This window comes from Dyadobacter sp. 3J3 (genome assembly GCF_009801115.1).
GTDB lineage: Bacteria > Bacteroidota > Bacteroidia > Cytophagales > Spirosomataceae > Dyadobacter.
In genome coordinates this window covers 1-57,671 of the sequence record NZ_VTOL01000004.1, presented here as the reverse complement: position 1 = coordinate 57,671, position 57,671 = coordinate 1, and the positions used below count along the sequence as shown (strand labels likewise).

Annotated in this window: 57 protein-coding genes and 1 rRNA gene (1 of these 58 running past the window's edge); 33 read left to right on the top strand and 25 right to left on the bottom strand. The window is 39.8% G+C overall.

Features of this window, described 5'->3' with window-relative positions:
• Both FZF08_RS09765 and FZF08_RS09760 read left to right on the top strand, forming a co-directional pair.
• Positions 1-229 carry the 3' portion of an alpha/beta hydrolase gene (locus FZF08_RS09765; protein ID WP_159468463.1) on the top strand. Its footprint begins 632 nt before the window's first position, so 229 of the gene's 861 nt are visible here — the last part of the coding sequence; the start codon falls outside the window, past its left edge; it ends in the stop codon at positions 227-229.
• Positions 230-239: 10 nt separating this feature from the next.
• Positions 240-1,208 carry a zinc-binding alcohol dehydrogenase family protein gene (locus FZF08_RS09760; protein WP_159468462.1) on the top strand — a complete coding sequence of 323 codons (969 nt, stop codon included), beginning with the start codon at positions 240-242 and terminating at the stop codon, positions 1,206-1,208.
• Positions 1,209-1,251: 43 nt separating this feature from the next.
• On the opposite strand, the gene FZF08_RS09755 is transcribed toward FZF08_RS09760, so the two are convergent.
• Together FZF08_RS09755 and FZF08_RS09750 are read right to left on the bottom strand one after the other, a co-directional pair.
• Positions 1,252-1,977 carry a ThiF family adenylyltransferase gene (locus tag FZF08_RS09755; RefSeq protein ID WP_159468461.1) on the bottom strand — a complete coding sequence of 242 codons (726 nt, stop codon included), beginning with the start codon at positions 1,975-1,977 and terminating at the stop codon, positions 1,252-1,254.
• The gene (locus tag FZF08_RS09750) at positions 1,977-2,621 is read right to left on the bottom strand and encodes a TatD family hydrolase (RefSeq protein ID WP_159468460.1); all 645 of its coding nucleotides are present in this window, start codon (positions 2,619-2,621) and stop codon (positions 1,977-1,979) included. The genes FZF08_RS09755 and FZF08_RS09750 overlap by 1 nt, the downstream gene beginning before the upstream one ends.
• A 187-nt stretch (positions 2,622-2,808) precedes the next feature.
• On the opposite strand from FZF08_RS09750, the gene FZF08_RS09745 reads away from it, so the two are divergent.
• The 6 genes from FZF08_RS09745 to FZF08_RS09720 all read left to right on the top strand — a co-directional run bounded on the left by FZF08_RS09745 (position 2,809) and on the right by FZF08_RS09720 (position 8,164).
• Positions 2,809-4,224 (top strand): hypothetical protein, encoded by a 1,416-nt coding sequence (locus FZF08_RS09745; RefSeq protein WP_159468459.1) that lies wholly within the window; start codon positions 2,809-2,811, stop codon positions 4,222-4,224.
• Between the two features lie 182 nt (positions 4,225-4,406).
• On the top strand, positions 4,407-4,565 hold the full coding sequence (gene rpmH, locus FZF08_RS09740; protein ID WP_137337982.1) for a 50S ribosomal protein L34: 159 nt from the start codon (positions 4,407-4,409) through the stop codon (positions 4,563-4,565).
• A gap of 127 nt (positions 4,566-4,692) precedes the next feature.
• Positions 4,693-5,103 (top strand): ribonuclease P protein component, encoded by a 411-nt coding sequence (locus tag FZF08_RS09735; protein WP_159468458.1) that lies wholly within the window; start codon positions 4,693-4,695, stop codon positions 5,101-5,103.
• A 13-nt stretch (positions 5,104-5,116) separates the two neighbouring features.
• Positions 5,117-6,775 (top strand): S41 family peptidase, encoded by a 1,659-nt coding sequence (locus FZF08_RS09730; protein ID WP_159468457.1) that lies wholly within the window; start codon positions 5,117-5,119, stop codon positions 6,773-6,775.
• Positions 6,776-6,874: 99 nt separating this feature from the next.
• Complete coding sequence (gene tsaB / locus FZF08_RS09725) at positions 6,875-7,570, top strand: tRNA (adenosine(37)-N6)-threonylcarbamoyltransferase complex dimerization subunit type 1 TsaB (RefSeq protein WP_159468456.1); 696 nt, start codon at positions 6,875-6,877, stop codon at positions 7,568-7,570.
• Positions 7,571-7,648: 78 nt separating this feature from the next.
• Positions 7,649-8,164: a DUF2480 family protein gene (locus FZF08_RS09720; RefSeq protein WP_159468455.1), complete on the top strand. Its 516-nt coding sequence runs from the start codon at positions 7,649-7,651 to the stop codon at positions 8,162-8,164.
• On the opposite strand, the gene FZF08_RS09715 is transcribed toward FZF08_RS09720, so the two are convergent.
• From FZF08_RS09715 to FZF08_RS09700, 4 genes are all read right to left on the bottom strand, one after another.
• The gene (locus FZF08_RS09715) at positions 8,161-8,775 is read right to left on the bottom strand and encodes a ribonuclease HII (RefSeq protein WP_159468454.1); all 615 of its coding nucleotides are present in this window, start codon (positions 8,773-8,775) and stop codon (positions 8,161-8,163) included. The genes FZF08_RS09720 and FZF08_RS09715 overlap by 4 nt on opposite strands.
• Positions 8,775-9,797 (bottom strand): VWA domain-containing protein, encoded by a 1,023-nt coding sequence (locus tag FZF08_RS09710; RefSeq protein WP_159468453.1) that lies wholly within the window; start codon positions 9,795-9,797, stop codon positions 8,775-8,777. The genes FZF08_RS09715 and FZF08_RS09710 overlap by 1 nt, the downstream gene beginning before the upstream one ends.
• 2 nt (positions 9,798-9,799) lie before the next feature.
• Positions 9,800-10,714 (bottom strand): hypothetical protein, encoded by a 915-nt coding sequence (locus tag FZF08_RS09705; protein WP_229216479.1) that lies wholly within the window; start codon positions 10,712-10,714, stop codon positions 9,800-9,802.
• A gap of 73 nt (positions 10,715-10,787) precedes the next feature.
• Positions 10,788-11,678 (bottom strand): DUF58 domain-containing protein, encoded by an 891-nt coding sequence (locus tag FZF08_RS09700; protein ID WP_159468452.1) that lies wholly within the window; start codon positions 11,676-11,678, stop codon positions 10,788-10,790.
• Positions 11,679-11,747: 69 nt separating this feature from the next.
• Here FZF08_RS09700 and FZF08_RS09695 point away from each other — a divergent pair, with 69 nt between their 5' ends.
• Together FZF08_RS09695 and FZF08_RS09690 are read left to right on the top strand one after the other, a co-directional pair.
• The gene (locus FZF08_RS09695) at positions 11,748-12,122 is read left to right on the top strand and encodes a DUF4296 domain-containing protein (RefSeq protein ID WP_159468451.1); all 375 of its coding nucleotides are present in this window, start codon (positions 11,748-11,750) and stop codon (positions 12,120-12,122) included.
• Between the two features lie 42 nt (positions 12,123-12,164).
• Positions 12,165-12,917 carry a polyprenol monophosphomannose synthase gene (locus FZF08_RS09690; protein ID WP_159468450.1) on the top strand — a complete coding sequence of 251 codons (753 nt, stop codon included), beginning with the start codon at positions 12,165-12,167 and terminating at the stop codon, positions 12,915-12,917.
• Here the strand turns inward: FZF08_RS09690 and FZF08_RS09685 are convergent.
• The gene (locus FZF08_RS09685; protein ID WP_159468449.1) at positions 12,895-14,088 is read right to left on the bottom strand and encodes a M20 family metallopeptidase; all 1,194 of its coding nucleotides are present in this window, start codon (positions 14,086-14,088) and stop codon (positions 12,895-12,897) included. The genes FZF08_RS09690 and FZF08_RS09685 overlap by 23 nt on opposite strands.
• A 157-nt stretch (positions 14,089-14,245) precedes the next feature.
• Here FZF08_RS09685 and FZF08_RS09680 point away from each other — a divergent pair, with 157 nt between their 5' ends.
• The 6 genes from FZF08_RS09680 to FZF08_RS09655 all read left to right on the top strand — a co-directional run bounded on the left by FZF08_RS09680 (position 14,246) and on the right by FZF08_RS09655 (position 19,926).
• Positions 14,246-15,199, top strand: coding sequence for a class I SAM-dependent methyltransferase (locus FZF08_RS09680; protein ID WP_229216478.1), 954 nt, complete (start codon positions 14,246-14,248; stop codon positions 15,197-15,199).
• An 84-nt stretch (positions 15,200-15,283) separates the two neighbouring features.
• Positions 15,284-16,219: a hypothetical protein gene (locus tag FZF08_RS09675; RefSeq protein WP_159468448.1), complete on the top strand. Its 936-nt coding sequence runs from the start codon at positions 15,284-15,286 to the stop codon at positions 16,217-16,219.
• A 185-nt stretch (positions 16,220-16,404) separates the two neighbouring features.
• Complete coding sequence (locus FZF08_RS09670) at positions 16,405-17,223, top strand: phytanoyl-CoA dioxygenase family protein (RefSeq protein ID WP_159468447.1); 819 nt, start codon at positions 16,405-16,407, stop codon at positions 17,221-17,223.
• 72 nt (positions 17,224-17,295) lie between these two features.
• On the top strand, positions 17,296-18,270 hold the full coding sequence (locus FZF08_RS09665) for a glycosyltransferase family 2 protein (protein WP_159468446.1): 975 nt from the start codon (positions 17,296-17,298) through the stop codon (positions 18,268-18,270).
• A 19-nt stretch (positions 18,271-18,289) separates the two neighbouring features.
• Positions 18,290-19,123: a glycosyltransferase gene (locus tag FZF08_RS09660; protein ID WP_159468979.1), complete on the top strand. Its 834-nt coding sequence runs from the start codon at positions 18,290-18,292 to the stop codon at positions 19,121-19,123.
• 38 nt (positions 19,124-19,161) lie between these two features.
• The gene (locus FZF08_RS09655; protein WP_159468445.1) at positions 19,162-19,926 is read left to right on the top strand and encodes a glycosyltransferase family 2 protein; all 765 of its coding nucleotides are present in this window, start codon (positions 19,162-19,164) and stop codon (positions 19,924-19,926) included.
• A 48-nt stretch (positions 19,927-19,974) separates the two neighbouring features.
• On the opposite strand, the gene FZF08_RS09650 is transcribed toward FZF08_RS09655, so the two are convergent.
• Genes FZF08_RS09650 through FZF08_RS09640 form a run of 3 tightly spaced genes read right to left on the bottom strand, consistent with a single transcriptional unit; the run spans position 19,975 to position 23,109 of the window.
• A complete protein-coding gene (locus tag FZF08_RS09650) occupies positions 19,975-20,424 on the bottom strand; it encodes a hypothetical protein (RefSeq protein WP_159468444.1) in 450 nt (149 codons plus the stop codon).
• Positions 20,425-21,588, bottom strand: a complete 1,164-nt coding sequence (locus tag FZF08_RS09645; protein ID WP_159468443.1) for a 1-deoxy-D-xylulose-5-phosphate reductoisomerase — start codon at positions 21,586-21,588, stop codon at positions 20,425-20,427. It lies immediately after the preceding gene.
• A gap of 18 nt (positions 21,589-21,606) precedes the next feature.
• Positions 21,607-23,109: a GH3 auxin-responsive promoter family protein gene (locus tag FZF08_RS09640; RefSeq protein WP_159468442.1), complete on the bottom strand. Its 1,503-nt coding sequence runs from the start codon at positions 23,107-23,109 to the stop codon at positions 21,607-21,609.
• 176 nt (positions 23,110-23,285) lie between these two features.
• Between FZF08_RS09640 and FZF08_RS09635 the strand changes: the two genes are divergently transcribed.
• From FZF08_RS09635 to nadD, 7 genes are all read left to right on the top strand, one after another.
• On the top strand, positions 23,286-24,311 hold the full coding sequence (locus tag FZF08_RS09635; RefSeq protein WP_137337963.1) for a rod shape-determining protein: 1,026 nt from the start codon (positions 23,286-23,288) through the stop codon (positions 24,309-24,311).
• A gap of 67 nt (positions 24,312-24,378) precedes the next feature.
• Complete coding sequence (gene mreC / locus FZF08_RS09630; protein ID WP_159468441.1) at positions 24,379-25,218, top strand: rod shape-determining protein MreC; 840 nt, start codon at positions 24,379-24,381, stop codon at positions 25,216-25,218.
• The gene (locus FZF08_RS09625; RefSeq protein ID WP_159468440.1) at positions 25,215-25,718 is read left to right on the top strand and encodes a hypothetical protein; all 504 of its coding nucleotides are present in this window, start codon (positions 25,215-25,217) and stop codon (positions 25,716-25,718) included. The genes mreC and FZF08_RS09625 overlap by 4 nt, the downstream gene beginning before the upstream one ends.
• A gap of 230 nt (positions 25,719-25,948) precedes the next feature.
• Positions 25,949-26,548 carry a sigma-70 family RNA polymerase sigma factor gene (locus FZF08_RS09620; protein ID WP_159468439.1) on the top strand — a complete coding sequence of 200 codons (600 nt, stop codon included), beginning with the start codon at positions 25,949-25,951 and terminating at the stop codon, positions 26,546-26,548.
• An 88-nt stretch (positions 26,549-26,636) separates the two neighbouring features.
• The gene (locus tag FZF08_RS09615; protein WP_137337959.1) at positions 26,637-26,927 is read left to right on the top strand and encodes a phosphohydrolase; all 291 of its coding nucleotides are present in this window, start codon (positions 26,637-26,639) and stop codon (positions 26,925-26,927) included.
• 10 nt (positions 26,928-26,937) lie between these two features.
• A complete protein-coding gene (gmk, locus tag FZF08_RS09610) occupies positions 26,938-27,507 on the top strand; it encodes a guanylate kinase (protein WP_159468438.1) in 570 nt (189 codons plus the stop codon).
• 110 nt (positions 27,508-27,617) lie between these two features.
• Positions 27,618-28,190: a nicotinate (nicotinamide) nucleotide adenylyltransferase gene (gene nadD / locus FZF08_RS09605; protein ID WP_159468437.1), complete on the top strand. Its 573-nt coding sequence runs from the start codon at positions 27,618-27,620 to the stop codon at positions 28,188-28,190.
• Between the two features lie 14 nt (positions 28,191-28,204).
• Here nadD and FZF08_RS09600 read toward each other — a convergent pair whose 3' ends face one another.
• A complete protein-coding gene (locus tag FZF08_RS09600) occupies positions 28,205-29,947 on the bottom strand; it encodes an SWIM zinc finger domain-containing protein (RefSeq protein ID WP_159468436.1) in 1,743 nt (580 codons plus the stop codon).
• A 429-nt stretch (positions 29,948-30,376) separates the two neighbouring features.
• Positions 30,377-30,769, bottom strand: coding sequence for a hypothetical protein (locus FZF08_RS09595; RefSeq protein WP_159468435.1), 393 nt, complete (start codon positions 30,767-30,769; stop codon positions 30,377-30,379).
• Positions 30,770-30,920: 151 nt separating this feature from the next.
• On the opposite strand from FZF08_RS09595, the gene FZF08_RS09590 reads away from it, so the two are divergent.
• Complete coding sequence (locus tag FZF08_RS09590; RefSeq protein ID WP_229216477.1) at positions 30,921-31,409, top strand: nuclear transport factor 2 family protein; 489 nt, start codon at positions 30,921-30,923, stop codon at positions 31,407-31,409.
• 67 nt (positions 31,410-31,476) lie between these two features.
• On the opposite strand, the gene FZF08_RS09585 is transcribed toward FZF08_RS09590, so the two are convergent.
• The 3 genes from FZF08_RS09585 to FZF08_RS09575 all read right to left on the bottom strand — a co-directional run bounded on the left by FZF08_RS09585 (position 31,477) and on the right by FZF08_RS09575 (position 34,572).
• On the bottom strand, positions 31,477-32,193 hold the full coding sequence (locus tag FZF08_RS09585; protein WP_159468434.1) for a porin family protein: 717 nt from the start codon (positions 32,191-32,193) through the stop codon (positions 31,477-31,479).
• 136 nt (positions 32,194-32,329) lie between these two features.
• Positions 32,330-33,259: an AraC family transcriptional regulator gene (locus tag FZF08_RS09580; protein ID WP_159468433.1), complete on the bottom strand. Its 930-nt coding sequence runs from the start codon at positions 33,257-33,259 to the stop codon at positions 32,330-32,332.
• 173 nt (positions 33,260-33,432) lie between these two features.
• Positions 33,433-34,572 (bottom strand): acyl-CoA dehydrogenase, encoded by a 1,140-nt coding sequence (locus tag FZF08_RS09575; RefSeq protein WP_159468975.1) that lies wholly within the window; start codon positions 34,570-34,572, stop codon positions 33,433-33,435.
• 224 nt (positions 34,573-34,796) lie between these two features.
• On the opposite strand from FZF08_RS09575, the gene FZF08_RS09570 reads away from it, so the two are divergent.
• The 3 genes from FZF08_RS09570 to FZF08_RS09560 all read left to right on the top strand — a co-directional run bounded on the left by FZF08_RS09570 (position 34,797) and on the right by FZF08_RS09560 (position 38,745).
• Positions 34,797-36,068, top strand: a complete 1,272-nt coding sequence (locus FZF08_RS09570) for a hypothetical protein (RefSeq protein ID WP_159468432.1) — start codon at positions 34,797-34,799, stop codon at positions 36,066-36,068.
• Complete coding sequence (locus FZF08_RS09565) at positions 36,065-37,318, top strand: hypothetical protein (RefSeq protein WP_159468431.1); 1,254 nt, start codon at positions 36,065-36,067, stop codon at positions 37,316-37,318. The genes FZF08_RS09570 and FZF08_RS09565 overlap by 4 nt, the downstream gene beginning before the upstream one ends.
• A 74-nt stretch (positions 37,319-37,392) precedes the next feature.
• Positions 37,393-38,745, top strand: a complete 1,353-nt coding sequence (locus tag FZF08_RS09560; protein ID WP_159468430.1) for a MutS-related protein — start codon at positions 37,393-37,395, stop codon at positions 38,743-38,745.
• Here the strand turns inward: FZF08_RS09560 and FZF08_RS09555 are convergent.
• The 7 genes from FZF08_RS09555 to glyA form a co-directional block, all read right to left on the bottom strand.
• Positions 38,725-39,381, bottom strand: a complete 657-nt coding sequence (locus FZF08_RS09555) for an ATP-binding cassette domain-containing protein (protein WP_159468429.1) — start codon at positions 39,379-39,381, stop codon at positions 38,725-38,727. The two genes, FZF08_RS09560 and FZF08_RS09555, sit on opposite strands and share 21 nt — an antisense overlap.
• An 8-nt stretch (positions 39,382-39,389) precedes the next feature.
• The gene (locus FZF08_RS09550) at positions 39,390-39,689 is read right to left on the bottom strand and encodes a hypothetical protein (RefSeq protein WP_159468428.1); all 300 of its coding nucleotides are present in this window, start codon (positions 39,687-39,689) and stop codon (positions 39,390-39,392) included.
• A 139-nt stretch (positions 39,690-39,828) separates the two neighbouring features.
• Complete coding sequence (serS, locus tag FZF08_RS09545) at positions 39,829-41,121, bottom strand: serine--tRNA ligase (RefSeq protein WP_159468427.1); 1,293 nt, start codon at positions 41,119-41,121, stop codon at positions 39,829-39,831.
• An 80-nt stretch (positions 41,122-41,201) separates the two neighbouring features.
• Positions 41,202-42,560, bottom strand: a complete 1,359-nt coding sequence (locus FZF08_RS09540) for an aspartate kinase (RefSeq protein WP_159468426.1) — start codon at positions 42,558-42,560, stop codon at positions 41,202-41,204.
• A 144-nt stretch (positions 42,561-42,704) separates the two neighbouring features.
• Complete coding sequence (ribH, locus tag FZF08_RS09535; RefSeq protein WP_159468425.1) at positions 42,705-43,202, bottom strand: 6,7-dimethyl-8-ribityllumazine synthase; 498 nt, start codon at positions 43,200-43,202, stop codon at positions 42,705-42,707.
• 104 nt (positions 43,203-43,306) lie between these two features.
• A complete protein-coding gene (locus FZF08_RS09530) occupies positions 43,307-44,008 on the bottom strand; it encodes a tetratricopeptide repeat protein (protein ID WP_159468424.1) in 702 nt (233 codons plus the stop codon).
• Between the two features lie 256 nt (positions 44,009-44,264).
• Positions 44,265-45,569 (bottom strand): serine hydroxymethyltransferase, encoded by a 1,305-nt coding sequence (glyA, locus tag FZF08_RS09525; protein ID WP_159468423.1) that lies wholly within the window; start codon positions 45,567-45,569, stop codon positions 44,265-44,267.
• Between the two features lie 380 nt (positions 45,570-45,949).
• Here glyA and nagB point away from each other — a divergent pair, with 380 nt between their 5' ends.
• Positions 45,950-47,887, top strand: a complete 1,938-nt coding sequence (nagB, locus tag FZF08_RS09520) for a glucosamine-6-phosphate deaminase (protein WP_229216504.1) — start codon at positions 45,950-45,952, stop codon at positions 47,885-47,887.
• 152 nt (positions 47,888-48,039) lie between these two features.
• Here nagB and FZF08_RS31550 read toward each other — a convergent pair whose 3' ends face one another.
• On the bottom strand, positions 48,040-48,204 hold the full coding sequence (locus tag FZF08_RS31550; RefSeq protein WP_200837061.1) for a hypothetical protein: 165 nt from the start codon (positions 48,202-48,204) through the stop codon (positions 48,040-48,042).
• A 244-nt stretch (positions 48,205-48,448) separates the two neighbouring features.
• Between FZF08_RS31550 and mutL the strand changes: the two genes are divergently transcribed.
• The 5 genes from mutL (at position 48,449) to opgC (ending at position 55,584) form a co-directional block, all read left to right on the top strand.
• Entirely contained in the window at positions 48,449-50,338 is a 1,890-nt protein-coding gene (mutL, locus tag FZF08_RS09515) for a DNA mismatch repair endonuclease MutL (protein ID WP_159468421.1), read from the top strand.
• Between the two features lie 58 nt (positions 50,339-50,396).
• Positions 50,397-51,182, top strand: coding sequence for a rhomboid family intramembrane serine protease (locus tag FZF08_RS09510; RefSeq protein WP_159468420.1), 786 nt, complete (start codon positions 50,397-50,399; stop codon positions 51,180-51,182).
• Positions 51,183-51,191: 9 nt separating this feature from the next.
• A complete protein-coding gene (locus FZF08_RS09505) occupies positions 51,192-52,109 on the top strand; it encodes a rhomboid family intramembrane serine protease (RefSeq protein WP_159468419.1) in 918 nt (305 codons plus the stop codon).
• 90 nt (positions 52,110-52,199) lie between these two features.
• Positions 52,200-54,134 (top strand): 1-deoxy-D-xylulose-5-phosphate synthase, encoded by a 1,935-nt coding sequence (dxs, locus tag FZF08_RS09500; RefSeq protein ID WP_159468418.1) that lies wholly within the window; start codon positions 52,200-52,202, stop codon positions 54,132-54,134.
• Positions 54,135-54,435: 301 nt separating this feature from the next.
• Entirely contained in the window at positions 54,436-55,584 is a 1,149-nt protein-coding gene (gene opgC / locus FZF08_RS09495) for an OpgC domain-containing protein (protein WP_159468417.1), read from the top strand.
• A gap of 15 nt (positions 55,585-55,599) precedes the next feature.
• On the opposite strand, the gene FZF08_RS09490 is transcribed toward opgC, so the two are convergent.
• Both FZF08_RS09490 and rrf read right to left on the bottom strand, forming a co-directional pair.
• The gene (locus tag FZF08_RS09490; protein ID WP_159468416.1) at positions 55,600-55,944 is read right to left on the bottom strand and encodes a winged helix-turn-helix domain-containing protein; all 345 of its coding nucleotides are present in this window, start codon (positions 55,942-55,944) and stop codon (positions 55,600-55,602) included.
• Between the two features lie 1,602 nt (positions 55,945-57,546).
• A 5S ribosomal RNA gene (gene rrf / locus FZF08_RS09485) occupies positions 57,547-57,658 on the bottom strand.
• Between the last annotated feature and the right edge of the window lie 13 nt (positions 57,659-57,671).

The following is a 57,671-nucleotide window of genomic DNA, read 5'->3' as shown; positions in this document are numbered from 1 at the left end:
TGGCACTAATGAAATTTTGCTGGACGACAGTCTCAATTTTTATAATGAAGTCAAACTGATTCAGGATGATGCGGTATTGAGTATTTATAAAGATCAGGCTCACGTCTGGCCTTTAGCCAATATTTATTCGGAGGCTTCGCAGAAAGCACTTAACGAGGTTAATGAATTCTTAAATTCTCCAGATGACCATCATCTTGTGGAAGAAAATATATCATCATCAAACTATTAAAATAAACAAAATGAAAGCCGCAGTAACTACAAAAGCAGGAAATCCGGACGTGATAGAAATTCAGGAAAGACCAAAACCCGAAATTAAGGAAGGTTGGGTTTTAATAAAAATAAAAGCATTTGGATTGAACAGATCTGAAATATTTACAAGACAAGGTCATTCGCCAAATGTAGCTTTTCCAAGGACCCAGGGTATTGAATGCGTTGGCGAAATCGAGGAAGATCCATCAGGAACTTACAAAACCGACCAGAAAGTTGCTGCGATTATGGGTGGCCTGGGAAGGGATTTCGACGGAGGTTATGCCGAATTCGCAGCCGTTCCGCTGGAAATTGTTTTTGCATTTGAAAGTGACCTTCCCTGGAATGTACTGGGCGCAATTCCCGAAATGTTCCAGACGGTTTCCGGATCTTTAAATGGGGCTTTGGAAATAAAAGAAGGTGAAACATTATTGATCCGCGGCGGGACATCCTCTATTGGTATGCTCGCTTGTCAATTAGCCAAAACAAAAGGACTAACCGTTATTTCAACCACTCGAAATCCCGAAAAAGAAATTCATTTAAAAGAAAATGGGGCAGATTATGCACTTTTGGACGATGGAAATATTAATACAAAACTTAAAAGCCTATTTCCCAAAGGTGTTGACAAAGTGCTTGAATTGATTGGTATCGAAACTTTAAAAGATTCTCTGCAATGTATTCGCCCAAAAGGAATTGTTTGTATGACGGGCATTTTGGGCGGTTCATGGACTATGAATGAGTTCACGCCTATGGATGATATCCCGTCGCTAGGCCGCCTGACGGTTTATATGGTTGACGCAGCAAACTTGCAAAAGGATTTGCTTCAGGAATTTATTGATGCCGTCGCAGAAGGAAAAATCAATCTCAATATTGACAAAACTTTTAAGCTCGATCAGATTTCAGAAGCGCATTGTTACATGGAAAGTAATAAAGCTAAGGGAAAAATTGTCGTTGAAATATAATTTCATTAGTTGTCCCAGCATTAACGACGCCGGGATTTTAGGTTTAATCCTCAATCAAATCCCGGATTACCACAGAAGCACATGTTGCACCAAAAGTAGCTGGCAAATAAGACATGGTCCCGTATGCTGATTTCTTATAATTGCTGCCATCTGTCAAGATAAGCGATTCTTTGATCTGTTCTTCGGAAGAAAATACGGCTTTGATACCTTTATAAATGCCTTCTTTTTTCAGGTTTTTTCTAACCTGCTGCGCGAAGTTGCAATTGTATGTCTTTGAAATATCAACCACGCGTATCATCGTCGGATCCATTCTCCCACCCGCGCCCATGGAACTTACGATTGGGATTTTTCGCTGGAAGGCTTCTTTCAAAAACGTGATTTTCGGTGTGACACTATCAATCGCATCAACAATATAATCGTAAGTATTTGCCGACAAAATTTCGTCGACTGCTTCCGGATTGATGAAGGTTTTGACAACATGTAAAGTCAATTCAGGATTAATCGCCTTTAACCGTTCTGCCATAATATCCGCTTTGCTAACGCCATGATTGGTCGATAACGCAGGTAATTGACGATTTCTATTCGTTGGATCAACAGTATCGCCATCCACGATTGTCATTGTTCCAACGCCATTTCTGCAAATAAATTCTGCCGCGAAAGATCCTACCCCGCCCAGACCTATAATCAACACATGCGCGTTACTGAGCTTGACAAGTTTTTCTCTTCCAATTAACAATTCCGTTCGGGAAAGCCAGGCGAAATCTTCCATTACGATTGAAATACGTTTAAAAAGTTTTTTTCAAGCTGCAAAACAATCTCGTTTTCAGAAATATCTCTTATGCGTGCTGCGGATTTATAGATTTCCCTGATATCAATATCGGCATCATCGGTTTCCAAAAATACCCGCTCCAATGACGTCGCTTTGAAAGTGTTGAGAATTGCTGCGTTTCCACCAACCAGCGATTTTCCGAAGGATAAATAAAACCCGGCATCAATTAAAGGCTGAACAATGGACAGTTTATTATTTACACCGTGAATAACAACCGGTACCTCTACCTTTTTTAATTGGACCAGCACTTCATTAAAAGCTCTGACACAATGAATAATTAGCGGCTTACCCAAATCCTGAGCAAGTTTTATCTGTAATTGAAATGCCCTCAGCTGCAAATCCCAATCGGTTGAAGAGAGCTTATCCAACCCACATTCTCCGATGGCAAGAACTTCCGACTTTCCGGCATATTCCGCCAATATATTAAATTGCTCATCCAGATTTCCTGCATCGAGATACCATGGATGTAAACCCATACTGACTTTTCGTCCCTCAATTTTGTGATCGAAATTTTTGTATAAATTTTCAATAAACAGCACATCCTCACTTTCAGAATGCGGATGTGTGTGAACATTATAATACATAGAAAGCATCAATTAAAAGATGAAATAAGAGATTCGATTTGCTTCACAAACTGCACGAATCGGCGTGAATTTATTAAAAATTAGGGTAAAGTTTCTCTATCCTTTCGCTTAAACAGGAGCCGATTCTTCAAATAATTGTCTTATTTTTGGCCATCTGCTAGATCATAATTGCCGAGTCCAAACAAATATGCATTATTCAACGTGGTTTGAAAATCCCAACAATAAGCTAAAAATTATTCTATTAGCCTTTGTCATTTTGCTATTGCCTTTTCTCATTCTTTCCTTTTTCGTTTTCCCCACGACCGACGACTATTGTCATGCACTTGGTGTTATAGACATGGGTTATTGGGGATATCAAGAGCATTACTGGAAAACCTGGTCTGGCCGTTACATAGGTACTATGATTTCCGCGACACAGCCACTTTCTTACGGATCTTATCTGGGTTATAAGATAGCACCGATCATTTTGATCAGTTTTTATGCACACGCGATGTGGGTATTTGTAAAAGCCCTTACAGTCAATAAACTTTTGACATGGCAAACAGCTCTCATTACTTTTCTTTTAATGTTTGTCCTGATAGCCGAATTACCTATTGTTTCCGGCTATTTTTATTGGTACACAGGGTATTATTATACATTGGCTGACATTGCTACACTTTATTTATTCGCATATTTATTTCGGAATTATAATACACTAAGCACAAAACATACGGCCCTCATTTCGCTTTCCGTAATTATTCTGGTAGGTACCAACGAATATACATTGGTATGGCTGGTTGCATTGTCCGGCGCTTTGTTTCTTTTTGGTTCGATTGCTAAGAAGAAACTACAATTTTCATCGCTGATCATATTTTTGGTTGCATTGGCTTTTGGAGTATTGTCGATCACTGCACCCGGAAACGGTGTACGTGCCGAATCAGGACTCTATCCCACACCTTTAAAATTCAATCTGGTTTATTCTATTCAGCACAGTTTGATAACCGGCGTTTTGAATTTTTCCAAAATGGCGCCAACGCTATGCATCCTGGCCTTGGTTCTTATCCCTTTTGCAGCACAACTCTATCATAAAAAAGAAAAAAATGAGTTCCGGTTTTTGTCGGTTCATCCGATAGTTTCTTTAATCATTTTCTTCGGCTGTATTTTTCTAACTTATTTTCCAACATACTGGTCTATTGCCGCACCGCCCAATTTACGTGGACAATGTGTCATTACCTTCTGGACTTTGATCGGTTTTAGTTACAATGTTTTCGTAATCACATTCTGGACAATTGAAAAATACAATTCAAAAGTAATTACACACTTTGGATTGGGTGGGTGGGTCATTGCCCTGTATTTTTTCACCATTTATAGCAGTAATTTCAACTATCGCTCTGCCTGGTCTGATATCATAACAGGCCGTGCTGCACGTTTTTATACGGAAATGGAAGCACGTACCAAACAAGTTTACCAAACCAAAGATCATTCTGTTTATGTCCCTAAATTAAAAAATATCCCTTATTCAATTTTAATTATCACAGAGGCTCCTGATCCGGCATGGGGATCAGTAGAATATAATAACGGCTGTGCCGAATGGTACTTCAAAAAGAAGTTTTTTTTAAAGTAAACATAAACCGATAAGACCTTCTGAGGTAAATGAAGCAGAAAATTTGTATAAATTTCATACTGCCTGCGTGTTATGAAAAGAAAAAAGTTTTCAGGTCTTGTCATAATTCAATTTTTTTTCTACCTTTGCAAGCCAAAATTACGGGTAGCAGAGATTTTACAGCGCAATAATTTGATAATGAGATGAAACGTACCTATCAACCATCGAATCGCAAGAGGAGAAATAAGCACGGATTCCGTGAAAGAATGTCTTCGGCTAATGGCCGGAAAGTTGTAACGGCCCGTCGCAAGAAAGGTCGTTGGAAACTATCAGTTTCAGACGAAAAACGTCATAAGCAATAATCAAGGTTTGAAAGTTTGAGTAGGGCATTACCTCATTGGTAATACCAAATCAGAGACTTTTTGTCTTTAATCGTGTATTAAGTTCGATTAATTCTCAAACTTAATACACGTTTTTTTCTACGAGAACTTGAAACAAACATTTGGTAAAAATGAGCGTTTGTGCAGCCCGACATTAATTGGAAGGCTTTTTAAGAGGGGTAGTGCGGATGTACATACGTTCTACCTCTTTCCTTTTCGTGTATTGTATATGTACGATACCACGCCTCCCCCATTTCCCCAACTTCTTTTTTCTGTTTCAAAGCGGCAATTTAAAAAAGCTGTCGACCGAAACCAGGTAAAAAGGCGCTGCCGGGAAGCGTATCGCCTTAACAAAGCTTCTTTACTTTCTCTTCCTGCCGAATCCAGGCCTTCGTACATTGCTTTTTTGTATATTGCGAAAGAAATTTCAACTTTTGACGTTATTGAAACGGCCACGAAACAATCGCTTAACCGTTTGTTGAAATTGCCTCCGGCGCTCCGGAAAAATCAAGGTCAATGATCCTAGACAATCGATGAAAAAATATCTTCGTTCCCTTCTTATTGCCACCCCGGTTGTAGCCGGACTGGCATTTGTGTCTTTTAAGCAAGACGACCGTTTGTTTGAAATTGCACGTAATCTGGATATTTATGCGACGCTTTTCAAAGAGCTGAATGCATATTATGTCGATGAGATCAATCCAAACCAGCTAATTAAGACAAGTATCGACGGTATGTTGAGATCGCTGGATCCGTATACCGTTTATTATGCTGAGGATGATATTGAAGATTATATGACGATGACAACCGGAAAATACAATGGTATAGGCGCCATGGTTAATTCTGCGGATGGGAAACATACGGTCATGATGGTTTATGAAGATACACCTGCTCAAAAAGCCGGTCTTCAGCTGGGAGACGAAATCACCAAAATCAATGGTATTGATCTTTCGACCCGTGAAGATTTTGATACTGGAAAATTATTAAAAGGACAAACCCAAACGAGTGTAACGCTGACAATCCAGCGCTACGGAATTCCAAAACCGATTGAAGTTACAATCAATCGTGATATTGTGAAGGTTACCAATGTACCTTACTATGGAATGATCAGTGAAGATGTTGGGTATATTGATCTTAAAGATTTTACCGCAACTGCTTCCAGGGAAGTGAAAACTGCTTTTCTGGAATTGAAGGGAAAAGGAATGAAACATCTCGTTCTGGATCTTCGTGACAATCCGGGTGGATTATTAAATATGGCGATAGAAATCTCCAATATTTTTATTCCAAAAGGGGAAGAAGTTGTTACGACAAAAGGCAAAGTAAAAGAGTGGAATAAAGCCTACACGGCCTATAATCCAGCTTTGGATATCGAAATTCCTATCGCGGTTTTGACAAATGGCCGCAGCGCATCAGCCGCAGAAATTGTTTCCGGCGTAATTCAGGATTATGACCGGGGTGTTTTAATAGGTCAAAGAACGTATGGAAAAGGATTGGTGCAAACTACGCGTGATCTTTCTTACAATACTAAAATGAAGATTACTACCGCAAAATACTATATTCCAAGCGGCCGCTGTATCCAGGCAATTGATTACGCACATCGCAATGAAGATGGCAGCGTAGGAAAACTTCCAGACTCATTAATGACCGCGTTTAAAACACGGAATGGCCGGGTTGTTTATGATGGAGGTGGAATTTTGCCAGATATTCTTACTGAAAAAGAAACATATTCTCCTCTGGCCTTATCGCTGGCAAGAAATCGCTTGTTCTTTGATTATGCGATGAAATATCATTTCGAGCATAAAACCATCAAACCTGCCAAAGAATTTCACCTGACAGATTCTGAATACGGCGATTTTGTAAAATGGCTCAGCAACAAAGAATATGACTATACAACGCAGGTTGAAAGAGATCTGAATGACCTTGAAGCTTCTGCCAAAAAGGAAAAATCGATTGATGTAATTCAGGATCAATTAAAAGGCCTGAGATCAAAACTGGCGCATACCAAGGATAATGATTTACAGATTTCTAAAACGGAGATTAAAACGATCATGGAAGAGGAAATCCTGAAACATTATTATTTGGAAAAGGGAATGCGCGAGGCTTCTTTCAACGATGATCCGGAAGTAAAAGAAGCGATCAAGCTTTTTAAAGACAACGCCCGTTACCACGAAATTTTAAAGGGAACGAAAAAATAGCTGTTGGCTATAAGCGATTAGGCGTTAGCTCTGGGTTGATTTTAATAATTTGGTTAATGATAGTGCGATATGTGCATTGTTAACAACTGTCAAAAATTCATGCTTTTACTTAGTATCGATACTTCAACGCGCGGTTGTTCCGTGGCGCTACATAATGATGCCGGCTTGTTGGCTGATTATGAATTATATACCGACCGGTCGTCTTCTGCTATGCTGACTACTTTGATCAGCAGCACGGTTGAACATTCCGCCTACAAATTACAGGATCTGGATGCTGTTGTGATCGCAAAAGGCCCAGGATCCTATACGGGATTGCGCGTAGGGGTTTCCACAGCGAAAGGATTGTGTTATGCTATTGACAAACCTTTAATTGCTATTAATACACTGGAAGCCATGGCTCTTCAGGTAAAACCGTTTTTCACCGACAATTTTCTTTTTTGTCCGATGATCGATGCACGGCGCATGGAAGTTTATGCCTCTGTTTTTGATTCAAATCTTGACATTGTTGAACCTACCAAAGCTGTTATTTTGGAAGAAAATTCATTTGGAAATATTCTCGAATCGAATAAAATAGTTTTTTTCGGCGATGGCGCGGCCAAATGCAAACCTTTATTTGAACAAAACCCCAATGCATTTTTCATTTCTACTGAAATTCGTCCATCAGCCAAAACGGTTGGCTTGTTAGGAATTAAGGCTTTTGAAAAAGGTGAATTTGAGGATATTGTGACTTTTGAGCCTTATTATCTGAAAGATTTTATGGCGCCTCCTTCCCGCAAAGTTTCGCCTGCGGTTTAGTCAACTTTCCATTTTTATTTCGTTGTTGAAAACAAACTTTCCACCATTTGTGTTATTCTTTCAAACACAGTAAAATTTATGGAAACCGAAGAAATTGTTAACCGTGTAGCCACCAGTGGTATTGTATCGTTTGATCTTGAAGAACTTTTTCATCCCGGCGAAAGGGTAATTTACGATCTGAAGGATAATCTGTATATGGGAATGATCCTTCGCGAAAAAGATTTTCGTGAGTTTTTGAAAGCCAATGATTGGTCTCAATATACCGGTAAAAATGTAGCGATTATTTGTTCAGAAGATGCGATTGTACCAACCTGGGCTTATATGCTTTTGGCGATTCAACTTCAACCTTATGCAAACGAAGTTGTTTTCGGAGATTTAAATGCTTTGGAAGACAAACTTTTCGCGGATGCAATTGATAAAATTGACGCAGAAGAATTTCGCGGTAAAAAAGTAGTGATCAAAGGATGCAGCAAACTTCCTGTACCTATTTCTGCTTATGTTGAAATTACAAATCTGCTGAAACCTGTTGCACAAAGTCTGATGTTTGGCGAACCTTGCAGCACGGTTCCTCTTTACAAAAAACCGAAAGTTTAAGCTTCGGAATTTTTTTCTTCTATTTCTATTTCTTCCTTTAATAGCCGGAAAGTCATTCGGTGATAAGATGATGTTCCATGCAAACGGATCGCATTTCTGTGATGGATTGTTGGGTAGCCAACATTCGTTTCCCAACCATAATGCGGGTGCTGCAGTGCCAGTTCACTCATCAAATTATCACGATACGTTTTGGCCAGAACAGACGCGGCAGCAATAGATAAGTAATGAGCGTCACCTTTGATGATACAAGTATGCGGAATCATTGGATAAGGCGTGAACCTGTTTCCATCCACCAGCAAATGTTCCGGTTTTGTATGCAGCTTATCCACTGCAAGATGCATTGCTAAAAAACTGGCTTTCAGGATATTGATTCTGTCAATTTCAAAATTATCAACTTCTGCAACGGCCCATGCGATGGCTTCCCGCATAATCTCTTTTTGCAGAATTTCACGCTGAAATTTAGTAAGCTGCTTTGAATCGTTAAGAAATTCGTGGGTATAATCCAGGGGCAGAATTACCGCCGCAGCAACCACCGGTCCGGCCAGACAACCGCGTCCCACTTCATCCAATCCTGCTTCACGGACGTCTTTGTTGTAATAAGATTTTAACATTAGTCTTCAAGAATATTAGCCATAAAGGTACTCTTTGTGCTTAAAGCAATCAAGAGCAGCGTAATGGCCCAATAGAGATACACACGGTAATAATCACGCACATCACGGGAAACCACGTTCCGGGATTTTACTTTTTCAATTTGATTTATTTGTTTAAAAACAGATCCCAGCGTCGTATTATCCGTAGCCCTGAAATATTTCCCATTCCCTAAATCTGCAATTTTTTGTAATTCACTTTCATCCACAACTGCATTTGATACATTTAAACTATCCGATGCTTTTATCAGCTTCCTGGTTTTCCCAACAGAAATACTATAAACCCGAACGCCAAAAGCCTTTGCTAATTGCGCTGCGGTTGTCGGGCCGAGATTTCCGGAAGTATTATCTCCGTCACTAATTAAAATCGCTACTTTACTTTCACCCGAGGTTTCACGCATACGGTTTACGGCAACAGCCAGTGCACTGCCAATAGCCGTTCCTGCCGTTGGGATCATAGTAGGCTCAATTTCGTCCAGAAAACCATATAATAACTCATAATCCGTAGTAAGCGGGCAAAGTGAAACGGCTTCTCCTGCGAAAATTATAAGTCCGATACGATCTTGTAAACGTCCCTGGATAAATTGGCAAGCCACTTTTTTGGCCGCTTCCAACCGATTTGGACTAAGATCTTTTTCCAGCATAGAATCTGAAATATCAATCAAAAGCATAATATCAATGCCCTCGGAAAACTGGTCTGTTCTTTCTGAAACAATTTGCGGACGTGCCAGCGCGATAAATATTAATGCAAGCGCCAGCGCAATACAAATCGGTTGAAAAAACCGTAAAAGTGTCAGCCAATCCATTCTCGACCGCTCCTTGTTGTAAGTAATTATAAGCCGCTGACGGTGTTTCCGGTGAAACGCACTTCTCAACCAAAATAAAAACGGGATAGCCGGAAGCGCATACAAAAAGTATGGATAAACCCATTCATAAGACCTGAGCATATCCAGCGTAAACCACTTCAGCGAAAACCATTGTTCCATAATCAGATCTCAGAAGGTGTATTATTTTCCAGAATCTCCCTGCGCTTATTTCGATAGAGACGCATCGCTCCCATTTTTAATACTTCCAGCGATTTATCCATTTCCTTGGACTTTCCTTGTCCATAAATAATCCCGTCCATATTTTTTAAAGCAACCGCGAGTCCTTCGTCGGGCATATTATCCATAATTTCCCTTGTGGTGTACGTTGCAAACGGTTTTTTCTCCAATCTTTCAAGATAGTTCTTCCATACAATAATTGCTTTTTCCGCATCCTTGATATCATTGTGCTCTCTGGCATTTTTTAGCAAACGGTTATACGACCGGTTGTATTCCATATGCCTGCGCTGCAGCTTGAACAATTGCCATTGTTTGTAAATATCACTTCCAAAAAGCCAGTATACACTTCCAGCGACACCTATTGCCAGCGTCAGGAAACCGATAAATATCGAAAAATTAAATTCGTGGCTCAGCGGCAGCAAACCAATTTCAGGTTTCAGCGAAGTCGTATCCGTTATCCCTCTAAAATTGCTTTTCCGTAAAAAAATAGAATCTGTTGTTGTAAATACAGCAGTACAATCCTTCCCATTAAAAATAAAAACCGGTATTTTAAGTGTTTGTTCCGGTGTTATATTAAAAGTCACCAATTGATAAACCGCGCTGTCAAGACTTCCCTTCTGGTCTGTACTTGAAGTGAAATTTTTTTTTGAAAGAACTTCAAATGTGGAAAAATTATAGGTTGTATCCGGAAAGAAAACTTCTGTTTTGGGTGCGTGTTTGAAACTAAGCGCGTAAAAAAAGGGCTTTCCTACTTCAATACTATCGGACAGGAATTTTCCTTTTGGCAGGGATTGCCCCGAAACATTTCCTGAAAATATATTTCCCAAACCGATCACGCAAAACAAAAAAATTGTTCGCAAAAAATAAAATCTGATACTTTGGGTAAAAAGGGAAAACAAAATTTTTAGGTTTTAAGCTGAGCCAAGATTCAATTTAAGATGAAGCCATTCCGCCTTTTGCATAACGTCTGACTTTGAAAAGGCGGATCAGTGCCGGTACATAATCCTCCTGAGTATTTATTGAAATATAATCAGCACGGTTTTGGTGACAAAGTTTTTCCAGTTCAGCACTTCTGCTTTGAAAACGATTTGCCATATCTTCACGGTACTGGTTCGATGAAGTATTGACCCAGGTTGTTTTTTGTTTTTCCGCATCATAAAGCGGTATAATTCCAAGCCTTGGCAAACTAGTCTCCCGGAGATCGTACAAATGAATAACGATCAGATCATGCTTTCTAGCCAGTGCTTTCAGATTGTGCTGGTAATTGGTATCAATAAAATCTGAAATCAGAAAGATAAGGCTTCTTCTTTTCAATAAATTTAATGCTACCAATATGGCCTCCGAAATACTGGTTTTTGTAGATTCCGGTATCAGTTTATAAAGTTCCGAAAGTAAACCATACCCGTGTTTCATCCCATCAGATGGGCGGATATATCTTTCATTTTTATCTGAAAAACAAAGTAAACCAACCCTGCTAGCTTCCTGGATAGCGGATAAAGTCAATACGCCACAGATTTCTTTGGCAATATCAATTTTTAATTTATTTACCTCTCCAACACGTTGAGAAGCACTTACATCCAGCATAAAAAATGCCGTTTGCTCTTTATCTTCCTTGAAAATTTTTATAAAAGTCCCATGACCTTTTGCCGACGTATTCCAGTCAATAGCGCGCACATCGTCACCATACTGATACAGACGGAGATCGTCATATTCAAGTCCGGAGCCTTTAAAAACGGAATGAAAGTTTCCATGTCTCTCACTCGTAACCGCTTTTCGCATCCGTATTTCGTACTTTCGGAGTTTCCCCAAAAACAGTTCAAACATGTGTTTTCCGAAAAAATTACCACCTTTGCAACTTATTGCAGCTAAACAAAGATAGGTATTTTGGGAATTATGACGCGACGGATTATTAATTTCTCATTCAGTTTGATGCTGATCGGAAGTATCTCAATCATTTTAGCGGCTTGTAATAAGGAAGAAACGCCGCCAGATGGTACTCTTTCTGAGGAAAAAATGGCGGATATTTTAACCGATATTCATATAGCAGAATCCCGTGTGACGCGCTTGCAATTAAAGTCTCTGGATTCGTCAATCCTTATATTTGATCAATTGAAACAGGGGGTCTGGAAAAAATATAAAGTGGATACGCTTGTATATAGAAACAGTTATTCTTTTTATATGACACACCCACAATATATGACGCGTATTTATGCAAATGTAGCGAAGCAAATTGAGCAGCGCGAAAAGACCAAAAATATAAAGCCTTGAAGTATAGCGGTAAACATTTTTTTAACTATAAACTAATTACCAGTGAACCAAAGCATTGTAGTAATCCCTACCTACAACGAAATTGAAAATATTGAAGCGATTATCCGAAAGGTTTTCAGCCTTTCAAAACCTTTCGATGTATTAATTATTGACGATGGCTCACCTGATCAAACTGGTGCGGCGGTGAAGGAATTGCAGAAAGAATATAGAGAATCTCTTCATCTGGTTGAACGCAAAGGAAAACTTGGTTTAGGAACGGCCTACATCCATGGCTTCAAATGGGCACTGGAAAAGGGCTACGATTACATTTTTGAAATGGACGCGGATTTTTCTCACCCGCCGGAAGATTTACTTCGTTTGCATGAAGCTTGTGCAGTACAGGGTCATGATGCCGCCATTGGATCACGATATATTACGGGTGTAAATGTTGTAAACTGGCCTATCAATCGTGTTTTGATGTCCTATTTTGCAGGATATTATGTGCGGACAATTACCGGAATGCCAATCATGGATCCTACTGCAGGCTTTATATGCTATACGCGAAAAGTTTTGGAAACAATTGATCTTGACAAGATAAGGTTTATAGGTTATGCTTTTCAGATCGAGATGAAATTTAACTCCTGGAAGTTCGGATTTGACATTGTAGAGGTTCCAATTATCTTTACTGACCGGACAAAAGGAGCCTCTAAAATGTCACGCGGGATTTTTAAGGAAGCCATTCTGGGCGTACTTAACCTAAAAATCGCTAGTTATTTTAAAACATATATCCCTGCTAACAAGCAAGTTCAGAGATAGCCAGCCAGCTCATTAGTCCGGGTGCTATTTCAAGGGATGTTTCGTCTACATCGAAGGTTGGGGTATGCACGCCGGAAATAATTCCTTTGGCTTCATTACGCGTACCCAATCTGTAAAAACAAGAATCGACAACCTGGGAATAAAATGCGAAATCTTCTCCTGCCATCCACAGGTCGAGATCTACCACGTTTTCGGCACCCATGTATGTTGTTGCCGCAGTTCTTACCCGCCGGGTTAATTCCGGATGATTTTTCAAAAATGGATACCCTTTTACGATTTCAAAAATACAGCTTCCACCCATGGCTTCTGCCATACCCTCCGCCATTTTTTTCATTTTTTTCAATCCATCTTCACGCCATTGCTCATCCATACAACGCCAGGTTCCCTGTAAAGTGACTTCGTTTGGAATTACATTCGTAACACCGTCCGCAATGAAGCGACCGAAGGACAAAACAGCAGGATTGGAAGGTTTTCTATACCGGCTGATGATTTGCTGCAAAGCCACAACAATGTGTGAGGCGATTAAAATAGGATCGATCAACTGATCAGGAGCCGCTGCATGCCCGCCTTTTCCGATTACAGTTACATATAATTCATCCGTGCTGGCCATGTACATTCCTTCACGGAAACCAATTTTGCCAACCGGAATATTCGGTGCTACGTGCTGGCCCATCATACTTATCGGTCTTGGGTTTTCCAATACACCTTCTTTAATCATCAAAGACGCTCCGCCAGGTGCTTTTTCCTCAGCAGGTTGAAAAACAAGTTTTATCGTTCCTTCAAACTGATCTTTTATCTGATTTAAAATTCGCGCTGTACCCAATAAAGAAGCCGTATGAACATCATGTCCGCAAGCGTGCATTACGCCTGGAACCAACGATTTGTAAGGGACGTCATTTGCCTCAACAATCGGCAGAGCGTCCATATCAGCACGCAAACCAACGACCTTTTTACCCGGATTTTGTCCTTCAATCAAAGCAACGAGTCCGGTTCCTGCAATGCCTTCCTGAGGCGTTAGTCCCAATGCCCTAAGTTCTTCAGCGACAAACTGGGCCGTTTTAAATTCTTCAAACGATAATTCAGGATTGGTATGTAAATGTCGGCGATTGGCAATAACGCTCGACGCTTGTTCCTTCGCGAGTGACTTTATTTTTTGTTGCAGGTCAAACATATGTACAAAGAGAAAATGAATACTGAGAGCTTACCTAAACTAATTATTATTCGGCTATAAGCCCCGCAAAGGTACGAAGAAATAGAATCGGGCAGAATGCGGAAAACGAAGGATTGATAAAAACCAGAAGATTTATATAGTCCTTTTAGTAACAACAATGCCTAATTTTAAAGTACTTCTAAGAAAAAAAAGTAATTTTGGCTTAACACATCAATATAGCAAAAACGTAATGACGCATCAGGATTTTCTAAAAGCGTTGGTTTGTCCGCTTACCGGCAGTCCATTAACAATCGCCGCAGATGGCAAAACGCTTACCAGTGAAGATGGTACAATATATGAAGTAGGCGACACAGGAATTGTCAACATGCTTTATCCTAAGGAGTTACTACCAGGCGACGCACACGAACAATATCTTTACGATCAGGCATTCCTTCGTTATGACAAAGGTGTTTCCTGGGTTTTCGAAACTTTAAATCACTCCGATGAAGCAGCGACACGCCGCTTTTTTATTGATTTAATGGATTTGAAACCAGGTATGAAGGCGCTGGAAGTTGGCGCGGGAACCGGAAAAGACTCTGCTTTGATTTTGGAAAAAGTAAAACCAGGCGGAACTGCTGTTTTGTCAGATTTATCTCCAAATATGCTGAAACTCGCTCAGGAAAAACTTTCTACTGAGGATGTTAATGTTCATTATTTTTTAGGAAATGGTTCTTATTTGCCATTTGCCGACGATACTTTTGACGCTGTTTTTCACTTTGGGGGTATCAATACCTTCTCTGAAAGAAAAAGAGCATTTGATGAATTGACCCGCGTTGTCCGTCCGGGTGGAAAAGTTGTGGTGGGTGATGAAAGTGTTGCGCCGTGGTTACGGAATACACCGACTTATGCTACTTTATTGAAAGCAAATCCTCTTTTTCGTGCCGAGGTACCGATTGAAGATGTTCCTGCTAATGTTGAAAATTTCAAATTGCACTATGTTTTCGGGAATGCTTTTTATGTAATGGAATACACGGTTACAGCAAAAGCTCCGGAAGTTGATATCGATCTTCCGATTCCTGGAAAAGATTTCGTGGATAACTGGCGTTTGCGCGCTGACAAAGCGGAAGCTTAACAGGAGTTTTAGCATTTGATTTTACAGCAAATCTGTTTGTTGTAAATAATTTGCCGAAAGGCAGACTTTGAAATCAATAAAAATATGTGGGTTAAAAAAGGAGTAGTATACAAGCCGGATGGAACTTTGCCGCACAGTCTTTCGCATGCACAGGTTCCGTTCGCTTACAAGCATAAAGATTTTTTACGCGTTTATTTTTCATCCCGTGATGCAAGCGGTCAATCCAGACCGACCTTCATCGACGTAGATTATGAGGATCCTACCAAGATCCTTTATGTCCACGACAAACCTGTCCTTGAATTAGGCGGTCCGGGAGAATACGATGAAACAGGCGCAATGCCTGCCTGGTTTGTTGATATGCCAAATGGCGACATCTGGCTTTATTACACCGGCTGGAACAGAACCTGGAATTCTTACCGTTTGTCAATGGGACTTGCAGTAAGTAAAGATGGCGGGTTAACTTTTGAGAAAATGTTCAAAGGCCCGATTATGGATCGCAGCATTCAGAATCCGATCTGGGCTGCGCAACCTTCGGTAATTCGTGAAGATGATGGTACCTGGAGAATGTGGTACATTTCAGGACATAAGTGCGAATATATCCACGGTTATCCTGAACCATTTTATCGTGGTCAGTCTGCAACTTCGAAAGATGGGATTCATTGGGATATCAGTGATATTCCGACCCTTGATTTTGACGATTTCTTACACGCTGTGGGGCGTCCTAGTGTTTTTAAAGAAAATGACATTTACAAAATGTACTATTCTTACCGAAATTCAACGGATTATCGTACAGACCGAAACCAAAGTTATCGTTTAGGGTACGCAGAATCAACGGATGGAGAAACCTGGGAACGCAAAGACAATTTAGTAGGTATAGCAAAATCTGAAAATCCGGAAGATTTCGATTATCAGATGATCAACTACGCCAACTATTACGAGCATAACGGTAAGAAATATTTGCTTTATAATGGTAATGGTTTTGGTGCCGCAGGATTTGCCTATGCTGTTTGGGAAGATTAATTTTCCTGGTCATAAAAAAGAATAACCAAAGTCATTATTTGACTACCAAAAGAATTATAAATTTGCCAATAACAAATTGATATAAAAAATAAATTAAAATACCTCAATATCAGGTAGTTGCATCAATTTATTTATCAAATAGACAATTTGTTTTTCATTTTATAAATCGAAAATCAATAACAAAAATGAGCACACTTCAGCAGCAATTTAATAACGACGGCTTTGTAATCCTTCGTAATTTTCTAGATAAAGATTTAATCAATTCCATTTATACCGAGGCACGCAAAATCTTTGCTGCCCAGATAAAAAGAGTAACCGGAAAATCGGTTGACATTGATGACAAGGATGCCTTTGAAAATGCAATGTTTGAATTTTTCGAAAAGGATTTCACCGCATTTGTCAATACAGGAAAAACGGTTCAGCATTCATTTTCTTTGCACAGACTTGGTGTTGATCCTCAAATTGAGGCTTTATTAAAGCAGGTTGGTGTTTCTAATCCAATTATCGGAGCTCGTCCTGCGATGCAGTTCAACAGTCGTTTTTTGTCAAAAGATGGCAGCAAACACTGGAAACTGGATGCGCATCAGGATTGGCGTACAGGCCAGGGATCTTTGGATAGCACGGTGATCTGGTTTCCTATGGTTGACGCGGGTGCCGATATTGGCGCTTTGCAGGTTATTCCCGGCAGCCACAAAACGGGTTTGAAAGAATCCAATACTTCTGGTTATCAAGGTGGAATTACAGCTGGAATTAAAGATGAAGATTTTGTTCAGACCGAATTTTCAGTGGGTGATATTCTGATATTTTCTGCGTTTCTGGTACACCAGTCGGGAAATAATATCACGAATAACATACGCTGGTCGGTTCAGTTGCGGTATAACAATCTTGACGAACCAACTTTTGTTGAACGCGGATATCCGATGGCTTACATTTATGCCCCGGAAAAAGAATTGGTGACGCCCGATTTCCCAACCGTGCAGCAATTACAGCACGTGTTTAGCTGAGAAAGTAATGGCTCTACCATTTTTGTGACGAAACGTGAAGAATATCAGCTAATCCATTGACAGTTAAAAATTATGAATAAGGTAAGTGTTGTTATACTTACGTTCAACCAGGCCGCTTTTATTGGTAAAACGATAGAAAGTGCTTTGAATCAAACGACAAATTTTGATTACGAAATACTTGTAGGCGACGATTTCTCAACGGATGGAGCGAGAGATATTATTTTAGATTATCAAAACCGGTATCCCGGAAAAGTAAAGGCCGTTCTGCATTCCAAAAATCTTGGGCAGAATGGTCTTTTTAATACAATTGAAACGCTTAAACTTGCTGACGGACAATACATTGCTCCTTTGGATGGTGATGATTACTGGACTGACGTTACCAAACTTCAAAAACAGGTAGATTTTATGGATTCCCATCCTGATTATTCTGCCTGTTTCCATAACGCGCTTATTACGTTTGAAGACGGTTCTCCTTCCGTCGAGGTGAATCCGCCTAATCAGAAGACAAAAATCGAAATGGAAGACCTCATCGGAGAGGATGAGATATGGTTCATGGCGACTTCGGCTGTGATGTTCAAAAATCATTTAATGAATTATCCCGAATGGTTTTTAAAATCAACCAGCGGCGATATTCCACGTTATGTGATTCTGGCAAAAAATGGACCGATCGGATATATTCCGGGCGTGATGTCGGTTTACAGAAAAAATAAAGGCGGCGCCAGCTTTAAAGATCATTACCGCGACGTACGTTTTTTGCGTAACCGGATTATGATGTACAAAGGTATTAATGAAGAAACGAATCATCAGTTTGATAAATCTCTGCGAAAAAACATTGCGAGATATTATCGTATGCTGCTGGACGCCAGGCAAATGTCAGGAAGCTATTTTAGAAAAGCTGGTCTGGCTGCAAATTATCTTTTTCTCAAAAGTGCTGATTTAACTGAATGTAAGGAAATAACGCGTGATTATATTCTTCCAAAATGGATGATGAGTGTTTACAGTTTTGTGGCCCTTTTGCCGTATCGGATTCGTCAGTCAAGTCATTGAACAATTATTTTGAATGACTATGCTAAAAGTTTCCGTTTGTGTCCCAACGTTCAATCACGAAGCGTATATTGAGCAGATGCTGAAAGGAGCTCTCATGCAGGAAACTGATTTTGAGTATGAAATTGTAATTGGTGATGATGCTTCCACAGACAATTCCCAGCAGATAATTCAAAAATATGCCGAACAATATCCTGAAATAATCAGGGCTTATCTGCATAAAGAAAATCAGGGACCTGCCACTCCGCGCGAATTTGCAGGAAGAAATAATGTGCTGCAATTGCTGAAAGCCTGCAAAGGTGAATATGTTGCGATGTGCGAAGGGGATGACTACTGGACGGATCCTCACAAACTCCAAAAACAGGTTGATTTTCTGGATTCGCATCCGGATTTTGCCATTTGTCATCACAACATGCTGGTTACTTATGAAGATGGATCTCCCAGCAATACCTTTAATAAAGCTTCACAGCCCCTTGTTTCTACAATTGATGATATTCTTCAGGATCGATGGTTTATGGCCACAGCGAGCTGGATGTACAGGAATTATTTCCTGATAGATGATTTTGCTCCCTGGCATGCACTTGCGGCCGCAGGCGACTGGGCATTAAGTATCCAATTGGCTGCAAAAGGAAAAATTGGATACTTGCCGGAGGTTATGGGTGTGTATAGAAAACACAGCGCAGGCCTCAGTAATGTACACTCCAATGTGAATATATGGTTTTTGATAAACCGAAAAGAAATGTTTGAAAACGTGAACATTTGGCTTGATAAAAAGTACGATGCTACCATTATCAAAACCGTGGCTAACTATCATGAACAACTACGAAAACTAGAAAAAATTGGCAGTTCAATATAATACTCTTTAATTTGTACTGTTTTCCAATCCTGATATAGATGAAGCTAAGTGTTGTAATACCAGCATATAACGAAGAAGAATCAATCACTGATACTTTAAGGTCACTTTACCAAACCTTGAAGAAGTACAATATTCCACACGAAATTTTTGTGACGAATGATAATTCAAAAGACGGAACCGTCCGTGTTTTGGATGAGCTTTCCCTGGAAATTCCAACGCTCGTTTACCAGACTAATCTGGGACCGAATGGTTTTGGATATGCTGTACGTTATGGTCTCGAACGTTTTTCGGGAGATTGCGTGGCAGTATTTATGGCCGATTTATCCGATGATCCTGAGGATCTTGTGAAATATTACAACAAAATGCTGGAAGGCGATTATGACTGCGTTTTCGGTTCCCGTTGGGAAAAAGGCGGGAAAGTAATTGACTATCCGGCATTGAAAAAAGTGATCAACCGTGTGGCAAATTTCATCGTTCGCATGATCATGGGTATCAAATACAACGATACAACCAATGCTTTCAAATTATACAAAAGAGAAACTATTGAAGGTATTAAACCTTTCCTTGCCCCGCATTTCAACCTTACGATTGAGCTTCCTTTGAAGGCGATCGTTCGTGGTTACAATTACGCGGTCGTTCCCAATAGCTGGACAAACAGGAAATATGGCGAGTCGAAATTGAAGATCAAAGAAATGGGAAGTCGTTATTTCTTTATTTTGATGTATTGCTTCATCGAGAAGTTTTTCTCCCGCGGTGATTACATGAAAAAGTCAGTAGCTCCGAAAAAAGAAGTTAGCAGATAATTTCAACATGAAATCATTTTTAGAAAGCGTGCATTTTTGTACGCTTTTTTATTTTATCCATTCCTGAATAAACGTCATTTTATGCGCGATGTAGGAAATAAAAAATCCCCAGCCCAGCGCACTTAATGTCATATAAAGAAAAATAGAAGTTCTTGGAACACGGAAAGCTACGGCTAGCGCAGTCCCAAAAATGGGTGTAAAAAGCGGCGGCGTCAAAAGTGCGATGCCGATGATCCCGAATTTCTTCCAGATCCGTACCGCCATGCGGTTTGTTTTACTAAATCTTTTTGGCTCACCTTTTCTGTGCTTTTTCAAAAGTGCCTGAATACCTTTTCCTACGTACGTCACAACCAAAACGCTGAACATCATCCCGGCAATTGAACAAAGTGCGGTTTCAATCCAGGTCAGGTTTAAGATAACGCCGGTAATTGGGCCTCCAAAAAATTTAAGCGTACTGGCTAGAGCAACGGATATATATTTCAAAAAAATTCCTTTCATCTATACTTTTACTTGTATCATTTCCAAAGCAAAGCGCCTTGTAGCTTCATTGGTATTCACGTAGTCAAGATAGGTCGGATTTTCAACATAGGCAATTTTAGCAATGCTTTCGATGATCACATCCGAAATTTCCAGAAATCCAATCCTGTCCTGAAGAAACGCTTCCACTGCAATTTCATTGGCTGCATTCACAATACATGCAGCATTTCCTCTTTTTTCCAAAGCCTGATAAGCAATCGCAAGGTTCCGGAAAGTTTCAAGATCCGGTTTTTCAAATGTTAGCGCCGGATACGCTGCAAAATCAAATCTTGGAAAAGAAGATTTTAACCGATATGGATAGTGTAGCGCATATTGAATGGGCAATTTCATATCAGGTAACCCCATTTGCGCTTTGATGCTTCCATCTTCAAACTGGACCATCGAATGAATAATGCTTTGCGGATGAACGATCACATCGATCTGACTGGCAGCAAGGTCGAATAACCACTTGGCTTCGATTACTTCCAGGCCTTTGTTCATCAGCGTAGCGGAATCAATCGTGATCTTTGCTCCCATACTCCAATTAGGATGTTTGAGCGCCTGTTGTTTGGTAACGGATGCCAAAAAAGCACTGTCTTTTCCTCTAAATGGCCCGCCAGATGCTGTCAGGATTATTTTTTCAACCGGATTATTTTCTTCTCCCGTCAAACATTGGAAAATCGCAGAATGCTCGGAATCCACCGGGTAAATACTGACATTATTTTCTTTGGCAAGATTGGTAATTAATTCTCCCGCAACAACCAGTGTTTCTTTATTTGCCAGAGCGATATTTTTGCCTGCTTTTATGGCATGAATTGTCGGCAGTAATCCAGCATAACCCACCATTGCAGTTAATACGATATCGATAGAATCAGATTCTACAACGGAAACCAAAGCTGAATTTCCACCGTATACTTTTATTGAAAAGGAAGAAAGTGCGGCAGACACTTTGTCATAAAATGACTCGTTGCCTATTACCACCACTTTTGGCAAAAACTTTACGGCCTGTTCAATCAGCAGATCAGCATTGTTCTGAGCTGTGAGTACTTCCACAGAAAAAATTTCAGGATAGGCTTCAATAACATCCAGAGTCTGCGTCCCGATAGAACCTGTGGAGCCTAAAATGGCTATTCTTTTTTTTGACATGATTTCTTTAATAAAGACTTACAACGAATTAATTTTCGTCAACGCATCCGCAATGTTCCGGTCGTTGGAAAGTCTGGGTACTTTATTTTGCCCGCCCAATTTTCCGCTGGCTCTCATATAATCAATAAAGGAATTTTTACGCAACGGAGTCATCACCAACTGACGCAAAATACTTCCTTTAATCAAATCATCATAATACACATTTAATTCAGTAAGCCTACGGTCAAGATCGCTTACAAATTGTTCCATGTTAACCGGCATCGTTGCAAATTCCACAAACCATTCGTGATATGGCAAACTTCCCTGATTTGGCGTCACCATAGGCGCAACAGTAAATTCAACCACTTCCACTTCCGGATGACGTTCCATGGCATAGCGAAGTGCTTTTTCTATCTCTTCGCCAATCACATGTTCCCCAAACGCAGAAATAAAATGTTTGATTCTTCCCGTTACCAAAATCCGGTATGGATCCGTTGAAACAAATTTTATGGTATCTCCAATGGAATAACCCCAAAGGCCTGCATTACTACTTACTACAACCGCATAATTTTTGCCAGTTTCAACCTCTTTAATTGAAAGCCTTTTCGGCTGTTCATCAAAAAAGTTTTCAACCGGAATAAATTCGAAAAATATTCCTGAATTTAACAGCAAAAGCAACCCTTCTTCCTTTTGAGAATCCTGATAGGCGAAGAAACCTTCGGAGGCCGGATACAATTCGATCGAATCGATTCTTTTTCCAATGGATTCGTAAAGTTTTGCACGATACGGCTCAAAGTTTACACCGCCATAAATAAAGAGCGAAAAGTCAGGAAAAACGTCTTTGATCTTCTTTCCGGTTCTGTCAATAATCCGGTCAAAATACATCTGGACCCAGGGAGGAATTCCCGAGATCAGCGACATCGGCTGGTCTATGGTTTCATCAATGATTTTGTCCAGTTTTGTTTCCCAGTCTTCGATGCAATTGGTCTCGTAACTTGGTAACTGATTTGCCCGTAGATAGGCAGGAACATGATGATTTGATATACCCGACAAACGGCCCGTAAGCACGCCTCCAGTTTCTGTCATCACCGGACTTCCTGAAAGAAAAATCAGTTTATTATCCAGAAATTCAGCTTTCCCGGTTTCTGCGATATAACTTAAAATGGCGTTTCTGGCAGAATTGATATGATTTGGAATCGATTCTTTTGTAATAGGAATATATTTTGTACCGGATGTCGTACCTGATGTTTTGGCAAAATAAAGCGGTTTCCCAGGCCAGAGAATGTCAGGTTCTCCCGCTTTAAGGTGCGTGATATATCCCTTCAAATCCTCATAATCACGAACCGGAACTGCTTCTTTAAACTCTTCATAGGTATGAATATCTTTAAAGAAATGATCCTTTCCGAACTGCGTATTCATGGCTTTTACAACCAGTTTTGCACGCCATTCTTCCTGCACTTCGGTGCTTCTGGCGATCCAGTTCTGTTGTTCTTCAACAATATATTTAGCCAAAGGATGGCTCAAAAGTGCTTTGATTCCCATATTAAAAACAAATGTACACAGGATTTATAAATTCTATTCTACAAGCCTAAAACACACTCGTATACAGGCTAAAAAACATACCCCGGGTGAAATTTGTTAAATGCCTTTGTTTGTGGGTAATAATCTGTAATTTTGCACACCTGAAATCAAAGTGAGCGAAAATTTTAAAAATATATATGGGATTGTTTGATTTTTTGACGAGTGATATCGCGATAGATTTGGGTACGGCAAATACTCTTATCATCCATAAAGATACAGTAGTTGTTGATGAGCCATCGATTATCGCCATGGATAAAACCACAGGCAAAGTGTTAGCGATCGGGCACACAGCTATGCAAATGCACGAAAAGACGAATGAAAATATTAAGACCATTCGTCCTCTAAAAGATGGTGTAATAGCCGACTTTACCGCTGCGGAAATGATGATCCGTGGTATGATCAAGATGATTGATACCGGAAGCCGTTTCTTCACACCTTCCCACAGAATGGTGGTTTGCATACCATCAGGAATTACCGAAGTTGAAAAACGTGCTGTAAAAGATTCATGTGAGCACGCAGGTGCCAAGGAAGTGTACATGGTTCACGAACCGATTGCTGCCGCTATTGGTATTGGAATCGATATTACACAGCCAAACGGTGTGATGATCGTTGATATTGGCGGTGGTACAACCGAAATTGCGGTTATCGCACTTTCTGGTATCGTTTGTGAACAATCTGTACGTATTGCCGGTGATGTTTTTACAAGAGATATCGTTGATTATATGCGTCGTGAACACAATCTTTTGATTGGTGAGCGTTCTGCTGAATTAATCAAAATGGCGATTGGATCTGCTTCTCCCGAACTTGAAAATGCTTTGGAAGATTACCAGGTTCGCGGACGTGATTTGATGACCGGTATTCCAAAAGAAATTCGTGTTACTTACAGCGAAATCGCTTATTCGTTAGATAAATCAATATCTAAAATCGAAGAAGGCGTGATGAAAGCGCTGGAAATTTCCCCTCCTGAACTTTCAGCAGATATTTTCAAAAATGGTATCTGGCTGACGGGTGGTGGCGCTTTGATCCACGGTTTGGACAGACGTATCTCGCAAAAAACCAAATTACCCGTGCACATTGCAGATGATCCGTTAAAGGCGGTGGTAAAAGGTACCGGTGAGGTCCTTAAAAATCTGGAATTGTACAAACCTGTTTTGATTTCGTAGTATAGGATCGTTCACAACGTGTCAGTTGAAATTTCAGCTGACACGTTGCGTGTGAATATATTAGCCCATGCTTCAGTTAGTAGATTTCGTTGCCCGGAATCGTTTCTTTTTGGTATTTATCTTGCTGGAAGTTTTCAGCGGATGGTTAATTGTGCGCAGTAATTCGTATTGGGGTGCCACATATTTCAATACGTCCAATTACTACGTCGCCAAAACGCTTGCTCTTTCAAGCTCGGCAGAGAAATATACACATCTCGATGAAGTAAATGAGGATCTGGCCGCTGAAAATGCCCGGCTTAATGCGCTGGTAGCTTCTTTAAGCCAGAAAAATGCAAAAGACGCACCTCTTGGTTACGTTCCGGATTCTGCTTTCAATTCAAGATTCACCTATACGGTTGCGAAAGTAGTTGATAATGAAATCAACCGGACCAACAATTACATTACGATCGATAAAGGCACTAAGGATGGAATTCAGCCTGATATGGGTGTAATTTCAGCAACTGGTGTTGTTGGAAAGGTTCGCTTTTGTTCCGCAAATTATTCTATTATCACTTCCATTTTGCATTCCCAGTTTATGGTTTCCTCGAAGCTGGTCCGCAGCAAGGAAATCGGTACCGCCAAATGGCCAGGAAAAGATCCCAATATCCTTGATCTGGTAGACGTTTCACGTTATACCAAAGTTTACAAAGGAGATTCCGCCGTAACTTCCAATATGAATTCTGTTTTTCCGCCGGGTATCATGGTTGGAAAAGTAAAATCTGTTACCGTTCATCCCGATCAGACTTTTTACAATATAAGCCTCGATCTTGCAACAGACTTTAGAAATCTGTCTTTCGTATATGTAGTAAAAAATAAGCAGCTTGGAGAACAGGAAAAATTAAAACAACGCATAGGAGACCGTCAATGAGTTTACGCCAGGCAATACAATATTCCTTAATGGTCATGCTTTACCTGCTGCTGCAGATCTTTTTCATGCGCAATATGGTGTTGTTTAATTATGCCTTTTGTTTTGTTTACATTGCCGGCATTCTGATTTTGCCAGCAGAAATCAGCAGAATGTATCTGCTGTTGATTGGATTTGCTATTGGATTTACGGTTGATATTTTTTCCAATACTTTCGGAATGCATGCAGCAGCCACTGTCCTCATCGCTTACCTCCGCCCCTTTCTTATCCAGTATCAAATGGAATCAAAGGGTGCAGAACGAACCGATATTGGAATACGAAGTCAGGGAATCGGCGCCTTTTTGGCTTATATTCTTCCCTTAATTTTAATTCACCACGCCATGCTTTTTTTAATGGAAATGAATAATTTTGGTATGATATTGCATACATTGATCCGAATTGCCGCCAGTGCCTTGTTTACACTAATAATGATTGTACTCTTGGAACTTTTTTCAAGAAGGTAACATGACAATTTGACCTACCCTCCATACCTGGCTCGAAATTTGATGTTGATACATGAATTAACGATGGTCCCGTCTTTTTTCGAGATCATTAATGTCAGGTAAAAGTCCTTTCAGCGAAAAAAATGTGCATCCCGAAATAATGGCAGTTCAGGAAGTTAGAATCGCCGTTCATCAAAATTTGCTTTGTACGATTTGGAGCTGTTGATAATCTTTGTAAATTCAGCATTCCTATGTCAGTTGCTATGTCAGAATCGATCACCACTAATGAATACACAGACGACCTCCGCTATGAGGTTTTCAACCGTGAATTCATGCCACACATAGACTCCATGTATAACTTCGCCTTCCGCCTAACCATGGACGAAGACGATGCAAACGACCTGGTGCAAGATACATACCTGAAAGCTTTCCGGTTCATTTCTTCTTTTGAGCAAGGTACAAATGCCAAAGCATGGCTTTTCCGTATCCTCAAAAACAGCTTTATTAACGATTATCGTAAAAAAAGTAAGGAGCCGTCCAAAGTAGATTACCAGGAAGTTGAAACAACATACAATTCGGAAGAAGCGTCGGATACTACCTACACGGTTGACCTTCGCGCCGATGCCGTTCAGGAGCTTATTGGCGACGAAGTTGCCAATGCATTGAATGCACTGCCTGTTGACTTCCGGACAGTGATTATTTTATGTGATATTGAAGGTTTTACTTATGAGGAAATGGCCAAAATCCTGGACATTCCAATCGGTACCGTCCGGTCAAGATTGCACCGTGCGCGTAACCTTTTGAAAGAAAAACTAAAAAGTTACGCTAGTTCAATGGGTTATGATTCATAACCCATGAAACTTTTTTTATGCATTATGGAGTTATAGGTTACAGTCGTACATATATATTCCAAAAATCAACTTACCAGCATAATTTGTGATGAATGCATCTTCCCATACGCCTTCTGTTACAGAAGAAGCGCAAAAACAAACCATGAAGCACAGCTGCGAGCATCATGCTGAATGCATGAAAATCATTCAGTCGATTCTTGATGACGAAGCTACCGAAGCAGAGAAAGACCATTTCAGGGAAAACATGGATAAATGCCTTCCTTGTATCGAGGCTTACCGCCTTGAAAAATGCATAAAGGAATCACTAAGTCTCAAACTTGTGAAAAAACCTTGTCCTCAGAGTATTATGGATACCATTTTGTCCAAAGTAAACAGTTAGTCGGGTCCGCGTGAAAGGTAAGCTTATCATATTTTCTGCCCCATCAGGTTCTGGGAAGACAACCATAGTCCGGCATCTTTTAAATAAATATTCCTCGCAATTAGCGTTTTCGGTTTCGGCTTGTACGCGTAACCGCCGTGAATATGAAGTGGACGGGAAAGACTATTACTTTCTATCCATTGACGATTTCAGACAAAGGATTGCAAATCAGGAATTTGCTGAATGGGAAGAAGTATATGCAGGAAACTATTACGGAACATTAAAAGCTGAAATTCAAAGACTTTGGAATGAGGGAAAGCATGTTGTTTTTGATGTTGATGTTAAAGGTGGACTGAAATTAAAGGAAGCTTACAAAAAAAATGCTCTTGCGGTTTTTGTGAAAGTTTCATCCGAAGAGGAAATCGAACGCCGATTAGGTGGACGTGGGACTGAAACAGAAAAAACCTTGGCTACGCGCCTTGCAAAAGTTCGTTATGAGTTAAGTTTCGAACATGAGTTTGATACCGTGGTGATTAACGATAATCTAGAAGATGCTTTGCAGGAAGCCGAAAATCTTATTGAAAAATTTATTACTGCCTGAAAATAATCAATGTCATATATTTGTCAGTATTTTGTCATTTTTGTCATGAAATTTATTTTCGAAACCTCTTCAGGTATTTCTCCTCTATCAGCCCAAATTTTTAAAATTTTATGAAGATTGGTCTGTTTTTCGGATCCTTTAACCCAATCCATATTGGTCATTTAATAATTGCCAATACCATGGCAACGGGTACCGATCTGGAACAGGTCTGGTTTGTGGTAAGTCCTCAAAATCCTTTTAAAAAAAATAGCAGTTTGCTGCACGAATTTGATCGCTTTGATCTGGTATCGCGAGCTGTGGCCGATAATTCATTATTGAAAGTTACTGATATTGAGTTTCATATGCCAAAGCCCAGCTTTACCATTGATACGCTGATCAGAATGCAGGAAAAATATCCGCAGCACGAATTCAAGCTGATTATGGGTGAAGACAATCTCGCACAATTTCCAAACTGGAAAAACCACGATAAAATACTGGAATATGTAGGTCTATACGTATATCCGCGCCCGAATTCCCAACCACACAAATTTAAAGATCACCCGGCCGTAAAATTTGTTCAGGCTCCCCTGCTCGACATTTCTGCCACCTTTTTGAGATCTTGCCTGAAAAGTGGAAAATCAATCCGTTATATGGTTTCGGAACCGGTAGAAGAAATGATCCGGCTTAAGAAGTTTTATAGTTGAACAATTTTGAAATTTTATTTCAATTTATTCAACTCGTCCAGCATGGCGGGTCTGCGTGGATATTTTAACTTTAATGACTCTGCCACTTTATTAATCTTCTCCCTGCTTTCCGGAATTGCTTTCAGTACTTTCTTCATATCCGCAACCAATTGAGCATAGTGGGATCTCGAACTACCCTCATCACCGGATTGAATCAAGGCAGGAATAAACAGCTCCGTCATTTCAGCAGGAAATTCAGAAGCCAGCACCGGCAGGTACTGCAAAAGAGTATTGAGCTTAGGGAATCCTTTGACAAGCTCAAATAATTCATTCCACTGCTTCTCTTCCACATAAATCGGCGCAAGGATCGCTAATAAATTATATTCCGCGGACCACCATCGATTGCCCTTATTTTTGTTCGCCAGGGCTTTTATCTGAGTGGTTCTTTTCTCAATAAGCTGATTAAATTCTTTTTCCCATTCCTGTTTGCTAAAAGTCCTTTTCCACTGCTGATAGTAAACCGGGCTGAAACCATAGTTAAATGCAAAACCAGCAGTGTAGTACCGGACTCTTTCTACATCTCCCTCCAGTTCCGCAATTTTCAGGAGCACTTTTTTCCATTCAGAAACTGTTCCGATATTAACCTTTTGTTCAGCAATCCAAATACCTTCATTTATCAATATTTTGGCAGAAATATAATCTTTCCTATCCATTGCCTTCTGTACCATGCCTTGCCTGATCTCTACAATTTCCAGGTTTTCCAAAGCCAGCTTTTCTGCCTTTTGCTCATTTCCCATTTCCTGATAAAACAAAATCTTTTGCTTGATAAAAAATTCAGCACGATATTCATTATATCTCTCGGAAGCTTTCCGCTCTATCTTTCGATCAAGAAACAAGAAAAACTCTTTTTCCTTGAACAACAGAACAGCCAGATTTCGATATACCTCAAAAAGATCATATCCATAGTCACCGTAGTCGAAATAAGTCCCGTTCGAAAGCTCGGTGTCCAGAAAAGTAAAGAGATATTCCTTTAACTCCCGTGAACATAGATCTGATTCCGCTACCGTACCCAGCAATTCGATAGCCTCCGTAATTGTATCTCCTAATTTTCCACTGGAATCATCACAATTCCGAATAACTTCCATCACCAGTTGTTTAAGTATGACTTCGACAATCGTCAAACCATCTTTAAAATTATCGGTATTGATAGATTCCGAGGCTTTGGAAAGAATTGTATCCATCTCACGGGACAACGCATTGGTAGCTTGGTAATCAACAAAACCATGGCTGGTATGAGACCGGATCGTTTTTTTAACCAGATCGGTATATTTCTGTTTCAGGTCAATCCGCTCGTCTTTATGCGCAAAGTATAGTTCAAACTGTGCTTTAAACTTTTTATCATTACTTGCATACGCCTCCACAAAAGCCTGCAATTCTGGCCGGGTTACTTTTCCTACCAGATCAGCGAAAGAAAGTTTTTTTGCTTTTTTTACTGGTTTGATCTTAATCGTTTTCAGCTGCTCTTTTATAGCATACAAAACGGCTACGGCATGTTTGCAAATATCAACCTCATGCGGACAATCACAAAACACCGTTGCTATCTCGCCCTTTCCTTTCAGAGCAATTTCAACCGAATAAACCTCAGAACCTTCCACCTCAGCCGTCCAAAGCCCACTTTCGTCCTGATCCGTATACACAACAGCTCCATTTTTGAAATATTCCTTTCCTCGTTTGAGAATTGTGGGGTCAGTTTGTTGTTCGAAGGTTTGGAGGGTCATAGGGAGATATTCTTAAATTGAAATAACAAGAGCAAATTTAATGACACCAATTTAATTTTGTGTCTAAGACAGATAAAAATATAGGCGGCTCCGATGGAGCCGGTAAACAAATGACGCGATTTATTGCTATGAACAGGATGTTCCAAAAAGAACAAAATCAAAGAAAATTGATCCTGCGACAACTCCATAGGAGTATCCTGTTTATAGAAAAAATATGGAATTGTTTGAATTTGGCTCCTTAGGAGCCTCCCGTGACATAAGTAGCCATCTAATCCTATTTTCACCACGGGATAGCTTGATTTTTTGATAGTTTTACCCAAATGGCTCATTCTAAATCAGCCACATAACCAAGCTCTCAAAGCCGGAGATTCACAAAAAGTATTGTCATTCGATTTCAGCTCTATCACTAAATGCCTCATTCAAAACCAATCACAGCGGTCGACTCTGATAGGTAATTTCCGACATCAACCCGATCGCATTAAATTTCAATATCACTTTCCGGGCATCCGATTTTTTGGTGATGTCATCACATTGAGCCCCCTTTTCCAAAAAATAAATATAGAATTTTGTATTGCGTTCGCCCAGCTGGTGAATATCAGGTCTGCCAAGAATTTTACCAATATCGTCTGCAAACTTTCCCAGCAATTGTTTCTGTTCCGTTTTTAAATCGGATATTAGTGCAACACGCTCACCTTTGCATCCTCCACGGTCCTGACGCCATTTTTTGACGTCAAGTTTGCCCAATTTATCCGGAGGGGTGGAACAGGCTGCTAAAAAGACAAAAAGCCCTAAAACTGAAAAGAATGATTTTATTTTTGTCATATCCTGTTACGCTTCTTCGTTTATCCTAAATCAAAGGCGAATATAATCACAAGACAGGAAACCGTTTTGAGTATTGATTAAAATCAAAAAAATCCTTGATGGCCCTCTGTTAGAAAATCATTAAGATTATACAAAACATTTGTACTTCATTATGCTTTTTTGCAGATTTCATGAACATTTCCTTAATACCAATCTCAGATATTTTATGAAAAGATTATTGCTTTTCGGCTTCCTTACTTTTGGCTCTGTTTCCGCTTATTCACAGGCTAGCTTTTCATCGGCAATGGATGCGACGGAATGTTCCAACACCTTTTTTAAAGCACTTTTAGAAGAAGACAGTAACGCACTTAATAATGTCCTTGCTGATGATTTTTCTATTGTCAGTTTCGATGGACGCCAAATTGACCGCGACATGCTTTCTCAGGCCGTGGCACAAGGTTACCTGACTGTTGAAACGGGAATGCTTTCTGGTACTCGTACCCGTAATTATGGTGACGTTGGCGTGATCACGGGAACATGGAATGTGAAGGGAAAAATCGAATCCAACGGCTTTCAAAATGAAGTTACTTATACCGTGGTTTCCGTAAAAAGTGGTGGCATTTGGAAGGTTGCGACAGTGCAGTTGACGCCAGTTCATTAGAATTTTAAAGTTAAATGAGAAAGTTCCTTATTAAATAGCCCTCTCATTTAACTTTAATTACCAAATATTATTTCCCAACTGGGACAAGAATGCCCAAATGAACAGATGCACCACGGTTATGAACTTTTGAATTGTCATCACCGTCAATAGGCGTCGCTAAATTTCTCAATCCAAAATGATAACGTCCTTCCGCGAATATCTTTAAAATACCCAGCGGATACGCTACGCCAACTCCACCCAGGATTCCGTAATCAAATTTACGTGAGCCTTCACCAAAACTGTAAGAACTTTCATCATTTTCTTCTGAAATTAATTTGCCATCAAGGTAAGATTTCACACTTGACTTTTGCTTCAAATTATTGGTAAGCAAACGAAACTCCGGGCCAATGGAAAATATACCTTCAATTTTTCCAAGCTTTGGTTTAAATTGAAACAAAACCGGCATCTCAATATAATTGATTAACAATTTTGCTCTAAGTTCTACCTTTGCATCTTGGTTATTAATAACCTGACTTACTGTTTCAGAGATCCTCGTACCGCGCTGAGAAAACCCAGGCTCAAATTGAATACTAGTTGTTCTGCCAATCGGCACATTAAAGAGAACAGCGAAATTAAGGCCCGTTTTAGCCTTGAATGGATATTCCTGGCCGGTATCATCCTGTACTGCCAGGTTAGCAAAATTAGCCCCTGCCCGAAGCCCTACGCTCATCTGCGCCTTCGTTACAAACGACAGTAAAAACAAACAAAATAAAAACAATAATGATACATGTGAAGATTTTTTCATGAGCCAAGCTTTTATTTGAGTAGTAAGCGAAATATAGGATTTATAATTATTAAAATAAAAATTATGATTATAAAAAAACAAAAAAAGAGCTGCCTTTTCAGACAGCTCTAATTCTTAATTATTTCTCTGCTTAAAACTAAACGTTCATCAAAGATTCACGACGACGCATTTTACCGGCTGGAATACCAAACATCATTTTGAAACGACGGCAGAAGTAAGCTGTGTCTTTGTATCCAACGTCAGAACCGATCGCACGGATGCTTTTCTTCGAAGTACGAAGCAGGTCAACCGCTTTTTCCATACGTTGGTATTCAATATAATCCTGAGGATTAATACCCGTCAGCATTTTGAAATACTGTCCAACGTAATCTTCCGATACGTTCGCTACGTTTGCCAAAACTTTATTGGACAGATCGCCCCCCAAATTGTCTTTGATATAAGCAAAGATATCGATCAAACGAGGGTCCTTGAAATAAGTACTGTTTGTAACAAGTTGTTCAACAAACAATTTATTTTTAAGAATGTAACGAATAATTTCGATTACAACTTCTTCTGTTTTGATTTTGATGATACGTCCCTTACCAGGAATATCAAGCATATCTTCTGTCAGGATCTGATTGATCGTGATTGCGATCTGATCGTCTCTTTTGATCAAAAACGGAGGAACATCCAGCGATGTAAAGAAGTTAACCGTATCAAAAACTTTCGCCTCAAAAGAGATCAAACCAAATGAATTTGGCAATTTTCCGATTAAAGCGGGGTCATGTCCGGCTTCTATATAATTATCCCGGTTTGTCATGAACTCTTCGTTCGAAACCGTTTTGGCTGTTTGGGTATTTCCGTAAGTTACCGTTGCATGTTTTCCACCTGGAATAAACAACATGTCACCTTCCTCTACCTTATGAGATTCTTCGCTACCAAACGAAACTTCTCCATCGTACAAAATTGTAAGTGAATTCTGTACGTCGTAAAAATTCTTGATCGTGATCGGTTGTAAAATACGGATATGTCTCGCTTTTACAAATTTCACGCCTAATGACTCAATAATCTTATTATAGTCTTCCATACATGTATATATTTAGGGCCCAAAAGAACCGATTATTCAATTTTTGTACAAATCTAATAAATTGTACAAAACTAATACAAGCATGTATTAACAAAAAATATAAAAAAAGTATCTTTTTAAGATGAAATTAATCCCACATTTAGAACAATATGCAGGAAAATGCCCAAAAGGGCCTATTTTAGCAACTCACGAGCAATTACTAATTTTTGGATTTCAGAGGTACCTTCATAGATTTGTGTAATTTTTGCGTCGCGCATCATACGTTCCACATGATATTCCTTCACATAGCCGTAACCCCCGTGAACCTGAACGGCTTCCGTTGTCACCCACATGGCAACATCGGACGCAAAAAGCTTGGCCATGGCGGCTGCCTGAATGTAATTTTTGCCCTGATCTTTAAGTCTCGCTGCTTTATAAACCAGTAACCTTGCTGCCTCGATACGGGTTGCCATTTCTGCCAGCTTGAACTGTATTGCCTGATGATCGCTGATCGGCCTCCCGAAAGTTTTTCTTTCCTGTGCATATTTTAACGATAATTCGAAAGCTCCTGCCGCAATACCTAATGCTTGTGCAGCGATACCAATTCTGCCTCCGTTCAAAACCGTCATCGCAAATTTGAATCCAAAACCATCTTCTCCAATCCTGTTTTCCTTCGGAACTTTCACATCTGTAAACATCAAGGTATGCGTATCCGATGCCCTGATTCCCATTTTATCTTCTTTCCGACCCACCATAAACCCGGGCGATCCCTTTTCAACAATTAAAACGTTGATACCCTTATGACCCTTTTCCGGATGGGTTTGCGCCATAACCAGGCAAATTTCCGATGAATTTCCGTTTGTGATCCAGTTTTTGGTACCGTTTAATAAATAGTGATCGCCCATATCTTCTGCCGTCGTATGCTGAGAGGTAGCATCGGAACCAGCCTCCGGCTCCGACAAACAAAATGCGCCTATTTCATCGCCTGAGGACAACCGGGTCAGATATTTTTTCTTTTGTTCCTCCGTTCCATACGCCTGGATTCCCCAGCAAACCAGCGAATTATTCACAGACATAATCACAGCGGCGGATGCATCAACTTTGGAAATTTCCTCCATGGCAATCACATACGAAATGGTATCCATGCCTCCACCTCCATATTCCGGCTTTACCATCATGCTTAGAAAACCGAGATCCCCCATCTTTTTTATCAGGGTTCTGTCAAATTTCTGATCATTATCACGTTCAATGACACCTGCTAATAACACGTTTTGAGCAAAGTCGCGTGCAGCATCTTGCACCGCCTCATGTTCTTCACTCATATTGAAATCCATTCCGGTTAACTGCGCACTGTATGGCATAAAAAAGTACTTTTATTTCTAATGAATCGATCAAAAATAACATTTTCGCAATTAGTATGCAAGCATACTAATTTCTAACTTATTAAAACTTTGTGTTTTGCTGATCATTTTGAAAAAAAGATATCTTAAGTTTGCGCCTTCGTATATATTTACTCTGACTTATATCAGCACACTTCATAAAAGACATTTTTCAAAACATGCCCATTCTTACCGTTTTTTATATCAAGCTTTTCATCAACCTGGGTCTCACGCTGGGTATTTTCTGGGGGATAAGCCGATCTGATCTTTTTTCCAAATGGCAGCAGGAAAAGGAAAAATCAATTTTCGCGATTGCTTTTATCCTTCTTCGACTTATTCCGTGGATACTTATTTTCCTTGTTGCCAATGAAGACCCACGCGGTGATATTCCTTTTTTCTTTTACAAAGCAGAAGCGGCCAAAGCAGGCGGTTTTGTTTATCGTGATTTCTGGTCATATCACGCTCCGCTATATGCGTACATTATTACCATTCCAATCTGGATCTGGCATAATGCCCGCGCCATCGTACTTTTTATGGTTGTAATGGAAAGTGCTATTCTCTGGCTTACCTATCAAACTTATAAAATCAAAAGCAGCCGGGCTTTGCAGCTTGCCATCATTTATTTGATGTTGCCAGCTGGTTTTATGTATATTCTTGTAGACGGCCAGGAAGAAGTCTGGTTTTGGGGCGCTGCCTTATTGATCTGGCGTTACACGATCAAACATAAAGAAAACTATGAAATTGGTGTCGGGCTGCTTTTTGCGCTGACTTTGCTGACAATCAAAGTAACCTTTATCTTTTTGCTTCCTGCAATTCTGGTTGTTGTTAAAAAGCCGATCAAAATGCTCATCGTTATGGCAGTCGTTGGCATTCCTGCCGTTGGATTTTTGTACTGGCAGATCGGTGATTTATTCCTGATGCCAATTCGCCACACGGAACAGTTAATGACGCCAAATCTATTCTCCACCAGCCGGCCTTTTGTTGAATTGTTTATTCATATCAATGAGAAAAAGTCGACTATGATCAACTGGATTGGTTTACTGTTTACCGTTTTCATCCCGACTTACATGGCTTTCAAAGCGCGTCACAGACATATTAGTGAAATTTTGCCTGGAATATTTATCGCTGTTTTTGTTTGTATGATGATTTTCCAGGCCAGTGCCATGGGTGCGTATCTTATTGCTTATTTGATGGCGGTTCTGTTTGATATTATTGATATCAGAAAAACCTGGCACGTTGCCGTTCTGTTGGTTTTAAACTGGCTTACCGTTGTTCAGCCTTTTGTTTGGGTTTACATTGGCCAGCCTTCCTACACTTCCTTTGGCATGTTCGGAAATCTTTCCAACCTGTTTGAATACACGTTACAAATCCTGAATGTGTTATGTTATGTCTGGGTTTTACGCCAAACGTATCAAAACGTAGTAAACCCTGATAAACTGGCAACGGCATGAATATCGTTTTAGGAAAATTAGGCATTAGCCTTGCCGCCATTGTGCTGTTGATTATCGTTATTTCCCAACGGAAAAAGATTTCAGCATGGCTTGAAAATAAAAGTGTCAGAGTTTCATTGATTATTGGCTGGATTATTTTCCGCCTGATTCCGTTCGTGGCCATTTACCTTATTGCCAACATTACACCAACTTCTGATGTTTTAGGTTTTTGGGATGAAGGCAGCAAAGCATCGATGGGACAGATCGTCTACCGCGATTTCTGGTCGCCATATTCTCCGCTTTACGCCTATTTTGTAGGAATCTGGTTAAAGCTTTGGTATGATCCGAAAATGATCGTACTCACGATGGCCGTCATGGATGGCGTTGCATTATGGGTTTCCTGGCACTTTTTCCGCCCTTTTCAATCCCGCGGATCGTTTTTATTTAAGGCACTGGTTTACCTGATACTTCCCGGATCTTTGGTGCTCTGCATCATCGGCGCGCAGGAAGATGTCTGGATGTGGCTTTTTGTTGTGCTGGCTTATTTGGTAAGAGAAAAAACGGTAAGGGTGGAATGGTTTGCAGTGGTTTTAGGAATTGGTTTATTGATGACAAAAGCCATTTTCGTTTTGATCCTTATTCCGATTTTTCTTCTTGAAAAACATAAAATCCGGTTTGTTATTCCGATGGCAATTGTAGGAATTATTGCTTTGGGAATATTGTACCCGTTGGTAGGTCTGGATTTTATGCAGCCATTGGATGAAGCAAAAGTTTTGCGTGCACCAAATATTCTTGCCATTATTAATCCCTGGTTTTTTAACGGAATTGGTGTTGGTGAAAAATTCTGGAACTGGGTTGGGTTGGTTGTATCGGTCGGACTTGCCTGTATCGCTGCTTTTCGTTTGCAAAATGCCGATTTCCGGATTATGCTTTCACGCGTTTGGGTGGTTTTATATGCGACTATGATGGTGATACAGCAAAGTGCATACAGCAATTATATTTTCCTGTTTCTGATTCCATTGGTGTTTTATGTGATTGACTGGACGAGCAAGAAACAGATTATTTTACTGCTTATTTTCAATGTGCTTTGCGTAGTGCATCCTTCCTACTGGTGGCGGTTAGGAATGCCGCGTTACCTGAAACCTGCTGATATCACCGCTTCAACAGATTTTATTGTTGATTATATTTTCCAAATCAGTATTATCGTCCTGACGGGATATTTTGTTTGGCTTGCATTTCCGAAAAAGCAAACACGAAATCAGATTAACTAACTGATTTTTAACTATTTTTAAGAAAATTACTTTCCACGATCTGCATACTTTTGGAGATAGATAAATCTTCATGTATGCATTCCGTCGACAGTCACACGCTTGATGAGTTACAAATTCAGAGCCGCAATAGCAAGGAAGGAAGTATTCTGCAATTCTTTGATCACGCGAAGACCCAGGGCGGGCAGGACTTTCTGAAAACACTGATTGCCAAACCCAAGAATTCCCTTCCTGAAATTCTGTCTTTTCAATCTCTGCTAAAATCAATTTCTCAAAATATTGAATCCTGGCAGCTGAATGTGTCGCGGGCCTATATAGCCGCCGCCGAAAGTTATTACGCTTCCAACATCTCCTATACGATGTCCCAGGATATGTTTAAACACTGGGTCGATACATTTTTCTATTCCCGCCGCCATCCTGCTGAATTTTATCTTGTTCAAAGCGGTTTGACTGCTACTTTGATGCTGATACGCGGTATGCGTGATTTAGTTATTTGTTTTGAAAACGAAACGATTCCGGATGATGCGAAGGATGATTTTAATTTTCTGACCAAATTTCTGTTGTCTGATAGTATCAATTCTTTTCTCAAAACCAAAGACGACCGGCTTTCTCTAAGTTCCGTTTTTTACAGAGATTATTATTTCAGAATCACACACAAAGAATCATTTCGGAGACTTCTCGATATCTGCTATACTTTTGACGCCTATGTTTCCATTGCCTCTGCCCAAAGAAAATACAATTTAAACTTTCCGGAATTTGTTGAAAATGATACCACTTTTGAAGCAGAAAAAATCTGGCATCCGCTGATCAAAAATGCTATTCCGAATGATTTCGTAGTAGCTGAAGAAAGATCCCTTTGTTTGCTAACAGGGGCTAATACCAGTGGCAAGACGACTTTTCTGAAAACCTGTGGTGCTGCCGTGTATCTGGCGCATCTGGGCTGGCCTGTTCCGGCTGTCAGGATGAAAATTTCGTTCTTCGATAAACTGTTTACTTCCATTCATCTTACTGATAATCTGGAACTTGGTTATAGCCATTTTTACAATGAAATTATGCGGATAAACGATATCGCCGAAGCATTAAATCATGGAAAAAAATGTTTTGTGATCATCGACGAACTCTTTCGTGGTACCAATCAGGAGGATGCTTTTCATTGTTCCAAAACGGTTGTCGATGGTTTTTCCAATCACGTAAATTCTATCTTTCTGGTATCCACACATCTTTACGAATTACTTGAAAATTATAAAACTTCCCGTGCCACTTCCTTCCGTTGTTTTAAAACAAAAGTTACCGGATCAGATTTTGAAAATACGTTTCAAATTGAAGAAGGAATAGCGTCCGAGAAAATTGGACAGCTGATTTTGAAGAAAGTGGGGATACCGGAGCTTTTGAAAATAAAAGTTTCTGAGTCAGGAAATGTATCCAAGTGATTTCAAATTCTCCTGCGGCTCCTTTAACAAAACACTTTTACCACCCGGAATAATGAGATACACAGCATCGCTGGCCGATAATACATATCGGTAAAAATGATCCGACAAAATAATCCCCTTGTTATTTTTTTGTTCATTAATTATGACTAGCAATTGTTCGATAATAACAGGATCAAGATGTGTAAAGGGTTCATCCAGCAAAACAAATGAAACCGGTGAAAGTAAAATCAGTAATGTTTCAACTAGCCTCATATTACCACCTGATAAATTCCAAAGTTGTTCTTTTTTGTATTTCTCCAAATCAGGAAAGTTCGAAACCATTTCCGAAAAAGAAACGCTATACAAACTGCATAACTTTTCAACGGTTAAACCCTTCGGAGCAAACGGAACCTGCGGCAAATAACGCAATAGATTTTTTTCGAGGTAAGGATGTGAAACATAGTCGCCATTAATCCTAACAGATTGATTTTGTCCTCTCAACGAGCCAAATATCATCCTTAATAAACTTGTTTTGCCAGTTCCATTTCTACCAAGCAAGCCTGTTACCTTTCCCGTTTCAACTTTCAAATAAATGCTTTGAAGTACTTTCCGTCCATTATATTCCAGCCAAATGCTATCTGCTTCGAGAATATCCATAATCAGATTTATTTTAAAAAATTCACCAAATGGACAAAAAACATAAACACTAAAAATGCCAGGATATCTAATGCAAAGGCAGTAACAAAAAGTCGCAATTCAGATATTGACAGATTGAAATAAAAAAATAGCCGATCAGGATTATTACTTCTCAGGTAATACCACATAACCAGATCAGAAGCTATTTTCATCAGAAAATAACCTTTTAAAAAGTGCCAGAAATCTCCAAATAATGGTGCATCAACAACAATCCAGGAGAAAATTGAAATCATCCCCGTGCAAACAGAAAATGAAAAGTAGAAAGACATGATTAAACATAAACGCTTCATTATCTTTTTTATACAAGATAAAAAATAGGTCTTCTCTAAAAACAGCTTTAAGTTTATTTAACAAAAAAGCCCCCACAAACTGTGAAGGCTTATCTGATATAATATCTGCAATCAAATCTTATTCAATTGTATCAAAACCACAATAAGGTACCAAAACAGCGGGTATACGGATCGTTCCATCCGCCTGCTGATTGTTTTCCAACAAAGCTGCTACAATGCGCGGTAATGCCAAAGCGGAGCCGTTAAGCGTATGGAGCAATTGAGTTTTCTTATCAGCCGTTTTGTAACGCAATTTCAAACGGTTTGCCTGGTAAGTTTCAAAATTAGAAACAGAACTGCATTCCAGCCATCTCTCCTGTCCCGCAGACCAAACTTCAAAGTCGAAAGTAAGTGCAGATGTAAAACCCATATCGCCACCACAAAGACGCAAAATACGGAAAGGTAATTCCAGTTTTTCCAGCAATCCTTTCACATGGTTTGACATATCAGACAAAGCCTGGTAAGAATCTTCAGGCTTACAAATCTGAACAATTTCGATTTTATCAAACTGGTGCAAACGATTCAGCCCACGAACATGCGCTCCCCAGCTTCCAGCTTCACGACGGAAACAAGGGGTGTAAGCCACATTTTTGACCGGCAATTCGTTTTCCGCAACAATCACATCACGGTACAAATTGGTAACCGGAACTTCCGCAGTCGGAATTAAATAAAGGTCATCCTGAGCATCATGATACATCTGGCCTTCTTTATCCGGCAACTGCCCCGTGCCAAAACCAGAATCTGCGTTGATAAGGATCGGAACCTGTACTTCGGTATAACCTGCTTTTCCTGCTTCGTCCAAAAAGAAAGCGATCATCGCACGTTGTAAACGCGCCGCTTTTCCTTTATAAACCGGAAAACCGGCCGCTGTAATTTTATTACCAAGTTCAAAATCAATGATCGGAGCAATTTTTCCACCCAGTTTTTTGATTAATTCCCAGTGTGGCTGAGCACCTTCAAAAAGAGCAGGTTTTGCACCTTCTTCCAATTCGTTCACATTATCCTCAGCGGTACGGCCTTCCGGAACACTTGCATGCGGAAGGTTAGGAAGTTTTACCAGCTCGCCTAATAACTCCTCTTCCGTTGCCTTATGCTGCTCTTCCAGCTGTTTCGATCTTTCTTTTAAAGCAGCCGTTTCACCTTTGGCTAACTCTGCTTCGGCCTTTTTGCCTTCCTTCATCAAACCGCCAATTTCTTTTGCTTTCGCATTAGACTGGGTCAGCACAGCATCAAGTTCCTGCTGTGTTTCACGACGCAGGCGGTCCAATTCGATAATCCGGTCAACAGCTGCTTCCGGGTCTTTAAAATGCTTCTTGGTTAATCCGGCGATTGTCAGTTCTCTGTTTTCGCGGATAAAAGTTGTTTGTAACATGTTTGGCTATTAGCTTTTAGCGATTAGCCATTAGCTAAATGCCAACAGCTAATCGCTAAAAAGTGATCAGATTTGAAAAATCACGGTGCCGTGAAAATATCTTTCATTGCGTCTTCATAATAAAAAAGACGCTCGTTCAGCACATTAAGTGCCTCTGCCTTGTATTTTGAATGGATTAGCAGCGAAAGGTTATGCTCCGAAGCGCCATACGAAATCATTCGTATAGGTATATTTTTCATCGCTTCAAGCACTTTAAGCGCTATTCCTTCCTTGTCTGCACTGAAATTTCCAACGACACAAATGATATTCTGATCGCTGTCGTTTTCTTCCAGATCTGCGAATTCACGAAGTTCAGCCGTGATTGCTTCCAGATGTTCGGAATTATCAATCGTTACTGAAACCGAAACTTCCGAAGTGGTGATCATATCCACCGGCGTTTTGTATTTTTCAAAAATCTCAAAAACGCGTCTCAGGAAGCCATAAGCATTCAGCATACGGGTCGAATGAATGTATATCGCTGTAATATTATCTTTCGCTGCAATCGCTTTTATTTCTCTGTCAGAAGACTGATTGGCGATAAGCGTTCCCGGGGCTTCCGGCTGCATTGTATTTTTCAAACGAACCGGTACTCCACGAAGTTTCGCAGGTGTGATCGTGCTTGGATGAAGAATTTTAGCTCCGAAATATGCTAATTCCGCCGCCTCTTCAAAAGTCAGTTCACGGATTGGGAACGTGCGTTTCACGATGCGAGGATCGTTGTTATGCATTCCGTCAATATCCGTCCATATCTGGATTTCTTCTGCGCGAATCGCCCCACCGATTAAGGATGCAGTATAATCAGATCCACCGCGTTTCAGGTTGTCAACTTCTTCGCGTGGGTTTCTGCAAATAAATCCTTGGGTAACGATTGTTTGTTTATCCGGATGCTGCGCTAAAATCGCAGTCAGTTTTTCTTCAATTTTTTCAAGCTCAGGCTCATTGTCAGCATCGATACGCATAAACTCCAAGGCAGGAAGCAACACAGCACTATCTCCTACTTCTTCCAGATATCCCTGAAAAAGCTGCGTACTCAACAATTCTCCCTCGGCAACGATCTCCTTTTCCTGTTTTGAAGCAAAAGGTTTGATACCCACAAGAGAACGGATAAATCCGAATTCATTATCAATAATTTCCTGACCTTTGGCAAGACCCGCTTCGGTTGAATACAACTCCTTAATAAAAGAATCGTAATGCGCCTTCAAATCATCAATTTGCTTTGAAGCGGACGCATCTTCATTGGCCTTGGCAGCTTCGCCAATTGCAATAAGCGCATTGGTGGAGCCCGACAAAGCGGATAATACTACAATTTTCCGACTTGGATCCGTCAAAAGAAGTTCACGGATTGAGTGCATACGTTCAGGTTTCCCAACCGAAGTGCCGCCAAATTTCCAGACTTGCATAATTATTAATGATTGAAATTTTTGATTACTTATTTTTCTGAAGTGTCAGGGGTTGTACCGCTCGTAAACTAAACCTGACTATTTCGTGACAACAAATGTCCACTTCCTGACCACCCTTGACCGCGCGGCGGCCGCAATTTCTGACTACTTCCCGGCAATTTGCTCTTTCAATCCCACCATTTTAATGGCTGTCATGGCCGCTTCGTCGCCTTTGTTGCCGTGAACTCCTCCTGCGCGGTCGATGGCCTGCTGCATATCATTGGGTGTTAATACGCCAAAAATAACGGGCTTGTTATTTTTGATACTGATATTCGTAATTCCTTGTGCAACGGCATGATTGATATAATCATTATGCTTGGTTTCTCCTTGGATCACTACTCCCAATGCGATAACCGCATCGATGTCTTCACGCTGTGCAAACCAATGTGCACCCAAAGTCAGTTCGAAACTTCCCGGAACATTTCCCCGTACTATATTTTCTTTTGCTGCACCATATTCAACAAGCGTTTTGTAAGCTCCGTCAAAAAGCGCTTCTGTTATTTCACTATTCCACTCTGCCACGACAAGGGCGAATTTTTTATTACTGATATCAGGAAGACCTTCGGTGTTAAATACGCTTAAATTTTTATCTGCACTTGACATATAATACGTGTTAAGAAAAACTTATGAGTTAAAATATTTTGTATAAAAAAAGGATAAAACCGGTGTCGGCTTTATCCTTTTTTGGAACAATAATGTATTACCATTTATTTGCCGACTTGTCCCTCTAACAATCCCATGTATTTCTTAGCGTTCACTACTTCCGATGAAAGCGGGAACTCTTCAATAACACGTTTATAGGAAGCAACAGCATCAGCAGCCTGGTTTGCCTTTTCCTGTGCAAGTGCAAGCTTCATCAAATATACTGGCGTAAAATATTCGTTTTTGTCGTAATCAGATGCTTTTTTGTAATATGAAATCGCTTCAGCTGCCTGATTCTTTTCAAGATAAGCATCACCGATTAATGACTGAGCACGTGCGTGAACCAACAGGTCAGAAGAACTGAAAGATTCAAGATGGCTGATAGCGTCATCGTATTTGCCTTGTTTTAGCAAAGCAACACCTGCGTAAAAGTTAGCAAGGTTTGCAGCGTCAGTACCTTTATAGTCGTCAGCGATAGACAAAAGTCCTTCGTTTCCTCCGCTTCCGTTCAATGCTTTTGACAAAGAATCCGCTTCAAAATCGTAAACAACAGAAGAAAGTGCTTTTTGAGCATTGCCTTCTTGTCCATCAATATAAAAACGATATCCTGCAAACGCTACAACGGCCACAAGGATCGCTCCTCCAATACCGATAAGTACTTTACGATTTTTAAGGAAAAAAACCTCAGCCTTATTGATTTGTCCAGCTAATGCTTCCGGATTTTCAATAATTTCAAACCCGGACTCGTCCGTATTTTTCTTGCTCATGTCAATTAATTCGTATTTTGGAGTGCAAAGTTATAAAAACTTATTTAAGTCAAAACACTTCTCGCACAATTCTTTACACATCATTTAAATTGCTCTTCCTTATTATATTAACTTTTTGTTTGAAATTTTAGTATTTGAGCACAATTTTTCTTCTAAAAATAAGTTAAAAAATCTTTTTCAAACAAAAAGAAAACTGCGTAACGCATACATTTCCAGTATCGTTACGCAGTTAAATTCTTCTAACAAAGAGTGAATCTTAGCTATATAACGGATACTCTGTCATCCAGTTATTAATCTCCTGTTTTACGGCAGCAATTTTTGCATCCTGATCGTGATTAATCAAAACGGTGTCAATTAAATCAACAATACGCTCCATATCCGTTTCAAGAAGACCACGGGAAGTCATCGCAGCTGTTCCCAAACGCATACCCGACGTTACCATCGGCGATTTATCATCAAAAGGAACCATATTTTTGTTGATCGTGATATCAGCCTTGATCAAAGTATTTTCAGCAAGCTTTCCTGTAAGTCCCGATGCAACACCATTTTTAGTACGCAAATCGATCAGCATCAAGTGATTGTCTGTTCCACCTGAAATGATCTGGTATCCTTTTTCAACAAATGCTTTTGCCATTGCCTGCGCATTTTTGGCAACCTGCACAGCGTAGTTGTAATATCCTTCGCTAAGTGCTTCGCCAAAAGCAACCGCTTTCGCAGCAATAATATGTTCTAACGGTCCGCCTTGTGTTCCAGGGAAAACGCCTGAATCAAGCAAAGATGACATCGTACGAATTTGTCCTTTTTGCGTTTTGATACCAAAAGGGTTTTCAAAATCGTCACGCATCATAATTACACCACCGCGAGGACCGCGTAATGTTTTATGTGTAGTTGTGGTAACAATATGGCAATGTCCCATTGGATCATTCAACAAACCTTTTGCAATAAGCGCAGCCGGGTGAGAAATATCAGCCAAAAGAATAGCACCGATTTGGTCAGCAATGTTACGAAGTCTTTCATAATCCCAGTCACGGCTATATGCAGACGCACCACAGATCAACAATTTCGGACGTTCTTTCAAAGCTGTTTCCTCCACTTTGTCCCAGTTGATAAGACCCGTTTCTGCTTCCACACCGTAGAATACCGGTTGGAAATATTTACCTGAAATGTTAACAGGAGATCCGTGCGAAAGGTGACCACCGTGTGCCAGGTTGAAACCCATGATTTTATCACCAGGATTCAAACAGGCTACAAAAACAGCCATATTTGCCTGAGCACCCGAGTGAGGTTGAACGTTTGCCCAGGTTGCACCGAATAATTCTTTCAAACGGTCAATGGCAATTTGTTCAATTTCATCGACTACTTCACAGCCACCGTAGTAACGCTTGCCTGGAAGACCTTCTGCATACTTGTTTGTAAGCACACTTCCTGACGCTTCCATCACTTGCTTGGATGTAAAATTTTCGGAAGCAATCAGCTCTATACCTGATTCCTGACGGTGTTTTTCCTTATTAATAAGGTCAAAAATTTGGGTATCACGTACGACGCTTGTGAGTGTAGACATGGTATTTCTCTTGAAATGATGTGATGTTTTTTTAACAAGCAACAAAAATACAATAGATTATTCGGTTATGAAATTTTCACACATACTTTATGTTGAATTCCTCCTTTGTAACTTGCGTGTACGAGCACTCCAATGTATTAAGTCTAAGTTATTTTTTAAATTTTTTTAATAATATTCACTTTGTGTTGTAATTTTGTAGACGAAATTTATATCATTACCTTATGTTGTAATTGAAATCAGCAAATATGGCATGGTATCAATTTACTGTCTGTCAGTACTGTAACAAATCAACTGTTCTTTTTTCGTACTAAACTCTTGATTAAAATCACATTTTTATTAAAAACATGGACCAACAATCTCTCAATCCGGAAACAATTTTAATGCAGGCGGCGGACAACGCACTCTCTGGCGGAAGTGTAGGACAACCTATTACATACGAAAAAATACCTACCCAGATTTTTGCTGATTCAAAAGATGCTTCCAATGCCGTGGCACAGGAAATCGCTGACTTGATCCGTCAAAAGCAAAAAGAAGGTAAAAACTGTGTACTTGGCCTTGCCACAGGATCTTCTCCAAAAACAGTTTATGCCCTACTGGTTAAAATGCATAAGGAAGAAGGCCTGAGCTTTAAAAATGTTATTTCATTCAATCTGGATGAATATTATCAAATGGAACCGGATTCTATTCATAGCTATCACCGGTTTATGAAAGAACAATTGTTCGACCATGTTGATATTCCAAAAGAAAATTATTTTCTGCCTGACGGAACAATTCCGGCAGCTATGGTACGCGATTACTGCACATCGTACGAAAATAAAATAAGTGCAGTTGGCGGACTGGATTTCCAGCTTTTAGGAATTGGTGGAAATGGCCACGTTGGTTTTAACGAGCCTGGTTCATTAATCAATGCACGTACAAGATTAATCACGCTGGATCATTCTACACGTGCTGCGGCTGCGATGGAATTTGGTGGGCTGCATAAGGTACCTCGCAAGGCCATTACCTTAGGGGTTGCACCAATTTTGAGTGCTCGCCGTATTGTTTTGCTTGCATGGGGTGAACGTAAAGCTTCGGTAATTAAAGGTGCCGTTGAAGGGCCGGTTACGGAACGCAATCCTGCATCCTATCTTCAGGCTCACCCGGATGTTGCTTTTATATTAGATGAAAGTGCCGCTTCTGAATTGACACGTGTAAAAACACCTTGGGCTGTTGATTCGGTTGTTTGGGATAATAAAATGATCAAAAAGGCTGTGACACATTTATCTCAAAGCCTTAAAAAACCAATTCTGAAACTGACAGATAAAGATTATAACGATAATGGTATGAGTGATTTGCTCGCACAATATGGTGCCTGCTATGAAATCAATATCAACGTTTTCAATCAGTTGCAACATACAATCACAGGATGGCCCGGCGGAAAAGCGAACGCCGATGATACAAACCGTCCGGAACGTGCGCAACCTGCCAAAAAACGTGTGCTTATTTTCAGTCCGCATCCGGATGACGATATTATTTCGATGGGTGGTACTTTCCAACGTCTGGTTGATCAGGGACATGAAGTGCATGTAGCTTACCAAACTTCCGGAAACATTGCCGTGGCCGATGATGAAGCCCTTCGTTTTATCGATTTCGTTGTGGACTTTAATAAAGAATTTGGAATCGATAGTCCGGAAGCGACGAAGATATTCACCGATGCGAAAGACTTTTTAAGACATACCAAAGACAGTGAAATTGATACTTTGGAAATTCGTCATGTAAAAGGGACGTTACGTCGTGGAGAAGCAAAAGCGACTTGCCGTTTTGTTGGAATACCAACAGCTAATGCTCACTTCCTGAATATGCCTTTCTATGAAACAGGTACTGTCCAAAAAAACCCGATCGGCGAGGAAGATATCAAAATCATTGAAAACCTGATTGAAGAAATCAAACCGCATCAAATTTATGCAGCAGGTGACTTTGCCGATCCGCACGGAACGCACAAAGTATGTTGGGATGCAATAGTAGCTGCACTAGGCCGCTCGAAACATAAAAACTTTATGAAGGATTGCTGGGTATGGTTATACCGCGGAGCTTGGGCTGAGTGGGATATTTACGAAATCGAAATGGCAGTTCCGATGAGTCCGGACCAGGTTTTCAAAAAACGTCAGGGAATTTTCAAACACCAGTCGCAAAAAGACGGTGTGGTATTCCAGGGTGAAGATTCACGTGAATTCTGGCAACGTGCTGAGGAGCGCAACCAGGGAACTGCTAAGTTGTATAACAATTTAGGTCTTGCAGAATACGAAGCGATGGAAGCTTTTGTTCGCTGGAAATTTTAAATAACGACTGGTGAAAAAGCAAAGAGCTGTAAATTAAATTTACAGCTCTTTGCTTTTTTGTTAGTAATTATATTTTCCTGGTATATATCATCAATAGTTGTGCGAAATGGATTGCAGCTTAAAAACAGCTTGAAAGATTTGATTGCATGGACTTAAAGCTCCATGTCAATCCACATACGTTGAGCCATTTTCTCAACCATGCTTAAAACACCCTGAACTGCTCCGAAAATAATACAAAGAGGCAATATCACAGGTAGAAAGATTAGCCATTGTAGGGCCATGCCAAAATTGAACTTTTTAAAAATGGGTGCTTTCATAAGATCGGGTTAGTTACACTGGCTCACAATTCGATTAACAAATTAACTATAATTTACTAATAATCAACGTTAACATGAAATTAAACGTTTCTTAAATATTAAAAATTTCAACAAATAATGTAATTATTTCTATGCCTTTTATTTATAAAGCACTTTAAGGTTTACAGCTACTTGTCAAAATAACCCTTCGTGTAGAAAAAAATTTGTTAATTTGTTATAGTCAAGCAAACCTACATCATAAAATATGGCGTCTTCCGACATCATTCAATTATTACCCGATTCCATAGCCAATCAGATCGCCGCCGGAGAAGTTGTCCAACGCCCTGCATCTGTTGTGAAAGAACTCCTGGAAAATGCCATAGACGCCAAAGCTGGTAACATTCAGGTTATTTTACGTGAAGCAGGCCGTACACTTATTCAGATCATCGATGATGGATCGGGCATGTCCGAGACTGATGCAAGAATGTCTTTTGAACGTCATGCCACTTCGAAAATTCGTCAGTCCGAAGACTTATTCCGGATACGTACCATGGGATTCAGAGGTGAGGCACTGGCATCGATCGCGGCGATTGCACAAGTAGAATTGCGCACCCGCAAAGCAGAAGATGAACTAGGCACCTTAATAAAAATTGAAGGCTCAGAAATAAAAACACAGGAATCCGTTGCCTGTTTGCCAGGAACAAATCTTTGTGTTAAAAATCTTTTTTATAACGTTCCTGCAAGAAGAAATTTCCTGAAATCAAATTCAGTGGAAATGCGCCATATTCTGGACGAATTTCAACGAATAGCTTTGGCGCATCCCGAGGTTGGTTTTACATTACACCACAACGATACCGAAGTCTTTAATCTGCTTCCAGGAAAACTGGTTCGTCGGATTATTGATATTTATGGGCGGAATTACCGCGAACAACTTGCTTTTTGTCAGGAAGATACGTCCTATATCAGTGTAAGAGGTTATATCGGAAAACCTGAATTTGCCCGGAAAACCAGAGGCGAGCAATTCTTTTTTGTTAACGACCGGTATATCAAACATAATTATCTGCACCATGCAGTAACCAGTGCATTTGACGGTACAATTCCTGAAGGAAGTCATCCCTTCTATGTTTTGTTTATTGAAATAGATCCTGCCCATATCGACATCAACATTCATCCGACAAAAACAGAAATTAAGTTTGACGACGAGCGATCAGTTTACGCCATCATTATGGCAGCTGTTAAAAAAGCCGTTGGGGTCTATAATCTTTCACAATCGATTGATTTTGAGGATAACATTAATTTCTTAAATCCATCGAAATCAGATCAAAATCATGATAGTATTCCTCGTACGGTTATGCCGGATTGGGCGGCACAGTCGAGACATGCAGAAAATGGTCCGTCGAAAACAAACCTTACCAATTGGAATAAATTATTTGAAGGACTGCAAAATACCGACGACAGAAGTCGGGAACTGGCTGCTTTTGAAATGAATTCCACAACGGTTTCCCGGCCAACTTCCTATCAGGAACAGCCGATGACCATTGCCAGCAAAGTGAACCGGATGGCATCGGAAGTGATTTCTGCACCAGAAAGTGATGCGGTGTTATTTCAGCTTCACAACCGGTATATTCTTTCGCAGGTAAAAGATGGAATTATGCTCATCGATCAAAAAGCGGCTTATGAACGTATCTTATACGAACGATATCGTAAAATGCTTACAAACCGTAACGGAGCGTGTCAGCAGCTTTTATTCCCAAAAACAATCCGTCTCACACATTCGGATATGCAGCTGGTGAATGAAACAAAAAAAGAAATCAGAAGCCTTGGTTTTGAGTTTGATGAATTTGGTGCGAACGAATTAATTATCCGCGGTATTCCGGCCGATTTGCCAGAAGAAAGCGAACAGGATCTTTTTGAAGAACTGGTAGAACAATTGAAACAAAGCTATTCAGACTTGAAATTGAATAAACCTGAAAGTTTATCCCGCGCTTTGGCCCGCCGGTTTTCGGTTCGTTATGCGGTGAAACTTTCATTTCTGGAAATTCATACTTTGATAGACCAGCTTTTTGCCTCAACCGATCCAAACAGGACGCCGAGTGGCGAAGCAATTATCGTTTTATTGACGATGGATAAGTTAAGCAGTATCTTTAAGGGATAAGGAAACGAAAATATTTCTTAAAGAGTTATAGATTACAAACTTTTGATTTTGAATTAGAATGTTACAAATAACGCCGACGGTTAGAAATTTACTGATCCTGAATGTTCTGTTTTTTATTGTTGACGCATATATCTTACCAATCAGCAACAGATTTGCATTGATGCCAATTCTGTCGCCTGCTTTTATGCCCTATCAATTTGTTTCCTATATGTTTTTACATGGAGGTTTCGGGCATTTATTTAGTAATATGTTCGGTTTGTTTATGTTTGGGCCTTTGCTTGAAAGGATGTGGGGACCAAAAAAATTCCTGTTTTTTTACTTCTTTACAGGGATTGGCGCGGGACTTCTTTTCTCTGGAATCGGGTATTATGAAAATGCGCAACTACTTAAATCAGTGCAGGTTTACGTTCAATATCCAACCCCGGACGGCCTTGTTGACTTTATGAGTCATCATGCAAAAGGTTTTTATCAGGCCAATCTTGATTTTTTTAATGCTTTTGAAGAAAATCCTACCAATCCTTCGTATATTCAAAATAGTATTGTCGCAGTTAAAAGCGTATATCAGGCAAGCATTGGCACACCTATGGTGGGTGCGTCGGGTGCAATTTTTGGGATTTTAATGGCGTTTGGAATGTTGTTTCCAAACACGGAGCTTTTTATGCTCTTTATTCCGTTTCCGATCAAGGCGAAATACTTTGTTGCGTGTTACGGATTATATGAACTGTATTCAGGGATACAAAATGCACAATCTGATAATGTTGCGCATTTTGCACACGTTGGAGGAATGCTATTTGCATATATATTGTTGCGTTATTGGGGCACACAAAGACAAAATTTTTATTGAAAGAAGAAGATGAGCAATATTGTTGACGACATCAAGAGAGAATTTGAGAAATCGGAGAATTCGCTCGTAAAAATTATTTTAATTAATACGGCCGTTTTTCTGGTATTGCTATTGGTAAAAATCATTTTTACACTTAGTCAGTCATCCAATATTTATAGCTGGATTATTGATGCACTTGAGCTTCCGGCATCTCCCCATGAGTTTATCCGAAAGCCTTGGACACTCATTACGTATTTCTTCACACACGAAGATATTTTCCATATTTTGTTCAATATGATGTTCTTGTATTGGTTTGGTAAACTGATTGACGAATATCTTGGAGCAAAACGTGTCGTTGCCCTTTATTTTTTAGGTGGAATTGCAGGTGGGATGATCTATATGCTTATTTATAATCTGCTTCCTTTTTTCCAGACTCAGGTAGAAAGTTCAACCATGCTGGGTGCTTCCGCAGCTGCATTTTCTGTTGCAGTCGGCGCTTCTACATTACTTCCTAATTATACTTTCAACCTGATATTTTTAGGTCCTATACGTATCAAGTTTATAGCACTTTTCTATATCATATTATCACTTGCACAAACCGTTGGACCTAACGCAGGAGGCAATTTAGCACATTTAGGTGGTGCATTGGTTGGGTATATTTTTATCAAATTGTTGCAAAACGGTACCGACCTGGGTAAACCTATCTACGCTATTATGAACGGATGGACTGGGCTTTTCCGCAGACGTCCTTCGATGCAGGTGACGTACCGTGAAAGACAGGTATACAGAAGTACCAGCGTATATTCTTCGTCATCTACCTCGTCAACCATAGAAATGCCAGACCAAAATGAAATTGATACTATTTTGGATAAAATTTCTAAGTCAGGATACGAGAGCCTTACCAAAGAAGAAAAGCAAAAACTGTTCAAAGCTAGTCAGCAAAAATAAAAAGCAGTAGTCATCATCTATTTGTTTAATTTTGCGCATGTTATTAGGTTCAGGCCGATTACCAAAATTTGATTTTCAATAGCTTTCTATATGCTTATTACACCAGGAAAACTACTTGCCAAGATTGATTCTCCCGAGGATTTAAGAAAGCTCGACCGTACTCAACTTCCCCAGGTTTGTAACGAGTTACGTCAGTATATCATTGATAATGTTTCCGTTTATGGAGGTCATTTTGGCGCGAGTCTTGGTGTGGTTGAATTAACAGTAGCACTTCATTACGTATTTAATACACCCGACGACCAGCTTGTGTGGGATGTGGGACATCAGGCTTATGGCCATAAAATATTAACCGGACGCCGGGATAATTTTCATTCAAACCGGACTTATGGCGGGCTTTCAGGATTTCCAAAACGAAAGGAAAGCATGTATGATGCCTTTGGCGTAGGTCATTCGTCTACCTCAATTTCTTCTGCGCTGGGTATGGCTGTGGCGTCTGCACTGCAAAATCATCACGATCGCCAGCATATTGCGATCATTGGCGATGGTGCTATGACAGCCGGTTTGGCTTTTGAAGGAATGAATCATGCGGGAGCAACAGATTCCAATTTGTTGATTATCCTGAATGATAATTGCATGGCCATCGACCCGAATGTTGGTGCATTAAAAGAATATCTGACGGATATTACCACTTCTCATACCTACAATAAACTTAGAGACGAAGTCTGGAATATGCTCGGAAAGATGAGCAATTTTGGAAAGAGTGCGCAGGAAGTTGTTTCAAAAGTTGAAACAATGATGAAAACCGCAATTCTTCGTCAGAGCAATCTTTTTGAATCGCTGGGTTTACGTTATTTTGGCCCGATTGATGGTAATGATATCGGTCATTTAACAGAAGTTTTGAATGACCTGAAAAGTATTCCGGGACCTAAAATTTTACATTGTTTGACTGTAAAAGGAAAAGGATACGGGCCTGCTGAAAAGGATCAGACTAAATGGCACGCACCTGGAGTCTTTGATAAAATTACAGGAGAGATCAAGAAAAAAGTTTATGATACCCCACAACCTCCTAAATACCAGGATGTATTTGGAAATACATTAGTAGAATTAGCAGAAAAAAATTCCAAAATCGTTGGCGTTACACCTGCTATGCCGTCAGGATCTTCTTTGAATATTATGATGAAGGCAATGCCCGACAGAGCTTTCGATGTAGGAATTGCCGAGCAACATGCGGTGACGTTCTCTGCCGGAATGGCTACAAGGGGCGAAGTGGTTTATTGTAATATTTATTCCACTTTCATGCAGCGATCCTACGATCAGGTAGTTCACGATGTATGTATGCAGGAACTTCCTGTTATATTCTGTCTGGACAGGGCCGGTTTGGTAGGAGCTGACGGGCCAACGCATCATGGTGCTTATGACATTGCATTTATGCGTTGTATACCCAATATGATCGTTTCTTCACCTATGAATGAGCAGGAGTTGCGTAATCTGATGTACACTGCACAACTTGATATAATCCAAAAGGGCAGCCAGGCATTTACAATACGATATCCTCGCGGAAACGGTGTGATGCCTCAATGGCAAACGCCTTTTGAAGAAATAAAAATAGGAAAAGGTCGGAAAATTAAAGACGGTACTGATATAGCGATTTTGACATTAGGACCTGTAGGAAATTATGTTGTGGATGCGCATTCGATTCTCGAAAAAGAAGGTATAGATGTTGCGCATTATGATATGCGTTTTGTAAAACCTCTGGATGAAAATATGCTTCACGAAATTTTCAATCTTTATGACCGCGTAATTACTGTGGAAGATGGTTGTTTACAAGGAGGCTTTGGAAGTGCTGTATTGGAATTTATGATTGATAACGGATACAATGCCCGTGTTAAACGACTAGGAATTCCGGATTCACTTGTTGAACATGGCGAACCTGCTGAATTACATCACGAGTGCGGGTTTGATACCGAAGGAATTATGCACGCGATACGTTCCTTAATGCATACAGGCGCAACCATCAGTTTATAGATTATAGTTAAAAGATTTTGTAAACCTCTGAAAGTAGCTTAAAAGCTAGTTTCAGAGGTTTATTTTTGGAATATCCTACTTCCAAAAATAAATTTAGAAAAATGAGTAATGTTCAGAAAACCTCCAAATTTTTAGAAAAATTTAAGATTTGTCGATAAAACGATAGTAAAAGTATACTTCTGTATACTTATTAAGTTATTTTAAAATTTCATCGCAACACAATTACGAAGCACTGCGTAATTTTATTAGTATTCAATTTATCCAAATTGGATCAGATAAATAATTAAGATAAACACCTTACATGACTAAACGAGACAATTCATTGGATGTTTTAAGGGGAATATTATTAGTAATGATAACAATAAATCATATCGGAGGACCGCTATGTGTCCTTACTTTTCAACCTATGAGTTTCGTTTCAGCAGCAGAAGGTTTTGTCTTTTTATCAGGTTATATATTGTGCCTTGTTTATGGTAAAAGATTAATACGGGGACAATGTGTAACTTTTCCTACTCTCTACAAGCGATCTCTGAAAATTTATTGGTATCACTTGACACTTCTTTTAATACTTCTGATTCCGTATTTTATAAATGTTCCTTTTCTTAAACAATGGCAATTTAATGGATTAGCGACTTTTGCCGAAAAACCTCAAAAAGCCCTGTTTGCATATGCGCTTTTGCTATTCCAACCTGAACATCTGGATATTTTGCCTTTGTATATTCTGTTTATTCCAATCGGTTTTCTGGCATTAAAAGCTTTTGTAAATCAAAAAACAACGCTGATTTTATCACTTAGCCTTTTACTATGGCTTGTAAGTCAATTTCAGTATGTTAGTGCAAGGTTTTCCAATCCTTTCAGTTTGAATTCAGGTTTTTTTAATCCTTTTTCCTGGCAAATACTTTTTATAGCAGGCTGTTATTTTGGATATTCCCGTGCTATTGGGAAGGAAATTGTTCCAAAGTCCAGAAAAATTCTTTTCCCCGCTTTAATTATTTTCATAATTCTTGCCTTTATCCGATATTATAAAGGAGCAGATAGAGATATGTTTCAAATAATTCTGTACAATTCTAACAAACCCAGTTTACAAATTTTCAGGCTATTGAATGTATTTATAATCGCTTACATTATCGATTATGCAATAAGATTCAAATACTTTCCCCACATAAAATCACTTGCATTTTTAGGCCGTCATTCGTTACAAGTATTTGTATTTCAAGTACTGCTGGTATACTTTATTGAGCCATTCAGGCCGGAAATTTTCAGCTTTGGATACGCCGGTAGAATTGCAGTTCAGATTTTGGCAGCAATTACTCTTTTTATTCCTGCATTTATGCATCTGTATTCCCAAAAAATAGCCCGGAAGAAACTTGCCGGCGTTGATGTTACTATTGTAAAAACTGAGTTATTTCAAGCTCACGATACCATTATGGCCGAAATCAATCAAAACTGACAGTTGGAAACTAAATTACATTAAATTTAAAATTTCCAATTCACTCTCCACAACCGCGGCAAGTTTAGCGTTTAGACTGTCGTAGGCTCTCAAAATCCTTTTGCCTGCTTCGGTAAGCTCCGTTCCTCCCCCACTTTTACCTCCCTTTTTCGCTATTACGTACGGATCTTTCGATTTTGAATTCATATCATCCACCATAGCCCAAGCCTTTTTATAGGACATACCCATAGCTTTCGCCGCATTCGCAATGGATCCGGATTCATCAATATGCTTAAGCAATTGAGCACGGCCAAGACCGAAAAACTTATTGCCATCCAGATAAATCCAATACCTTACCCGTAATTCTTTTACAGACTGCATATAATCAGAATTAATTTCTCCTTGACTTGCGAAAATTAATATAATAACGGCAATTTTGTTACAGATATAACATCTGAATTCATCAGTAAGTAACCAATGATCAATCGGCTCCTTTACAAAAAGACATTGGGAACTATTTTAGTAGCTTTTATCTGTATTTTTTAATATAGCCCTTAACTAATAATTTCAAAAGTAATAAAGGCCCAATATAATCTCAGTAATAAATAAGCATTTACAGCCTTTATTTAGTCCCAGAGAATTTCAATGACAACGAATATTATAATTTCATACGTGAAAATTTTTAACGGCTAGGGATTGAATATTTCACGAACCTGGGATAGGATCAACGGCCGTTTCACTGCACATAATCAACCAATAGAATATAATGTCAGAGGATCAAATAAAATGATTTTCAAGATCATTCGAAATTAACAGCTCCAAAGTTTCATCACAATTGAACATTCATACTACCGCATCGGCGTTCCACTTGGCTAGCCAGAGTAGATAAGTAAATTCTTTTCAGGTGTTTTTGTGAAGTTATGACTGAGATCCAATGCCAGGTTAAATGTTTTTAGGTCGAAAAAATACTCAAATAGTAGTTAACTTCTTTGTATTTGGCCCTTTTGAGAGCGCATGTTTACCGGTATCATTTATTGTTCCCAGTAAGCGGTTGTTTATATTTCTGTTTGAGAATTAAAATAGAAACATTTGTCTGCTGAATGTCGTCATTTTCATGATCCAACGTTTTTCATAGGTGTTTTATGAAGATTTTTCCTGCAATGTTCCTAAAGACAACCATTGCACGTGAAAATGGTTTATTACACGTTGACCAACCGGTTTTTTTCGGTAGCATTACGATAAAGGGGGTTTCGGTTGTTTATTATGAAAACTCACAGCTGATCCGCATTACATTAGCTAACACAATCCAATCACTGTCAACTACTTTTCATTCGGTAGTATATAGCCAACTGGGCTTAGATATAAAGAAAAACTTCTCTAATTGTTCTAAAGAGGCTTTCGAAAGTTTATTATTTTTTTCTGGATTATTCTACCATGTCTTATTCTAATCAATATGCGCATCGCAGACACTGGCATTTAGAGCGATCAGTTTGAATTACAAATTTTATAGAATGAATTTGTTAAAAGGAACTGAATGATAGGCAGGGAAACCCTCCAAAGTAAATAGGTTCGGTTAAAACACAAACCTAAAAAATCCTATCCTTTCCACAAGTTTATGAGATCCGTGGCTTGCCACCCGGCCACGAAGGTGTGAAGCGATAAACGGCATAAAAAAAGACCATCCTTTCGAGATGGTCTTTTTCTTATTTTGTAATAGTATTGTGGCGGCTACCTACGCGGCCCGACCTACTTTACCAGGTTTGATCGGGAGCGGCTAGTTCAAGCCTGCGCAGCGCGGTATCATCGGCGGTTCTGGTCGGAGTCACGCTGACCTGGGCGCACTAGGCGTGCCCCTTAACTTCTCTGTTCCGGGTCGCGTAGCCGGGCCGGGTCGCGACCGAGTGGGACTGCGCGCCGCGGAAGAGGTGTCCATAAACCAAAAAAATCCCATCTCTTATGAAGATGGGATTGATTGTAATAATATTGTGGCGGCTACCTACTTTACCAGGTTTGACCCAAGTATCATCGGCGGTTCCGGGCTTAACTTCTCTGTTCGGGATGGGAAGAGGTGAACACCGGGCCAATAGCCACCAACAAGCTCTTTGAGT

Excerpts from the sequence above, each read along its gene's own strand:
- FZF08_RS09760 (WP_159468462.1), top strand. The coding sequence starts at position 240 with ATGAAAGCCGCAGTAACTACAAAAGCAGGAAATCCGGACGTGATAGAA.
- FZF08_RS09755 (WP_159468461.1), bottom strand. The coding sequence starts at position 1,977 with ATGGAAGATTTCGCCTGGCTTTCCCGAACGGAATTGTTAATTGGAAGA.
- FZF08_RS09750 (WP_159468460.1), bottom strand. The coding sequence starts at position 2,621 with ATGTATTATAATGTTCACACACATCCGCATTCTGAAAGTGAGGATGTG.
- FZF08_RS09745 (WP_159468459.1), top strand. The coding sequence starts at position 2,809 with ATGCATTATTCAACGTGGTTTGAAAATCCCAACAATAAGCTAAAAATT.
- rpmH (WP_137337982.1), top strand. The coding sequence starts at position 4,407 with ATGAAACGTACCTATCAACCATCGAATCGCAAGAGGAGAAATAAGCAC.
- FZF08_RS09730 (WP_159468457.1), top strand. The coding sequence starts at position 5,117 with ATGAAAAAATATCTTCGTTCCCTTCTTATTGCCACCCCGGTTGTAGCC.
- tsaB (WP_159468456.1), top strand. The coding sequence starts at position 6,875 with ATGCTTTTACTTAGTATCGATACTTCAACGCGCGGTTGTTCCGTGGCG.
- FZF08_RS09720 (WP_159468455.1), top strand. The coding sequence starts at position 7,649 with ATGGAAACCGAAGAAATTGTTAACCGTGTAGCCACCAGTGGTATTGTA.
- FZF08_RS09715 (WP_159468454.1), bottom strand. The coding sequence starts at position 8,775 with ATGTTAAAATCTTATTACAACAAAGACGTCCGTGAAGCAGGATTGGAT.
- FZF08_RS09710 (WP_159468453.1), bottom strand. The coding sequence starts at position 9,797 with ATGGAACAATGGTTTTCGCTGAAGTGGTTTACGCTGGATATGCTCAGG.
- FZF08_RS09700 (WP_159468452.1), bottom strand. The coding sequence starts at position 11,678 with ATGTTTGAACTGTTTTTGGGGAAACTCCGAAAGTACGAAATACGGATG.
- FZF08_RS09695 (WP_159468451.1), top strand. The coding sequence starts at position 11,748 with ATGACGCGACGGATTATTAATTTCTCATTCAGTTTGATGCTGATCGGA.
- FZF08_RS09685 (WP_159468449.1), bottom strand. The coding sequence starts at position 14,088 with ATGTTTGACCTGCAACAAAAAATAAAGTCACTCGCGAAGGAACAAGCG.
- FZF08_RS09680 (WP_229216478.1), top strand. The coding sequence starts at position 14,246 with ATGCCTAATTTTAAAGTACTTCTAAGAAAAAAAAGTAATTTTGGCTTA.
- FZF08_RS09675 (WP_159468448.1), top strand. The coding sequence starts at position 15,284 with ATGTGGGTTAAAAAAGGAGTAGTATACAAGCCGGATGGAACTTTGCCG.
- FZF08_RS09670 (WP_159468447.1), top strand. The coding sequence starts at position 16,405 with ATGAGCACACTTCAGCAGCAATTTAATAACGACGGCTTTGTAATCCTT.
- FZF08_RS09665 (WP_159468446.1), top strand. The coding sequence starts at position 17,296 with ATGAATAAGGTAAGTGTTGTTATACTTACGTTCAACCAGGCCGCTTTT.
- FZF08_RS09660 (WP_159468979.1), top strand. The coding sequence starts at position 18,290 with ATGCTAAAAGTTTCCGTTTGTGTCCCAACGTTCAATCACGAAGCGTAT.
- FZF08_RS09655 (WP_159468445.1), top strand. The coding sequence starts at position 19,162 with ATGAAGCTAAGTGTTGTAATACCAGCATATAACGAAGAAGAATCAATC.
- FZF08_RS09650 (WP_159468444.1), bottom strand. The coding sequence starts at position 20,424 with ATGAAAGGAATTTTTTTGAAATATATATCCGTTGCTCTAGCCAGTACG.
- FZF08_RS09645 (WP_159468443.1), bottom strand. The coding sequence starts at position 21,588 with ATGTCAAAAAAAAGAATAGCCATTTTAGGCTCCACAGGTTCTATCGGG.
- FZF08_RS09640 (WP_159468442.1), bottom strand. The coding sequence starts at position 23,109 with ATGGGAATCAAAGCACTTTTGAGCCATCCTTTGGCTAAATATATTGTT.
- FZF08_RS09635 (WP_137337963.1), top strand. The coding sequence starts at position 23,286 with ATGGGATTGTTTGATTTTTTGACGAGTGATATCGCGATAGATTTGGGT.
- mreC (WP_159468441.1), top strand. The coding sequence starts at position 24,379 with ATGCTTCAGTTAGTAGATTTCGTTGCCCGGAATCGTTTCTTTTTGGTA.
- FZF08_RS09625 (WP_159468440.1), top strand. The coding sequence starts at position 25,215 with ATGAGTTTACGCCAGGCAATACAATATTCCTTAATGGTCATGCTTTAC.
- FZF08_RS09620 (WP_159468439.1), top strand. The coding sequence starts at position 25,949 with ATGTCAGTTGCTATGTCAGAATCGATCACCACTAATGAATACACAGAC.
- FZF08_RS09615 (WP_137337959.1), top strand. The coding sequence starts at position 26,637 with ATGAATGCATCTTCCCATACGCCTTCTGTTACAGAAGAAGCGCAAAAA.
- nadD (WP_159468437.1), top strand. The coding sequence starts at position 27,618 with ATGAAGATTGGTCTGTTTTTCGGATCCTTTAACCCAATCCATATTGGT.
- FZF08_RS09600 (WP_159468436.1), bottom strand. The coding sequence starts at position 29,947 with ATGACCCTCCAAACCTTCGAACAACAAACTGACCCCACAATTCTCAAA.
- FZF08_RS09595 (WP_159468435.1), bottom strand. The coding sequence starts at position 30,769 with ATGACAAAAATAAAATCATTCTTTTCAGTTTTAGGGCTTTTTGTCTTT.
- FZF08_RS09590 (WP_229216477.1), top strand. The coding sequence starts at position 30,921 with ATGCTTTTTTGCAGATTTCATGAACATTTCCTTAATACCAATCTCAGA.
- FZF08_RS09585 (WP_159468434.1), bottom strand. The coding sequence starts at position 32,193 with ATGAAAAAATCTTCACATGTATCATTATTGTTTTTATTTTGTTTGTTT.
- FZF08_RS09580 (WP_159468433.1), bottom strand. The coding sequence starts at position 33,259 with ATGGAAGACTATAATAAGATTATTGAGTCATTAGGCGTGAAATTTGTA.
- FZF08_RS09575 (WP_159468975.1), bottom strand. The coding sequence starts at position 34,572 with ATGGATTTCAATATGAGTGAAGAACATGAGGCGGTGCAAGATGCTGCA.
- FZF08_RS09570 (WP_159468432.1), top strand. The coding sequence starts at position 34,797 with ATGCCCATTCTTACCGTTTTTTATATCAAGCTTTTCATCAACCTGGGT.
- FZF08_RS09565 (WP_159468431.1), top strand. The coding sequence starts at position 36,065 with ATGAATATCGTTTTAGGAAAATTAGGCATTAGCCTTGCCGCCATTGTG.
- FZF08_RS09560 (WP_159468430.1), top strand. The coding sequence starts at position 37,393 with ATGCATTCCGTCGACAGTCACACGCTTGATGAGTTACAAATTCAGAGC.
- FZF08_RS09555 (WP_159468429.1), bottom strand. The coding sequence starts at position 39,381 with ATGGATATTCTCGAAGCAGATAGCATTTGGCTGGAATATAATGGACGG.
- FZF08_RS09550 (WP_159468428.1), bottom strand. The coding sequence starts at position 39,689 with ATGTCTTTCTACTTTTCATTTTCTGTTTGCACGGGGATGATTTCAATT.
- serS (WP_159468427.1), bottom strand. The coding sequence starts at position 41,121 with ATGTTACAAACAACTTTTATCCGCGAAAACAGAGAACTGACAATCGCC.
- FZF08_RS09540 (WP_159468426.1), bottom strand. The coding sequence starts at position 42,560 with ATGCAAGTCTGGAAATTTGGCGGCACTTCGGTTGGGAAACCTGAACGT.
- ribH (WP_159468425.1), bottom strand. The coding sequence starts at position 43,202 with ATGTCAAGTGCAGATAAAAATTTAAGCGTATTTAACACCGAAGGTCTT.
- FZF08_RS09530 (WP_159468424.1), bottom strand. The coding sequence starts at position 44,008 with ATGAGCAAGAAAAATACGGACGAGTCCGGGTTTGAAATTATTGAAAAT.
- glyA (WP_159468423.1), bottom strand. The coding sequence starts at position 45,569 with ATGTCTACACTCACAAGCGTCGTACGTGATACCCAAATTTTTGACCTT.
- nagB (WP_229216504.1), top strand. The coding sequence starts at position 45,950 with ATGCAGGCGGCGGACAACGCACTCTCTGGCGGAAGTGTAGGACAACCT.
- FZF08_RS31550 (WP_200837061.1), bottom strand. The coding sequence starts at position 48,204 with ATGAAAGCACCCATTTTTAAAAAGTTCAATTTTGGCATGGCCCTACAA.
- mutL (WP_159468421.1), top strand. The coding sequence starts at position 48,449 with ATGGCGTCTTCCGACATCATTCAATTATTACCCGATTCCATAGCCAAT.
- FZF08_RS09510 (WP_159468420.1), top strand. The coding sequence starts at position 50,397 with ATGTTACAAATAACGCCGACGGTTAGAAATTTACTGATCCTGAATGTT.
- FZF08_RS09505 (WP_159468419.1), top strand. The coding sequence starts at position 51,192 with ATGAGCAATATTGTTGACGACATCAAGAGAGAATTTGAGAAATCGGAG.
- dxs (WP_159468418.1), top strand. The coding sequence starts at position 52,200 with ATGCTTATTACACCAGGAAAACTACTTGCCAAGATTGATTCTCCCGAG.
- opgC (WP_159468417.1), top strand. The coding sequence starts at position 54,436 with ATGACTAAACGAGACAATTCATTGGATGTTTTAAGGGGAATATTATTA.
- FZF08_RS09490 (WP_159468416.1), bottom strand. The coding sequence starts at position 55,944 with ATGCAGTCTGTAAAAGAATTACGGGTAAGGTATTGGATTTATCTGGAT.